This window comes from Pseudescherichia sp. (genome assembly GCF_031998825.1).
GTDB lineage: Bacteria > Pseudomonadota > Gammaproteobacteria > Enterobacterales > Enterobacteriaceae > Pseudescherichia.
In genome coordinates, this window is sequence record NZ_DAMACX010000009.1 from 57,672 (window position 1) to 108,669 (window position 50,998).

The window sequence follows — 50,998 nt, forward strand, 5'->3', positions numbered from 1 at the left end:
TGACTATAGACCACAAACTCATTGATACCCAGTATGAATAAGTTTATTTACCGTTTGATGACAATTAATCAGAATTTTCTATTCCGGGTTTTGAGCAGTACAGTATAAGCCATGGTTTTTGCACAAATGTGTGCGTCCGCCCGCAAACTGGCACCCCATTTGCGAGAAAAGAAGGTTAATTGCACTTATCATTAAAAGCAGAGACCAAGTGGTCGGATCACCTGCACTTAATAAGGGAAACATGATGACGTTACGCAAGACTCTGGCTGTAACCTGCCTGCTGCTGCCGCTGATGGCCTCGGCTCACCGCTTCGAAGAGAACCAGCGCGTGCCCCCCGTGGGCGTGGCCGATCGGGGAGAGCTGGTCCTCAATAATGATAAGTTTAGCTATAAAAACTGGAATAGCGCGCAGCTAACCGGAAAAGTTCGCGTGGTGATGCACATCGCTGGTCGTACTTCAGCGAAAGATAAGAATGCCGCGCTGATCGAGGCGATTAAGACAGCTAATTTGCCGCACGACCGCTATCAGACCACCACAATTATCAATACCGATGATGCTATTCCTGGCTCTGCGATGTTTGTACGCAGCAGCATTGAGAGCAACAAGCAGCTCTACCCCTGGTCACAGTTTATCGTTGATAGCGAAGGGGTAACCCGTAAGGCCTGGCAGCTACAGGAGGAGAGCTCCGCCGTCGCGGTGCTCGATAAAGAGGGGCGAGTACACTACGCCAAAGATGGCGCGCTAACCCCGCAGGAGTCGCAGCAGGTGGTTGCCCTGCTGCGTAAGCTGCTGGAGAGCTAAAAGCTAAAAAATAGAGACGCGGAAACCGGGGTTGAGGAAAGATTCACGCGGCGTGTAGTCCAGCGTTTTTCCCTGCCAGTCATGGACGTGCGCCCCGGCAGCAACCGCCACCGCGTGGCCTGCGGCGGTGTCCCAGACGCTGGTAGGCCCAAAGCGCGGATAGAGCTGCGCCTCGCCCTCTGCCACCAGGCAAAACTTAAGCGATGAACCGATCGCCGTCGTCTGGTGCTCGCCCATCTGCTCCAGATACTCTTTCAGCTCGTTGTCGTTAGCGGCATGGGAGCGGCTGATTACCACCCGTGGCGGACGGGCCTCACGCACCTGGATCGGATTACGGATGTTGTTCTCCTCTTTCCAGGCCTTACCCTCTGCCGCGCTGTACATCACCTTCAGTACCGGGGCATAGACCACGCCCAGCACCGGCTTACCCTCTTCAATCAGCGCGATATTGACGGTAAACTCGCCGTTGCGCTTGATGAACTCTTTGGTACCGTCCAGCGGATCCACCAGCCAGTAGCGCTGCCAGTGCTGACGAACGTCCCACGCCGGAGGGTCTTCCTCCGAGAGCACCGGGATATCCGGAGTGAGTGCTTGCAAACCTTTGACAATCACCTTGTGAGCCGCAATATCAGCCTCGGTTACCGGTGAATCGTCCGTTTTACGGTTCACGTCTATGGGGCTGTTCCCGTCGTAAACCTGCATGATAGCTTCGCCCGCTTCCCGCGCGAGCTGACAAATTGCTTCTAACATTCTCCACCTCTCTGTGTCAGTGGTTTTAACTCGTTGTTTTACTTATACCCTATCACGACCAGAACTGCCATCTGTGACCACGCTTGCGGTTTTATTGCTCACTTTTATGGCAAGATTCACAAATTTGTAAGCAACCAGATGTAAATACATTCTCTTTTGTGGATTAGATCGAAAAGGACTCTCTGATGATTAAGTTTAGTGCAACGCTCCTGGCCATGCTGACGGCAGTCGGTGCCCAGGCCGCCACCGTAGATCTGCGCCTGCTGGAAACCACCGATCTGCACAGCAACATGATGGACTTTGACTACTACAAAGATACGCCGACGGAGAAGTTCGGCCTGGTGCGCACCGCGACGCTAATTAATGCCGCTCGCCAGGAGGCCGTTAATAGCGTGCTGGTGGACAACGGCGACGTGATTCAGGGCAGCCCGCTGGGGGATTACATGGCGGCGAAAGGGTTAACCCAGAATGAGGTACACCCGGTCTATAAGGCGATGAATACCCTCGACTATGCGGTGGGTAACCTCGGCAACCATGAGTTCAACTATGGCCTGGATTATCTGCACCGTGCGCTGGCGGGGGCGAAATTCCCTTACGTGAATGCCAATATCATTGACGCGAAAACGCAAAAGCCGCTGTTCACGCCTTATCTGATCAAAGAGACCACGGTTAAGGATAAAGAGGGCAAAACGCAGACCCTGCGCATTGGCTATATCGGCTTTGTGCCGCCGCAGATCATGACCTGGGACAAGGCCAACCTCAGCGGCAAGGTAACGGTGAACGACATTACCGAGACCGCACGTAAGTACGTTCCGGAGATGCGCAGCAAAGGGGCGGACGTCGTGGTAGTAATTGCTCACTCCGGACTTTCAGCGGAGCCGTACAAGGCCCTGGCAGAGAACTCGGTCTACTACCTCAGCGAGGTGCCCGGCGTGGACGCGATCCTCTTTGGTCACGCCCATGCGGTCTTCCCCGGCAAAGACTTTGCCGATATTAAAGGCGCGGATATCGCTAACGGTACCCTTAACGGCGTACCAGCGGTAATGCCCGGCATGTGGGGCGATCACCTTGGCGTGGTCGATTTAGTGCTGAACAACGACAGCGGCAAATGGCAGGTGACCCACTCCCGCGCAGAGGCGCGTCCCATCTACGACGCAGCAGCGAAGAAGTCGCTGGCGGCAGAGGACAGCAAGCTGGTTTCCGTCCTCAAAGACTCTCACGACGCCACCCGGGAGTTTGTCAGCAAGGTTATCGGGAAGTCCGCCGATAACATGTACAGCTACCTGTCGCTGGTGCAGGATGACCCGACCGTGCAGGTGGTCAACATGGCGCAGAAGGCCTACGTGGAGCGCTATATTCAGGGGGATCCGGATCTGGCCTCGCTGCCGGTACTCTCCGCCGCCGCACCGTTTAAAGCAGGTGGCCGCAAGAACGATCCGGCCAGCTTCGTCGAGGTGGAGAAGGGGCAGCTGACCTTCCGCAACGCCGCCGATCTCTATCTCTATCCGAACACGCTGGTGGTGGTGAAGGCCAGTGGGAAAGAGGTGAAGGAGTGGCTGGAGTGCTCTGCCGGGCAGTTTAACCAGATCGATCCGCACAGCAGCAAGCCGCAGTCGCTGATTAATTGGGATACCTTCCGCACCTATAACTTTGACGTGATTGACGGCGTCAATTATCAGGTCGATGTCACCCAGGCCGCCCGCTATGACGGCGAATGCCAGAGCGTGAATCCACAGGCGGAGCGCATTAAAAACCTGACCTTCAACGGCAAGCCGATCGACCCTAACGCCACCTTCCTGGTGGCTACCAACAACTATCGCGCCTACGGCGGCAAGTTTGCCGGGACGGGTGACAGTCACATCGCCTTTGCCTCGCCGGATGAGAACCGCTCCGTGCTGGCGGCGTGGATCAGCGCCGAGTCAGCCCGCGCAGGGGCAATCCACCCGGCGGCAGACAACAACTGGCGTCTTGCACCGATCCACAGCGATACAGCGCTGGATATTCGCTTTGAGACCTCTCCTTCTGACAAGGCAGCAGCGTTTATCAAAGAGAAGGCCCAGTATCCGATGAGCCAGGTTGGCAGCGATGACATCGGGTTCGCCATTTACAAAGTTAATCTAAACGCGAAATAACACGTAGGCCGGGCAAGGCGAAGGCCGCCGCCCGGCGATTTCCGACCCTACGCCGCCCGTTCGTCGCGCCTCGCCAGCACCTCCGGCAGGTTCAGCTCTATCCAGTCAGCGAGCGCGGCGACTTTCTCGCTTACCTCTTCCCCCAGCGGCGTCAGGCTGTACTCAACGTGCGGCGGCACCACCGGATAAGCCACGCGGTTAATAAAGCCGTCCTGCTCCAGCCACTGTAAGGTTTGTGCCAGCATCTTCTCGCTAACGCCACCCATCTTGCGGCGTAGATCGCTAAAGCGATGCGTGCCGTCGCGCAGGGCCACCATCACCAGCACGCCCCAGCGGCTGGTCAGATGCTTAAGCACGTCCCGGGAGGGGCACTGCTCGGCGAACAGGTTGCCTTCACGCAGCCGCTCGCTTAGCGTTTGGGGTGCGTTGGTTATTTTCATACTTACCTTTTTGTACGTACTTACTAAAAGTTAGTTAGGGTGCTAGTGTGCCATAACTCACTACCCACAAGAAGGAAAATTCTATGATCGCAATTACCGGCGCCACCGGTCATCTGGGCCAACTGACCTTTACCGAACTGCTGAAAACCGTCCCCGCCAGCCAGCTGGTGGCCATCGTTCGCAATCCGGCAAAAGCCGAGTCGCAGGCCCAGCAGGGCGTCACCATACGCCAGGCTGAGTATACCGATCGGGCAGCGCTTACCGCCGCCCTTGAGGGCGTTGAGAAGCTGCTGCTGATCTCCTCCAGCGAAGTGGGCCAGCGCGCTACCCAGCACCGTAACGTCATCGACGCGGCGAAGGCGGCGGGCGTGAAATTCATCGCCTACACCAGCCTGCTGCACGCCGATCGCTCCCCGCTGGGCCTGCACGTTGAGCACGTGGATACCGAGCAGTACCTTGCCGCCTCCGGTATCCCCTATGCCCTGCTGCGCAACGGCTGGTATAGCGAAAACTACCTGGCAAGCGTCCCGCCGGCATTAGCGCACGGCGTGTTTATCGGCTCCGCGGGTGAGGGCAAAATCGCCTCCGCCACCCGAGCTGACTATGCAGCGGCGGCAGCTAAGGTGATTAGCAGCGAAGGCCATGCGGGCAAGGTGTACGAGCTGGCGGGCGACGAGGCCTGGACCCTGAGCGAGCTGGCGGCAGAGTTAAGCAAGCAGAGCGGCAAACCGGTGGTCTACCAGAACCTCAGCGAAGCTGACTTTGCGGAAGCGCTAAAAGGCGCAGGCCTGCCGGAGGCGTTCGCTAACCTGCTGGCGGACTCGGACGTTGGCGCTTCAAAAGGTGGCCTGTTTGACGACAGCCGCACGCTGAGCACGCTGATTGGCCGCCCTACCACGCCGATTCATGACAGCCTTCGCGACATCGTCTGACCTGACAGCGTCGTTTATTTTACTGGCATCCCGGCGGGTCATTCCTGATAATGAAGCGATGACCCGTGTGGAGAGAGCCAGTGCAAGGTGTACCGGAACAGTTCAGCGATGAGAAAGACAGCGCTCGCTTTCGCCATCTGGCGCAGTTTCCCGGCGTGGAGCTTTATCATGCCTATATTTCCCGCTACGCTTTTGAGCCACATACCCACGAAGCCTTTGGCATCGGCACCATAGAGAGCGGTGCAGAGCGTTTTCGCTATCGCGGCGCGCAGCATGTCGCCCCGGCCCGCTCGGTGGTCACCATGAACCCCGATGAGCTGCACACCGGCGAGGCGGCCACCGCTGACGGCTGGCGCTACCGCATGATCTACCTTGAGCCCGATCTACTTGAGCAGGTAACCGGCATCCGCCACTGGTGGTTCGCCGACGCGGCCCGCTACGATCCGCTTCGCTCCCGGCAGATCTACACCCTGATCCACCACCTTTGGCAGAGTGACGATCCTCTCGCTCAGCAGGGCCTGCTGCTGGATCTCATCGATGCCTTTAGGCCATTGGCTCGCCATGCACCGGCGCAGGCAGAGGGTGCCCACCGCTTCGAGCGCGTGCGCGACTACCTGCATGACAACTATATGCATACCCTTACCCTCGATGAGCTGGCACAGGTGGTCTCCCTGAGTCCGTACCACTTCCAGCGCCAGTTCAAGGCCCATTTTCACGTCACGCCGCACCAGATGCTGATGGCGATCCGCCTGTGGCGTGCTAAAGATTTTCTCACCCAAGGGATGCCCGCCGCCGACGTCGCCGCTGTTACCGGACTGACAGACCAGTCGCATCTTACCCGCGCCTTTACCCGCCGCTACGGCATCACCCCGGTGCGCTACCAGAAACAGGTGGTCCGGCGCTAATGCGCAATCTCGTACAATACGGCCGCCCGCTGCCTTCCTACACTGCATGCAGATTTAAATAAATGGATGGAACAAATGATTAGCGGTGTGTTGTATGCCCTGCTTGCAGGTTTAATGTGGGGACTGATTTTTGTCGGGCCATTAATTGTGCCGGAGTACCCGGCGCTGTTGCAGTCGATGGGGCGCTATCTGGCGCTGGGGCTTATCGCCCTGCCGCTGGCATGGCTGGGCCGTAAGCGACTGAAAAAGCTAGCCCGCCGGGATTGGCTCACCGCGCTGGAGCTGACCATGATGGGCAACCTGATCTATTACGCCTGCCTGGCCAGCGCTATTCAACGCACCGGTGCGCCCGTATCAACCATGATAATCGGCACTCTGCCCGTGGTGATCCCGGTCTTCGCCAACCTGCTCTACAGCCGCCACGACGGCAAGCTGGCGTGGTCGAAGATGGTTCCCGCCCTGGTCTGCATTGCCGTGGGCCTGGCGTGCGTCAACGTTGCCGAGCTGCGGCACGGCGTAACCGGTGCGGACGGATGGCGCTACGTCTCCGGGATCCTGCTGGCCGTCATCTCAGTGGTGTGCTGGGCATGGTATGCGCTGCGTAATGCTCGCTGGCTGCGGGATAATCCGGATAAAAACCCAATGATGTGGGCGACCGCACAGGCGCTGGTGACCCTGCCGGTTTCGTTGCTAGGATATGTGGCGGTATGCGGCTGGTTAGGCGTTCATCAACCCGAGTTCACGCTGCCGTTTGGGCCCCGTCCGGGCCTGTTCGTTGGATTGATGGTGGCGATCGCCGTGCTCTGCTCATGGGTGGGCGCACTGTGCTGGAATATCGCCAGCCAGAAGCTGCCGACGGTGATTTTAGGCCCGCTGATTGTCTTTGAAACCCTTGCAGGACTGCTCTATACCTTCCTGCTGCGCCAGAGCCTGCCACCCGTGCTGACCGCATCCGGTATTCTGCTGTTGGTAGTGGGTGTGACTTTAGCCGTGAGGGGAAAACCGGTCCAGTAGGCCGGGCAAACGCAGTGCCGCCCGGCGATTTATCGGTTAAGCGTTAGCCATATCTGCCTGGCGGCGGGTGGTTTTAAACACCGCTACCGCCTCACTCAGGCGGGCGGACTGATCCTCCAGCGCCGCTGCTGCTGCTGCTGACTCCTGCACCAGCGAGGCGTTCTGCTGGGTGACGCGATCCATCTCCGCCACCGCCTGACCAACCTGATCGATACCACGGCTCTGTTCATCAGAAGCAGAGGCGATTTCGCCCATGATATCAGTCACACGAGTAACGGCGCTGACGATCTCCGCCATGGTCTCGCCAGCCTGATTCACCAGGGCAGAGCCTGCATCGACCCGGTCGCCGGAGTCGTCAATCAGACCTTTGATCTCCTTCGCCGCCTGGGCGCTGCGCTGGGCAAGGGTACGTACCTCGCCGGCCACTACGGCAAAGCCTCGTCCCTGCTCGCCGGCACGAGCTGCTTCTACCGCCGCATTCAGCGCCAGAATGTTGGTCTGGAAGGCGATACCGTCAATTACGTTAGTGATCTGGGCAATCTTGTTGGAGCTGGTGGCGATTTCATCCATTGTCCGCACCACGCTCTCTACCACGCTGCCGCCTTTCTTCGCGGTGGAGGAGGCATCCAGCGCCAGACGGGACGCCTGACGGGCGTTGTCGGCATTCTGCTTCACGGTCGCCGTCAGCTGCTCCATGCTGGCCGCGGTCTCTTCCAGGGAAGCCGCCTGCTGCTCGGTACGGGAGGAGAGATCGTTGCTGCCCGTGGAGATCTCACTTGCCCCGGTATAGATCACATCGGCCCCTTCACGCACCACGCCAACCGTGTTCGCCAGCGCCGTCTGCATCTCCTTCACGTTACGCGCCAGCAGCGCCATTTCGTTTTTGCCTTCGGCGGCAATCGGCTGGGTCAGATCGCCTGCGGCGATAGCACGGATATGGCCGAGCACCTCATCCAGCGGCTGGAGCAGCACACGACGCATCGCTATCCAGCTGGTAATAATCACGGCGATCACCATCAGCATGATGGCAGAGAGGATCCACAGAATACGTTTGTAGTCGCTCTCATTATCTTTAACGCCCCGGCTGGACAGATCCGCCTGCGCCGTGCGCCATTCATGGTAGACCGCCTGCATCGCTTTCTGCTTCTGCTCGGCGTTCTGCTTGAACATATCTTCCAGCTTGCCCTGGGCAAGGAACGTGTTCATCTGGGCCAGGGTGGTAGAGTAGTTGCGATACTGCTCCTCCAGACGATCGGCCAGATGCTCGTCCATCCCCGGCGTTTCCGGCAGGGCATAGTATTTGTCGTAATGATCCTTAGCCTCTGCCAGCAGGTTTTTCGCTGTAATGACCAGTTCGCCGAGCTGTCCGCCGTTGATCTGGCTCGCTTCGCTGCTTTGCAGACGCAGCATACCCCGGTTGAGGGTCACGCGGGCCTGGTTCAGGCTAATCCACGCGTCAGTAAACTCAGCGACGTTCTGGCTGGAGAGCTGGGAGACATTGAAATTATCTTTATCGTTATTGAGCGCGGTAATGAACACGCTGGCTGAGATCGCCTGCATGACGCCAAGCGCCAGCAGGACTGAAATCAGCAGGGTAATGACTTTCATACGTTTAAACATGTATTGCCTTTTTGGATGCAGGATATTGTCTGGCCTGTATCTATCGGCAGAGATGGCGGCTTCTTGAACATAATTGTGAAGTACATCTCATTTTGCCCCCTGCCGCTAAAGGGTTATAGCGCTGCTTTAAAGATGCATTTAAAATACATCTTATTATTTCACCCTTGAGGTAACTGCTATGGCCTTTCGCGATCAATCTTTAGGTGAGCTGGCGCTCTCTATCCCCCGGGCCTCGGCCCTGTTCCGTCAGTACGATATGGACTACTGCTGCGGCGGTAAGCAGACGCTGGCGCGTGCGGCTCAGCGCAAGGAGCTGGATGTTGAAGACATTGAGGCGGCGCTGGCGAAGCTGGCCGAGCAGCCGGTAGATAAGGACTGGCGCGTGGCGCCGCTGGCCGAGATTATCGATCACATTATCGTGCGCTATCATGACAGACACCGCGAGCAGCTGCCGGAGCTGATCCTGCAGGCGACCAAGGTTGAGCGCGTTCACGCCGATAAGCCTAACGTGCCGCGTGGGCTGACCAAATACCTGACCCTGCTGCATGAAGAGCTGACCAATCACATGATGAAGGAGGAGCGGATCCTCTTCCCGATGATCAAACAGGGCCAGGGCAGCCATGCGGCGGGACCGGTAAGCGTGATGGAGAGCGAGCACGATGAGGCGGGCGAGCTGCTGGAGGTGATCAAGCACACCACTAATAACGTAACGCCGCCGCCGGAGGCCTGCACGACGTGGAAGGCGATGTATAACGGGATTAACGAGCTGATTGACGATCTGATGGAGCATATCAGCCTGGAGAATAACGTGCTCTTCCCACGTGCGTTAGCCGGGGAGTAAATAAAAAGGCCCGGCAGCGCTACGCTTGCCGGGCCTACAGGCTGTTATTTCTGGAAACCTTACTTACGGAAACTCTCTACGCGCTTCTTGCCAACCAGCAGCCAGAACGCGCCCAGCACCACAAACCACAGCGGCGTGACGATCAGCGCCTGACGGGTATCCTCTTCCAGGGTCAGCAGCACCAGCACAAAGGCGAAGAACGCCATGCACACCCAGCACATCACCTTGCCCAGCGGCATCTTATAGATCGACTTCGCGTGCAGCTCCGGACGGCGCTTACGGTAGACCAGATACGAGCAGAGAATAATGGTCCAGACGAACATAAACAGGATCGCCGACACGGTGGTGATCATGGTGAAGGCCGCAATCACGCTCGGGTTCACGTAGAGGATCACCACGCCACCCAGCAGGCAGATGCAGGAGAAGGTCAGCCCGGTGGCCGGTACGGCACGCTTCGACAGCTTGCCGAAGCTTTTCGGTGCCACGCCGTCCTGGGCCAGGCCAAACAGCATCCGGCTGGTAGAGAAGACGCCGCTGTTTGCCGAGGAGGCCGCAGAGGTCAGCACCACAAAGTTAATGATGCTCGCCGCCGCCGGCAGGCCCACCAGCACGAACAGCTCAACGAACGGGCTTTTGTTCGGTACCACGGAGCTCCACGGCGTCACGGACATGATCACAATCAGCGCGAAGACGTAGAACATAATGATACGGATAGGAATAGAGTTAATTGCACGCGGCAGTGACTTCTCTGGATCTTTGGTCTCCGCCGCCGTAGTGCCCACCAGCTCGATACCGACAAAGGCAAAGACTGCGATCTGGAAACCGGCAAAGAAGCCGCTCACCCCTTTCGGGAACCAGCCGCCGTCATCCCACAGGTGGGTAAAGGAGGCCTCAACGCCGGTTGGCGACTGGAAGTTCATCAGCACCATGACCACGCCGACGATAATCAGCGACACGATGGCGACGATTTTGATCATCGCAAACCAGAACTCCATTTCGCCGAACAGCTTCACCGTCGCCAGGTTAAGGCTCAGCAGCAGCCCGATCACCGCCAGCGAGGCTACCCAGTCCGACAGTCCGGGGAACCAGAACTGGGCGTAGGCGGTGATGGCCACCACGTCCGCCATGCCGGTCACCACCCAACAGAACCAGTAGGTCCAGCCGGTAAAGTAGCCCGCCCATGGGCCGAGCAGATCGGCAGCAAAGTCGCTAAACGACTTGTACTCGAGGTTCGACAGCAGCAGCTCGCCCATGGCGCGCATCACGAAAAAGAGCATGAAGCCGATGATCATATAAACAAATATGATCGACGGGCCGGCAAGGCTGATTGTTTTACCCGATCCCATAAACAGCCCGGTACCGATGGCACCCCCAATGGCAATAAGCTGGATATGACGGTTTGTAAGATGACGCCGTAGCGACTGCTCGGCCGGAGCCTGCTCGTCGGTAGCGACTTTGATCTGATCTACCATGTGTTTATTTCCTGTACCTGTCTGTGTTGTTGAGGCTCTTCTGGCCTTTCATTGCGTGACGCCGCAGGGCGCCTGAATGTGGACTCATCGATATTAGGTAAGAATCGGAGGGATGAATACTGCGATTTAAAAGCAATGTTACACTTATGTTAAAAATGAGTGTGATATCACACCACTACCTGGATTTGGCTCACAAAAATACACGCAAAAAATGCATTTGCAAGATTAAGTATCGACATTTCTGTAAAGAGTGGAGGATATGCGGATGTGTTGCTTCCTCCCCCCATTTGGGGAGAGGAATCGTTTAGCAGCGTTACAGGATTTCCAGCAGCTCAACTTCAAACACCAGGGTGCTGAACGGCGGAATTGATGCGCCCGCGCCACGCTCGCCGTAGGCCAGATTCTGCGGAATGGTCAGCTCCCACTTCGAGCCTACCGGCATCAGGGTCAGCGCTTCGATCCAGCCTGGGATCACGCCGTTAACCGGGAATTCAGCCGGTTCGCCACGGGCTACAGAGCTGTCAAAGATTGAACCGTCCGTCAGCTTACCGGTGTAGTGCACACGCACGCGGTCGGTACGCGCCGGGATAGCGCCCTCACCCTGCTTGATCACGCGGAACTGCAGGCCAGACTCGGTGCTGTTCACGCCTTCACGCTCGCGGTTTTCGTCCAGATACTTCACGCCCTCTTCCGCCATCGCGGCAAAGCGTTCGCGACGCACCGCATCGGCACGCTCGTGAATTTCACGCAGCGCACGATGAACAACATCCACCGGCACAGCAGGCTGTTTACCTGCCAGCGCGTCGGCAATACCGGCAACCAGCGCTTCCGGCAGCAGGCCCTGGAGGCCAGACTCGCTCAGCTGCTGGCCTACCTGCAGGCCGATACCGTAACTTGCCTGTGCTTCGATAGTGTCAAACGTCGGGGTTGTCATGGATTTTCCTTTCATCGTATTAAAAGTAGCGGGCAGCATAGCAGCCGCGCCGCACCGGGTAAAACTTTGTCGCAGGGAGGGTGACAAATCGCAGCGAAAAAGAAACAATAGAGAGGGGTAAGATTATTCCCGATCCCAGGTCACGAAAGAGCGCTTTACTACGCGAGTCAGGCAGTTAGCAATCTATACTCAGTGATACAGGAAAATAACGACGCGGAGCAGGAGGAAAGCCATGCCCGGGCGATTTGCACTGAAACCGACTCTGGCGAAAATCTGGTACGCGCCGGATAACTTTCGCATTATGGATCCGCTGCCCCCTGCGCACCGTCGCGGCATCATTATTGCGGCTCTGCTTGTAGTCATCGGCCTGTTGCTGCCCTCCGGGGACAACGGTGACGATGCGCCGGTCAGGCGCGACGCCCAGCTGGATATCGCCCCTTCCCAGCCAGCCCCTACTGCCCACTCCGCCGCGCCAACGGTGAGCGATCCCCAGCTGGTTGCGCCGGTGGCCCCGGAGCCAATCCAGGAGCAAGAGCAGCCGGAAGAGACGCAAAGCAATACCGCACAGACTAACGTCGTGCAGCCCTTCCAGGAGTCAGGGGGCATTGACCAGCAGTGGCGGACCTACCGCATTGCGTCTGGCCAGACGCTGGCCCAGCTCTTCCGCGATCACAACCTGCCGGCGACGGATGTCTATGCGATGGCGCAGGTCGAGGGTAACGGCAAGCCGCTCAGCACGCTGCAAACCGGCCAGGTGGTGAAGATCCGCCAGAACGCCAGCGGCGTAGTCACCGGCCTGACGATTGAAACCGGCGATGGCGAGGTATTGTTTACCCGCCAGGCCAACGGCAGCTTTATCCGCGCGCGATAATGCATCTCTCGCTCCCCGGTGGCGCTAACGCTTACCGGGGCTACGATTACGCTTTGGGTTTATTAACCCACCAGATACCCGTGCAGACCAGCACCAGCGCAATGGCATATTTCATCTCAAGGATATTCTCTCCGAGGAAGATTGCCGACAGCACCGTACCCGCTACCGGGATCACAAAGTTAAACGGCGCAATCATGCTGACACGGTTGTACTTGAGCAGGACGCTCCACAGGGCAAAGGCAATGGATGAGAGCAGCGTCAGATAGCCGAGGAGCGCCGCCGCCGTCATGCTATGTACCACCAGCGTGCCGCCGGTCAGATAACCTCCCACCACCAGCACCCCGCCGCCAAACGCCAGCTGCCAGCCGGTCATCACCGTTGGATCGACGGTTTGCGAGATGCGTTTGCCATACAGCATGGAAGCCGAGAGGATAAACGCCGCCAGCACCACAAAGCCGTCTCCCATCATGCTAAAGCTGAAATCGAGCAGCGAATGGTTGACGTTCACCAGCATCACCCCGGCAAAGCCCAGCACGCAACCGATGCTCTTGTTGTAGCTTAGCCTGTCATTTTTATAGATCAGGTGAGCCAGCAGCACGCTGAAAAAGGTGCCGGTGGCGTTCATGATCGAGCCTTTCACCCCGGTGGTAAAGGCGAGGCCGATATAGAAGAAGATGTACTGAATCGAGGTCTGCGTCAGGCCCAGAATCGCTATCTGACCATACTGCTGCGGCCTGAGTCGGGCGATAGGCTTGCGCTGCGCCATGGCAAACAGCAGCAGCAAAAGACCGGCAAACAGAAAGCGGTAGCCTGCAAAAACGATCTTCGAAGGGATATCGTCAGTAGCGATAGCAAAGAGCTCATAGCCGCTCTTAATGGCGGGATAGGAGCTGCCCCAGAGCAGACAGCAGAGCGTAGCCCCGGCATAAGCAACGTTTCTACGGGCAAAAACCGGTACTGAAGAGACTGTTTCCATTTCCTCACCAAAAGTAAAATCGTGTTTTAATTTATTATCGGGGAAGGCGTGAGGAATTGATACCCGACACCGTTGGGAGTGTCGACGGGGTCGCAAAAAGCAAAACGCCTGCACGAGGCAGGCGTTTCGGTGTTATCTCAAACGAGAGTCGCAGATTACTCAGCAACCACGTTGATGATAACTTTAGCAAACACTTCGCTGTGAACCTGGAAGTCCACTTCGTGCTCACCAGTGGTACGCAGAACGCCGTTCGGCAGACGAACTTCGCTCTTAGCCACGTCAACGCCAGCTGCAGTTACAGCGTCAGCGATGTCGCGAGTACCGATGGAACCGAACAGTTTACCTTCGTCGCCTGCTTTAGACGCGATGGTAACGGTGCCCAGTGCGTTGATTTTCTCAGCGCGAGCTTCAGCAGCGTTCTGAACGTCAGCCAGTTTAGCTTCCAGTTCAGCACGGCGTGCTTCGAAGAATTCAACGTTTTTCTTGGTAGCAGGAACAGCTTTGCCCTGCGGTACCAGGAAGTTACGAGCGTAGCCCGCTTTAACGTTAACCTGGTCGCCCAGGCTACCGAGGTTTGCTACTTTATCAAGCAGAATAACTTGCATTACCTTATCCTCTCAAAGTCGTATTAATGGACCGTGCCCGATTACTGATGACGATCAGTGTACGGCAGCAGGGACAGGTAGCGAGCGCGTTTGATAGCGCGAGCCAGCTGACGCTGGTATTTTGCACGGGTACCGGTGATACGGCTTGGGACAATCTTACCGCTTTCGGTGATGTAGTTTTTCAGCGTTGCGATATCTTTATAGTCGATCTCTTGAACGCCTTCCGCGGTGAAACGGCAGAACTTGCGACGACGGAAATAACGTGCCATTTGGCTAGTCTCCAGAATCTATCAATTCAATCTGCTCGGCATGCAGAACCAGTTTGCTCAGGCCATTTTTTGCCTTGTGGCAGCTAATGAAGCCCTGCACGGTAACTGCGCTACCGACCGTTATACTGTGAGTAATGGCCTGGTTCTCTTGCCCGCTGATTATTACAGGCATTTGACACCACGCCTGCCGGTGAAAACCGGCTTCCTCCTGCACAGAGCGATGCTCAAGCACGAACTGGCAGTGAGGTATTCCTGATGGGCTGACCTTGCGAAGGGGCATCCTGCACACGGTGCCGGACAACACCAGACGGTTGGTCATCAGAAATTACTCTTCAGAATCCCCAGCATCTTCAGCATCTGCGGTTTCGTTAGCGAAATCATCGCGACGCTCACGGCGCTCGTCTTTCGCTTTAACCATCGGAGATGCTTCAGTAACAGCGTTTTTGGTACGCATAACCATGCTGCGGATAACGGCATCGTTGAAGCGGAAGTTAGTTTCCAGCTCATCGATCGCTTCCTGCGGCGCTTCAACGTTCAGCAGAACGTAGTGTGCTTTGTGCAGTTTGTTGATCGGATAAGCCAGCTGACGGCGGCCCCAGTCTTCCAGACGGTGGATCGTGCCTTCTGCTGCAGTGATAGCACCAGTGTAACGCTCGATCATGCCCGGAACCTGTTCGCTCTGGTCAGGATGGACCATAAAAACGATTTCGTAATGACGCATCGAATTGCTCCTTACGGATTATTCAGCCTCCTGTCAGGGTCAGCCGCGGCCCATGGAAGCAAGGAACGTGTTTGAAAGGCGGCTGAAAAATTGACGCGTAATCATACTTGCGAAGCCAGACGAACTCAAGGTGATTGCACAAATAATTCGCACAAAGCGTGAAGTGCGCTGTTTAGGCAGGTCTAAGCTTGCTCAATCCGCATTGCGGTAAATTTTTGCACAACTGCAGCAGAAACGATCGCGGTGAGTTTTCCCGCCAGTGAGTACACTTTAGGTAAGCCCGAACGCGAGTGAGGAGCGGCTCCTCTACGATCGCGCATCAGAGAGCTGTTGATGAGTGAGTTGGGGTGTAACATGATGAAAAAATTGACTATTCCACTACTGACGGCGTTGCTACTGAGCACCAGCGCAACGGCGGCTATTCAGGTCGATCCCCATCCGGAACGCAATATGGATGACGTGATGAGCCTGGGCGTAGTATATATAAACCACAATCACGCCGCTGATGGTGAAGCTGGCCAGCCCCCAACGCAAGAAAGCGAGGCTCACGCTGCAAAGGACTAACACCGAACACCGCTCCACGACGCTGAGTCGTATTCCGCAGGGCGTCTGGGTTCTCGGCGGCGTTAGCCTGCTTATGGATGTCTCATCAGAGATGATCCACAGCCTGCTGCCGCTGTTTATGGCCACCACCCTCGGCGCCAGCGTGATTATTATTGGCATCATTGAGGGTCTGGCCGAAGCCACCGCCCTGATTATCAAAGTCTTCTCCGGCGTGCTCAGCGACTACCTGGGTAAACGCAAGGGCTTAGCCATGCTCGGCTACGGCCTCGGCGCAATAAGTAAGCCGCTCTTCGCCCTCGCCAGCTCCTCAGGCCTGGTATTAACTGCGCGCATGATCGACCGCGTCGGCAAAGGCATTCGCGGCGCGCCGCGGGATGCGCTAGTGGCCGACGTCACACCGCCGGAGATCCGCGGCGCGGCTTTCGGGCTACGCCAGTCGCTGGACACCGTAGGCGCCTTTCTCGGGCCGCTGCTGGCGGTGGCGCTGATGTTTCTCTGGCACAACGACTTTCAGGCTATCTTCTGGGTGGCCGTTATTCCGGGCGTCATGTCCATCACCCTGCTCTGGTTTGGCCTGCGCGAGCCAAAAAATCCTGTGGCCCATAAACGGACCAACCCGCTGCGCCGGGAGAGCCTAAAGAAGCTCAGCCCCGCCTACTGGTGGGTAGTGGGCTTAGGGGCTATCTTTACCCTGGCCCGCTTTAGCGAAGCGTTTCTTGTCCTGCGCGCCAACCAGATGGAGATCCCGCTTTTCGCTATCCCGCTGGTGATGGTGGCGATGAACCTGGTTTACAGCGTGACGGCCTATCCGTTTGGCAAACTCTCTGACCGCATGAGCCATAGCGGCCTGTTACAAGCCGGGCTGCTGGTGCTGATCGCCGCAGACATCGCCCTGGCGCTCAGCCAGCACTGGAGCACGCTGCTGCTCGGCGTCGGCCTGTGGGGGATCCATATGGGCATGACCCAGGGCCTGCTGGCCGCCATGATCGCCCACACCGCCCCGTCGGCGCTGCGCGGGACCGCCTTTGGCATGTTCAATCTGATTAGCGGTATCGCGATGCTGCTCGCCAGCACGGGCGCGGGCATTCTGTGGGAGACGCTGGGCGCCGCCTCGACCTTCTACGCCGGGGCAGTTATCTGCGTGATGACGCTGCTGGGTATGCGGCTTACGCCTGCGGCATACCAGCAGCGTTAAGCGCTTACTTCTGTCCGTAGTAGGCGTGGGAGCCGTGCTTGCGCATAAAGTGTTTATCCATCAGATAGTCATCAATGGGTTTCAGGCCGGGGTTGATGCCCCGCGCAATCCACGCCATCCGCGCCACCTCCTCCATCACCACCGCATTGTGCACCGCATCGTGCGCATCCTTGCCCCAGGCAAACGGCCCGTGCTGATAAACCACCACGCCCGGGGTATGCAGCGGCTCGCACTCCTTCAGCGTCTCGATGATGACCCTGCCGGTGTTTAGCTCGTACTCGCCCTGCACCTCCTCCTCGGTTAGTGCCCGCGTGCAGGGAATATCGCCCAGGAAGTAGTCTGCATGGGTAGTGCCCAGGGCCGGGATCGCCAGTCCGGCCTGCGCCCAGGCGGTGGCGTGCGTTGAGTGGGTATGCACCACGCCGCCGAGGGAGGGATAGCGGCGATAGAGCACCAGATGGGTGGCGGTATCGGAGGAGGGACGCAGTGCCCCCTCAACCACATTACCTTCTATATCCACCACAACGATGTCGTCCACCGTCATCGTTTCATAACCCACGCCGCTGGGCTTGATGGCTACCAGCCCGCGCGCCCTGTCGATGGCGCTGACGTTGCCCCAGGTAAAGGTCACCAGGCCGTAGCGCGGCAGATCCAGGTTAGCCTCTAGAACCTGCTGTTTAAGCTGCTGCATGGGTATCCTCCAGCAGTCCGGCCCGGGCCATGCGCTCGCATACCCACGCCCGTGCCTTCGCCACTTCCTGCAGCGGATCGGCCGCCGTCTCGCTCCACATCTCGATCAGATAAGGCCCGCAGTAGCCGCTCTCTTTCAGCGTCCGGAAGCAGCGTTCGAAGTCCACTACGCCAGTGCCAAAAGGAACGTTTTTGAATACGCCAGGACGGGTATCCTTCACGTGCACCGCCACGATATGCCCGCTGCCTGCCCGCAGCTCCATCTGCACGTCGTTGTCCCATGCCGAGAGATTGCCGATATCCGGGTAGAGCTGAAACCATGGATTGTTCAGATAGTGGGTATAGCCGAGCGCTTTGCTGATGGAGTTCATCAGCGGGTAGTCCATGATCTCCATCGCCAGCGTGACCTGCGCACGGCTGGCCATCTCCACGCTCACCTTCAGTCCGTCACGGAAACGGCGGCGCGTCTCGTCGTTGGCCTGCTGATAGTAGACGTCATAGCCAGCCAGCTGGATCACGCGAATGCCAACGTCCTGCGCCAGCTGAATAGCGCGACGCATGATCTCCAGCCCCTCAGAGCGCACCGCGTCATCTTCACTGCCCAGCGGAAAGCGACGGTGGGCACTCAGGCACATAGAGGGAACCCGTACCCCGGTGTCGGCAACCGCCTTCACCAGCGCCAGACGCTGCTCCTGGCTCCAGCTAAGCCGGGCCAGCCGGGCGTCGGTTTCGTCGATCGACATCTCAACAAAATCAAATCCCAGCGTTTTCGCAATATTAAGGCGCTCGTACCAGCACTCCCCGGCGGGGAGCGCTTTTTCATAGATGCCAAGCGGCACGGTTTTCGACAGCATAGCCGCTCCTTAACCCCACAGCTGGGCGATTGAGCGTTTAAACTGCCGCGCGGCCTGCACCGGATCGGCGGCATCGCGAATGCTGCGCCCGGCGATAAACACGTGGATCGGAATGCCTTTAAACAGCGGCAGATCCTCCAGCGCCAGCCCACCGGTAACGGTGACCTTAAAGCCCATCTCCGCCAGGCGTTTGATCGCGCTGATGTCCGCCTCGCCCCAGGCAACGCCCGCCGCCTGGGCATCGCGGCTGCGGTGGTAGACCACCTGCTGAATGCCCGCCTCCCGCCACGCCTGCGCCTGCTCCCAGGTCCAGAAGCCGGTCAGCTCGATTTGCACATCGCCATTAAACTCATGGGCGACGTCGAGCGCGCCTTTGGCGGTGTTGATATCCGCGCAGCAGATCACGGTGACCCAGTCGGCATTGGCCTCAAAGCACATGCGCGAGAGGATCTTCCCGGCATCGGCAATTTTGGCGTCGGCCAGCACGATTTTATGCGGATAGAGCGCCTTAAGATCGCGCACCGCGCGCACCCCTTCCCCCACGCAGAGGATGGTGCCTACTTCAATAATGTCCACCTCTTCGGCAATCAGCCGCGTGGTAGCGTAGGCGTCGGCAAGGGTCTGGTTATCCAGCGCAACCTGTAACATTGGTAATGACATCGTCGTCTTCCTTTTAAACAGCCGCCGCAGTGGCGTTATCAATTAAATCAAGAACCTCCTGCTCACTACGGCAGGCGCGGAGGCGATCAAAGTTGGCTTCATCCTCAAACAGGTTAACGATCTGCATAATGCCAACCTCCTGATGGGTGTGGGCATCCACCGCCGCCAGGGTGATGAGAATATCGACCGGATCGTTATCTTCATGGTTGAACGCCAGCGGCGTCTTCAACGTCACCAGCGCAAAACCGGTGCGCTTTACTCCCTCCTCCGGGCGACCGTGGGGCATCGCCAGTCCCGGCGCGATGACAAAGTAGGGACCAAACTTTTCGACGCCGTCGAGAATGGCCTGGTAGTAGCGCGGCTCCACCACATCGGCGTCCACCAGCAGATCGACGCCGATTTTCACCGCCTCCTGCCAGCTCCGGGCCTCCGCCTGCAGGCGAATGGTGTGGTTCTGCGCCAGCGAATCACGTAGTTTCATGGCTTATCCTTGCTTCATATCCTGCGGAAAATGCGCCTCGATCACCTCCAGCAGCTTCGGACCAAAGTCCGCCGCCGAGAGCATATTGCGCACGCCCACCACGTACTTATTGCCTGTCACCGTGATTTCGCTGGCGACATGGGTTGAGGCGATGATGATATCCGCCCCGTTCAGCTCGCTCTTATACTCACCAACGGCACAGCTGTTGACGGTATGGGCGATCCCCTGCTGGGTAAGAAACTGATCGACCTTCATTTTCATGATCATTGAGCTGCCTTGCCCGCAGCCACACACTGCCAGAATACGTACGGTCATAACTTCACTCCTTTTACTGGGCAGAACGCTCTGCCAGCTCGTTTTCCGCGTCCTCTTCCGCACGCAGCGTGCGTCCGGCGAAGACCATATAGACCAGCGCAATCAGGATGATGACGCCCATAAACCACAGCCCCAGCGTCATGCCCTGCATCATCGGCGGAGCCAGAATCGACCAGTCCGCCATCCCCATCCAGGCGCTCATGCCGGTGAGCTTGATAGCCCAGACGCAGCCAAAGATCTCAATCATCCCCATCACCAGGCAGATCTTGAGCGCGGCGCGCCAGCCACCAAAGTGGTTAGCAAACACGCCGATGGTGGCGTTGGAGAAGAACATGGGGATAAAGCCGGGAATGATGAGGATCGAGGAGCCGCAGGCGATGAGGATCGCTACTGCCAGCAGCTGGCCCACCGTGCCCCACATAAAGCCCCACACTACGGCGTTAGGGGCAAAGCTATAGATAGCCGCACAGTCGATAGCCAGCACCGCGCCAGGGATCAGCCGCTGGGAGATGCCGTTAAAGGCCTCCGACAGCTCGGCGACGAACATGCGCACGCCCTGCACGATGATGAAAATCGCCACCGCGAACTGAAAGCCCGTTTGCAGAATGTAGATAGTCCAGTGGGTTTTACCCGCCATCGCCTGCACGGTATCGAGGCCGAAGGAGATGAGGATTGCCCCGAAGAAAACCGTCATCACAATCGCCGTCGAGACGATGTTGTCGTGAAAGATATTCAGCCAGCCGGGAAGGTTCAGCTCCTCCACGCTCTCCTCTTTTTTACCGAGGTACGGCGCAAGCCTGTAGGCAATCCAGGAGGCAAACTGCTGCTGGTGGCCAATTGAGAAGCCGCTATTTTCAGTCACTTGCTGAGTCGGCTTGAACATCATGTTGGAGGTGATCCCCCAGTAGAGCGACACCAGCACGGCGGTACAGATGATGGTGGTCCACATCGGATAGCCGAGGATATAGAAGAACACCGCGATCAGCCCGGCCTGCTGAAACATAATGTGGCCGGTAAGCATGATGGTGCGGATGCCGGTAACCCGTCGGAACAGGACATAAAGAATATTTAGCGCCAGCGCCAGCAGCACCGCATAGCCCACCCAGCTATAGGCATCCCCCATCCGGTCGATGGTCGCCATCATCGAGGCGTAGGTATCAGAGATGGCACCGTTGATGCCGTAGACCTCTGACATTTTGGCCACGACCGGTTTGAAGGTGCTGGTGAGGATCCCGGATCCGGCCTGTAGCAGCATAAAGCCGATAATCGTTTTGATCGTGCCCTTAACGATAACGCTCACGCTTTTGCGCAGCAGGATGTACCCCAGGCACGTCACAATGCCCAGCAGCAGCGGCGCGTTGGTCATGACCTGGTTAAAGAACACGGTAAAGAGGGTGTAGAGGGTCTCCATAACGCTCTCCAGAGAGTGAATGCGCCGGATCGTTGCGGCCCGGCACGGGATGTGGCCACTACTCTACCCATCAAAAGTAATCACAAAAAGATTGAATGTGATTATTTGTGATACGCCGCGCAATTTATTCCCCTGCATTACATACGGATATAGATGTATAATATTTAAATCGATAAATATTAATAATTTACATATAAATATCGTATTTTTACCATGTCGCATCCGGTTGACCATAAGATTCACAGCTCTTCAGGCTGAACATTTTCTCGTTGCATTGCTGATAAAACGGTGACAGCATAAATCAAATGTAATCACAAAATGATTTATAATGACTACCCGTAAGGAGCAGCGCGATGAGTAAAGTAGAGAGCATTACCCGAGAATCCTGGATCCTGAGTACCTTTCCAGAGTGGGGAAGCTGGCTGAATGAAGAGATTGAACAGGAGCGCGTGGCGCCCGGCACCTTTGCCATGTGGTGGCTGGGCTGCACCGGGATCTGGCTCAAATCCGAAGGCAGCACCAACGTCTGCGTCGATCTCTGGTGCGGCACGGGTAAGCAGAGCCACGGCAACCCGCTGATGAAAACCGGCCATCAGATGCAGCGCATGGCGGGCGTCAAAAAGCTACAGCCGAATCTGCGCACCACCCCGTTTGTGCTCGATCCTTTTGCTATCCGTGAGATCGACGCCGTGCTGGCCACCCACGATCATAACGATCATATCGACGTTAACGTCGCCGCCGCCGTGATGCAGAACTGCGCCAGCGATGTGCCCTTTATCGGGCCGCAGACCTGCGTCGATCTGTGGGTCGGCTGGGGCGTGCCACGTGAACGCTGCATCGTGGCGAAGCCCGGTGACGTAGTGAAGGTGAAAGATATCGAGATCCACGCCCTGGACGCCTTTGACCGCACGGCGCTGATCACCCTGCCGGCGGATCAAAAAGCCGCAGGCGTGCTGCCGGACGGCATGGATCTGCGTGCCGTAAACTACCTGTTCAAGACGCCGGGCGGCTCCCTGTACCACAGCGGCGACTCCCACTACTCGAACTACTATGCGAAGCACGGCAATGAGCATCAGATCGACGTGGCGCTGGGATCCTACGGGGAGAACCCGCGCGGCATTACCGATAAAATGACCAGTGCCGATATCCTGCGCATGGCGGAGGCGCTGAACACCCACGTGGTGATCCCCTTCCATCACGATATCTGGTCAAACTTCCAGGCCGATCCGCAGGAGATCCGCGTCCTGTGGGAGATGAAAAAAGATCGCCTGAAGTACGGCTTCAAGCCCTTTATCTGGCAGCCGGGGGGCAAATTCACCTGGCCGCTGGACAAAGACAACCTGGAGTTTCACTTCCCACGCGGGTTTGACGACTGCTTTACCTGCGAGCCGGACCTGCCGTTTAAATCCTTCCTGTAAAATCCAGAGCGTGCCGGTCGGTTCCGGCACTTTTTAGCTGGAGACTTAGTAATTTGCGGCTATTTCAAATAGTATCGTAAAGAATCACCTTTAATCGGAATAGCTCATGACGGAAGCGCAACGACATCAAATATTACTCGAGCAGCTGGCGCAAACCGGGTTTGTGACCGTTGAGCAGGTCATTGACCGGCTTGGCGTCTCTCCGGCCACGGCGCGCCGCGACATTAACAAGCTCGACGAGAGCGGCAGGCTGAAAAAGGTGCGCAACGGCGCAGAAGCCATCAGCCAGCAGCGGCCACGCTGGTCGCCAATGAATATCCACCAGGCGCAGCATCTGGATGAGAAGGTGCGTATTGCCAAAGCGGCCGCGCTGCTGGTTAACGCGGGCGAAAGCGTGGTGATCAACTGCGGCTCAACGGCGTTTTTACTGGGCCGGGAGATGTGTGGCAGGCCGGTGCAGATCATCACTAATTATCTGCCGCTGGCGAACTACCTGATCGATCAGGAGCACGAGAGCGTGGTGATCATGGGCGGGCAGTACAACAAGAGCCAGGCTATTACGCTCAGTCCCCAGGGCAGTGAAAACAGCCTCTATGCCGGGCACTGGATGTTTACCAGCGGCATCGGCCTGACCGCCGACGGCCTCTATAAAACCGACATGCTAACGGCGATGGCCGAGCAGAAAATGCTTAACGTGGTGGGCAAACTGGTGGTGCTGGTGGACAGCAGCAAGATCGGCGAGCGCGCCGGGATGCTCTTTAGCCGCGCTGACCAGATCGATATCGTTATCACCGGCAAGCAGGCCAGCCCGGAGGTGGTTAAGCAGCTTGAGTCCCAGGGCGTAAAGGTGATGCGCGTTTAAAAAATCACTTATTTCAGGATGTTGTAGCGATAAAGCAGCTTGCTAAAATCTTGCTTCATACTGACGAAGAGCAATATCTCGATATGCGTGCCGTCAAAATCGTAGAGCACGCGATACTCGCCTTCAACATCAAGCCGCTCACGCAACATCAGACCACGATCTGAAAGGTAGACGTTAAAGCGATACCTTTCAGGATCCTGGATAATGCATGCAACCGAGTCCAGCAGCAGATTATCAACAAAGCGGGCAGCCAACTGCGCGCCGATAGTCCCACTTTTGTATGACTCGATGTCTGCCAGGCACTGTAGCGCCAACGGCGCGACGACGACGGAATACGGTTTTGCCACTTAACTTCTCCCTGTTAACGTCTTGCGGCACGCAACCTCTCTAACACCTCTTCAGGCGTCATACCTTTGCCTTCCGCGATCTCTTTTTTGGCCTGCATGCCCAGTTTAAAGAGGGCATTTATATTTCTTTCTTGTTCAATTTCCCTAAGCTCAGCCTCACGCTCAGCGACGGTCTGGATGAATAGCTCTGCTACACCATTTTTCGTTACGTAAACACCGCCCTCAAACGTTGCAGCATTTCCGAGGCTATCTCTGGCAAGTTTCTGGGACATGGTTTGTGACATAGGCAGCTTCCACTTAATCAAGATTCACGCTAAGCGCGTAGGGCATTGCTCTAGTATAACTTTGGCGTGGTAAAATTGTGTACTTATTTATCCACCACCCTACAGATGCGCTTTGAAAAAATCTACCGCCGCCTCCAGCGCCGCCGGGGTGATGCGATGGCGAACTCCCGCCTCCCAGCGGCAGGTAAGATGCTGAAGCAGGCCTGCATCCTGTAGCGCCCTGTGCAGGCGGTGCGATTCGGCAGCGGGTACGACATCATCCTCTTCGCCGTGCCACAGCAGCAGCGGGCGGGAAGCAAGCTTTGCCAGATGCCCCTCTACGTCCCACTCTACCAACGGCGCGATAATGCCGTTAAGCTCGGCGGCCGTCTCTGCCTGCGGCGGGAACAGCGTCCGGGCGAGCGAGGTAAAGTAGCCTGAACCCATCAGGCTGGCGACGCAGACCAGTTCCGGGTGATGCGTCATCAGGCCAAGCGCCGTCATGCCGCCCATCGACGCACCGCCTACCGCCAGACGCCCCTCTGCAACCCAGCCCTCACCCACCAGCGCATCCCGTAACGCCGGAAATTCATGAAAGTTGCTCTGTAAGATCTGCCAGAACTGGCCCAGCCGCGCCTGCTCATCACCGTTAAAGCGCGCCCCGTGGTCGCGGGCGTCGGGCATCACTACCCGAAATCCCACCTGCGCCAGCGCAACGGCGAAGTAGCTGTAGACCAGCTTTGATGAACCAAAGCCGTGATAAAAGACCACCGTAGGCAAGGGTACGGCGCGTTTTCCAGCGGGCGTCGTGTGCAGGATCTCAATGCCTGCCAGCTGGCGCGTTTCAAGTTCAATCATGGCTCGCTCCTGATAAAGCCTTTGGTATGCCACGTCCTCATGCTCTACGCAAGCCGCCGTGCGTATAACAAAACAGTGAGAAGTACATTACGCTTTCGCATTATTTACAGCTGAAAATAACGCGAGAGCTAACAAAATGGGAACATTCGCCATAAGGTTATTAAAGGACGCACTACACTATGGCTATCAGGCAACGAGGAAAAGCGATGCATCGATTCACACCCCTTTTTTTAGCGCTGAGCCTCAGCGGCTGTAGCATGCTGCAGGGTACGCCGCATCCCGCGCCGCCGGTAAGTGACCAGCCGCAGGAGATCAGCCGCAATCAGACGGCGGGGCTGCAAAAAATGGAAACCATCAGCGTGATGGTGCGTGGATCGCCAATGGACGTTGAGTCGGAAATTAAAGCCAAAGCGGCGGCCATGAAGGCTGACTATTATGTCATCCTGCTGGATGACGAGACGATCGTTCCCGGCCAGCGATATGGACAGGCAATTTTGTATCGTCAGTAACGGCGCATTGTTTTTTAAAGGATATTTACACTGCTTTGCGTCCGTAGACTTTTTCCCGCTTACAATCATTCAGGGTCGGTCAGGAACATGTAAAAGGAGCGGATTTATGAAACGATCTCTTGCTTTAACTTCACTGCTACTCTCCGTCGGTCTGGTGAGCACCACCGCCCAGTCAGCAGAGTTTGCCAGCGCCGATTGCGTGACTGGCCTGAATGAGATTGGCCTTATTTCCGTGAGCAACGTTTCCGGTAGCGTACAGGATGTAGAGCGTGCCATTGCCCTGAAAGCCGACGAACAGGGGGCCTCGTGGTACCGTATCATCAAAATGGATGAGGTACAGAGCACCAATAACTGGCAGGCACAGGCGATCCTCTACACCTGAATCCATGCGGCCTGGTTATCTTCTGCGCAGCGCCCCCTAAAAACGGTGGCTACCCTTTTTGTTGCGTTTTAATTACCATATTGTGAGTGTGCCAATACATTCATGTAACATTTTGTTACACAGATCTGCTAAATGTTAGCGCATAACTGCCGTTGAACGAGCCACACTTTTCGGGCAACGGACACTCTATGAACGCTCTTATTCGACGTGCTGGTTTAGGCACAAAGCTTTCGTTGCTGACGGGCGTCAGCGTCGCAGCACTCTTTCTGCTGTTTACCTCGCTGATGAGCCACAAAGCAAGCCAGCAGCTTGAAGCGCTGGCTGTTGAAGATCTGCATAGCCAGGCTACCGGCGTGGCCGATATGGTCGAAATGTTTAGCAGCAGCCTCAGCGAAGAGGTTGAGCGCTATACTCGCCAGTTCAGTACCTTTATTCCCCAGCCAGTCGCCCTCGACGCAACACAGACCCGTACCATTAACGGCCTCACCGTTCCTCTGCTGAAAGGCGGCGAGACGGAGCTACACGAAAATAACGCTATCCCGGACGACTTCTTCCAGCGCACCGGCTCGATTGCGACGCTGTTCGTGCGCAACGGCGATAGCTTTGTACGCGTGGCGACCTCCCTGCGTAAAGAGGACGGCGAGCGGGCCATCGGTACGCAGCTGGACAGCTCGAGTCCAGCGCTGGCTCCCGTGCTGCATGGCGATATTTACCGCGGACTCGCGCAGCTGTTTGGCAAGCGCTATATCACTCAGTACCAGCCGGTGAAGGATGCCAGCGGAAAGACCATCGCCATCCTGTTCGTGGGGGTGGATATCACCCACTCCTGGGACATTATGCGTGACAAGATCTTACAGCGTCGGCTGGGCGAGAGCGGTCACTTCTTTGTGCTGAACCGAAGCGCTGGTAAAAACTACGGCACCTGGCTGTTCCACGCCAGTGAAGAGGGACAGCGTCCGCAGTGGGGCGAAGAGTCCGAAAATCAGCTGCTGACCCTGGCCTCCGGCACGCTGGAGCGTAAAAGCAAGGATGGCCGTACGATGCTGGTCTCCTGGACTGCCCTGCCCGGCTGGAACTGGACGATTGTCGGCGAAGTGGATAAAGCCGTGCTGCTGCAGGATGTTACCCGCCTGCGCAATCAGTTCCTGATTGCCGGCGTGCTGGTCTCCCTGCTCTTTGCCGCACTGTTTGTCATCATCACCCGCCGTTGGCTGACGCGCCCGCTGCGCGAGGTGACAGCCCTTGCCCAGACCTATGCTTCCGGGGATCTGCGCGCCTCTCTGACGTCGACGCGCCAGGATGAGGTGGGCCAGCTGATCCACGCTATCAACGGTATCGGCAACGGCCTGCAAAACATGGTGCAGCAGGTTCGCGAGGCGGCGGGGGATATCCACTTCGCCACCAACGCGCTGGCGGCGGACAGCAGCGAAATCAGCGAGCAGATCAACAAGCAGGCGAGCAGCGTGGAGGAGACCTCCGCCAGCATGGAGCAGCTTGCCGCCACCGTGCAGCAAAATGCCGCCAGCATGGAGCAGACACAGCACCTGGTGAATGAAACCTCACAGGCGGTGCAGAGCGGCGGGCAGACGGTGGGACGCGCGGTAGCCACCATGAACGATATCCGCAGCGCTTCCCAGCGCATCGCGGATATCACACAGGTAATTGAATCCATTGCTTTCCAGACCAATATTCTCGCCCTGAACGCCGCGGTTGAAGCCGCCCGTGCCGGGGAGCATGGCAAGGGCTTTGCCGTGGTAGCGCAGGAGGTTCGCGCCCTTGCTGCCCGCAGCGCTAACGCCGTAAAAGAGATTGAGGCGCTGATCGACGATACCCTGCAAAAGGTCACCGAAGGGCACACTCTCTCCGAGCAGACGCGCCAGGCAATGACGTCGATCATCGACCACATGAGCAATATCAACCAGCTGGTAACGGAGATTAATCACGCCTCTCACGAGCAGTCGGCAGGGATCAATCAGGTAAACCTGGCGATGACTCACATTGGTGATGCAACCCATGTTAACGCCGAGCGCGTTTCCCGTAGCGAAGAGACGGCCCAGACTCTGCAGGAAAAGGGCGCGCACCTGAAGCAGCTGGTCAGCCTGTTCCGCCTTTAACCCACCCCGCCCGTGGCGCGCAGCAGCAGGTCATTTTGCACCTGGGCGCTAAGCAGCGCGCCGCCGCGGGTATCCAGCATGGTCTGACACCAGGCCTGGGCGACAGGCGGTGAGGCGTGGCGCAGCAGCTGCGCCCCGGCGGCCAGCAGGTAGAGCTGCTGGGTAATCTCCCGAGCCTGCGCCTCCTGCGGCCGATGCAGCCGCTGCAGCAGCCGTCGCCAGCCACGATCGAAGTGGCGATCCTGACCTTTTACCTCACCAAAGGTGTCGCTCAGCAGCTCCATCACGCCGAACTGCTTACTCAGTACCCGCATGACGTCCAGACACATAATATTGCCCGATCCCTCCCAGATGCTGTTGACCGGCATCTCGCGATAGAGGCGCGGCAGCTCGTTATCCTCACAGTAGCCCGTGCCGCCCAGCACCTCCATCGCCTCGGCAACAAAGGGGATCCCCGCCTTGCATACCGCGAACTTCGCTACCGGCGTAAACAGGCGCGCCCACAGCGTCTCCTGCACGCTCTCCCGGCTCTCCCACGCTCGGGCCAGGCGGAACAGAAACGCCGTCTGCCCCTCCAGCTGCAGTGCCATGCGGGAGAGTACGTCGCGCATCAGGGGGTGATCGACCAGATGCTTGCCAAACGCCTGCCGCTGGTGGGCATGGTAGAGCGCAACGGAGAAGGCCCGGCGCATCAGGCCGTGGCTGCCCAGAGCGCAGTCGAGGCGCGTCAGGCCGCCCATCCTGAGGATCTGCCGGATGCCGTCCCCCTCCTCCCCCAACAGCCAGCCGGTGGCATCTAAAAACTCCACTTCGCTGCTGGCGTTGGAGCGGTTGCCGAGCTTATCTTTCAGGCGCTCAAGGCGCAGGGCGTTGCGCGTGCCGTCGGGCAGAAAGCGCGGCACGAAAAAGCAGGAGAGACCGCTCTTCGCCTGAGCCAGCACCAGGTGGGCGTCGCTCTGCGGCACGGAGAAAAACCATTTATGGCCCACCAGCCGGTAGGCCTCGCCGCTGCCTTTGCGCGCCAGCGGCTCTGCCCGGGTGGTGTTGCTGAGCACGTCCGAGCCGCCCTGCTTTTCCGTCATCCCCATGCCGATCAGTAGGCCACGCTTCTGCCCGCCTGGGGCCAGATGGGCGTCGTAGCGATCGCTCAGCAGCGGTTTGAGCCACTCCTGAAAAATCGTAGGCAGCGCCTGCTGGAGCAGCGGCGTGGCGGCAAAGGTCATAGTGACAGGACAGAGGGTGCCCGCCTCAACCTGGGCGTGGAGCACAAAGCGCGCCGCGCGGGCGACAAACGCCCCGGCGCGGGCCTCCTCCTCCCAGGCGAGGTTGTGGACGCGGTTGGCGCACAGCCCCTGCATCAACAGATGCCACGCTGGATGAAAGCGCACGTCGTCAAGCCGCTCGCCGGTGGGATCGTAGCGCAACAGCTCCGGCGGGTTGGCGTTCGCCAGCCGTCCCAGCTCCAGCGACTCTGCGGTGCCAAGCTGCTGCCCAATACTCGCAAGCAGCTCCGCATCCCAGCTAGCGCCCTCACGGGCCACGGCGTCGCGCAGCGAGGCATCGGAAAGAAAAAGGTTGCTGTTGTTGAGCGGAATGGGTTGATTGAAAACGGTGTGGGTTTGCCAGCGCATACTCTCTCCCCCTGTTCAATGGCAGTGCCACTCAGTATGCACAGAGAGAAATCTTCGACCGCAGCAGGGGTCACAAAAAACCACCCCGCAGGGTGGTCAGGTTAACGGTGAAGCTTAGCCGCGCTGGCGGACCGCTTCAAACAGGCAGATGCCCGTTGCAACGGAGACGTTCAGGGAGGAGACGCTGCCCGCCATCGGGATGCTGATCAGCTCGTCGCAGTGCTCGCGGGTCAGACGACGCATACCTTCGCCCTCTGCGCCCATCACCAGCGCCATCGGGCCGGTCATTTTGCTCTGGAACAGGGTGTGATCCGCTTCGCCCGCCGTGCCGACGATCCAGATGTTCTCTTCCTGTAACAGACGCATGGTACGCGCCAGGTTGGTCACGCGGATCAGCGGCACGTTCTCTGCTGCGCCGCTGGCCACTTTTTTCGCGGTGGCGTTCAGCTGGGCCGAGCGGTCTTTCGGAACGATCACCGCATGGACACCAGCAGCGTCGGCGCTGCGCAGGCAGGCCCCGAGGTTATGCGGATCGGTCACGCCGTCAAGGATCAGGAAGAAGGGGCGATCGAGGCTGGCGATCAGATCCGGCAGATCGTTCTCCTGATACTGACGCCCTGGCTTCACCCGTGCAATGATCCCCTGGTGCACCGCGCCTTCGCTTTTTTCATCCATAAACTGGCGGCTCGCCACCTGGATAGTCACGCCCTGGGCTTCCAGGGCATGGATCAGCGGCATCAGACGTTTATCTTCACGTCCTTTCAGAATATAAACGTCCTGAAAGCGCTCCGGGGCGCGTTCCAGCAGTGCCTGCACCGCGTGGATGCCATAAATCATTTCACTCATGAAGGGTACTCGATCGAGGTTAAAAGGGTCTGTCCGCCCCATTATAACCCACGACGCCCCCCAGCGTCCCTTCCCGTTACGTCCTCGCCGTTACCAGCGCACGCTTTTCCGGCGGATGGGCGGGCAGAATGGCGTCCAGCAGGTAGCGGGTATACTCGTGCCGCGGACGAGCAAAGAGATCCAGGCAGGGTCCCTCCTCCACGATGCGTCCCTGATACATCACCCCCACCCGATCGGCGATGTGGCGCACGACGTTAAGATCGTGGGAGATAAACAGATAGGCCAGGCCATACTCGCGTTGCAGATCCATCAGCAGGTTAAGGATCTGCGATTGAATAGAGACATCCAGAGCCGATACCGGCTCGTCGCAGATAATCAGCTTTGGCCGCAGGATCAGCGCCCGGGCAATGCCGATGCGCTGGCGCTGGCCGCCAGAAAACTCATGGGGATAGCGCCCGGCGTCGTGCGCCCTCAGTCCCACCTGCGCCAGCATAGTGGCGACCGCCTTTTTGCGCAGCGCCGCATCCTTCTCTCCGTGAATGATCAGCGGCTCCTCGATGGAGTAGCCCACCGTGCGCTTGGGATCGAGCGTCGAGAGCGGATCCTGAAAAATCATCTGGATCGACCTGCGCATCTCCCGCCACTGGCGGGGATTAAGATCGAGCAGCGAATGCCCGGCAAACTCCACGCGTCCGCCCGAGGCAGGCGTAAGTCCCAGAATCGAGCGTCCGGTGGTGCTCTTACCGCTGCCGGACTCCCCCACCAGGGCATAGGTCTCCCCGGCGTTGAGGGTAAAGCTTACGTCCTGCACCGCCTGGACCCTATGCCCGCGGCGGGAAAAGGTTTTCGACAGATGCTCTACGGTTAACAGGGGTTGGCTCATACATTGACTCCGGTCTCTTCTGCCCGCCAGCAGCGCACCTGATGCGTTCGGCTGTCGATAGCACGCAGCGCGGGCGGCTGGCTGCGGCAGGTCTCCGTCGCCAGCGGGCAGCGATCGGCAAAGGTGCAGCCTGGCGGCAGAGCGTTAAGGGGCGGCACGCTGCCGTGGATCTCCGCCAGCCGGGTTTTCGGGACGCGATCCTGCGACGGCCGCGCGGCCAGCAGCGCCTGGGTATAGGGGTGACGCGGGCGGTGGAATAGCGTGCTGACGTCGCACTCCTCTACCACCTGCCCGGCATAGAGCACCACCACCCGCTGGCACAGCTGCGCCACGACGCTAAGATCGTGGGTGATAATCACGATGCCCATCGCAGACTGCTGCTTGATCGCCTCCAGCAGGCGCAGAATTTGCGCCTGGATCGTGGCGTCGAGGGCAGTAGTCGGCTCATCGGCAATCAGCAGCAAGGGGGCGCTGGCGATGGCGATGGCGATCATCACCCGCTGGCGCATGCCGCCGGATAGCTCATGGGGATAGGCGTTCGCGCAGCGCGCCGGATCGGCGATCCCCGCCTGGGCCAGCAGGCTAAGGATCTTCTCCCGCCGTGCGGAACGATCCAGCGAGGTATGCAGCTTCAGGCTTTCGTCGATCTGAAAACCAATGGTAAAAACCGGGTTCAGGCTGGAGAGCGGATCCTGAAAGATCATCGCCATGTCGCGGCCGCAGCGCTGGCGTTTCGCCCTCGCTGAGAGGGTGTCCAGCCGCGTGCCGTTGAGGGTTACCTCGCCGTCGGTGCGGCTGGTGCGCGGGGAGAGCAGGCCCATCAGCGCCTGGGCAGTCACGCTTTTACCGCAGCCGGATTCACCGATGATGCCGAGCGTCTCCTGTTGATGAAGGCTAAAGGAGACGCCGCGCACCGGAGAGACCACCCCCTGCGGCGTGGCAAAGTTGACCCGCAGATTATTAACGTCAAGCAGCGGCGGGGGATTAACCATGCTGTTCTCCCTTTTTCAGCAGGCGCAGCACGCGCCCAGGCAGCGGTCTGAGGCCCGGCTCGGCGCTGTCGCGCAGATCGTCACCCACAATATTGAGGGCCAGAATCAGCAGCACGATGGCGATGCCGGGGAAGAAGGTCATCCACCACGCGGTAAAGATCACCGCTTTGCCCTCCAGCAGCAGGTTGCCGAGGCTTGGCGTCGGCGCAGGCACGCCGGATCCGAGAAAGCTCAGCGCCGCCTCGGTCAGGATGGCTACCGAAAAGACCCACGTCACCTGCACAATCAGCGGGGAGATGACGTTGGGCAGCAGATGCAGCCAGACGATGCGCCCGGAAGTTGCCCCCTGGGCGCGCAGCGCTTCAATAAAGTTTTTCTCTTTTACCACCATCGCTGCGCCGCGGATCACCCGGGCAATGGACGGAACGTAGACCAGCGACAGGGCCAGCACCACGTTCGCCACGTTGGGGCCGAGCACGCCGACGATGGCAATTGCCAGCAGCAGCGACGGAAAAGCAAACAGGCCGTCGCAGACGCGCATCAGGATGCGGTCCAGCGGCCGATACCAGGCGCACAGCAGACCAATGACCATGCCGACAGCCCCGGCAATCAGCGCCACCGCCGCGCCGACGCTCAACGAGACGCGCACCGCCAGCGCCACGCGCACAAAAAGATCGCGGCCAAAGTTATCCGTGCCGAACCAGTGCGCAGCGCTGGGCGCTTTCAGACGGCTCAGCGGATCGATGCTGTAGGCATCCCACGGGCTAAACAGGCTGCCGCAGAACGAGAGCAGCACAATGGCGGCCAGCACGCCGCACCACAGCAGCAGCTTACGATTTTTCATGCCCCTTCCCCTCCCTCAACGGACAGGCGCGGATCGACCACATAGCTCAGCACGTCCACCGCCAGGTTAATCAGCACGTAGCAGACGGTGATCAGCAGTACGACGCCCTGGATCACGGTGAAGTCACGCCGCTCAATAGAATCGACGATCAGCGAGCCGACGCCAGGAATACCAAACACGCTCTCAATCACGATGGTGCCGGTCACCAGCGAGGCGAAGGACTCCCCGCAGATGGTCAGCACCGGGATCAGGGCATTCTTCAGGGTATGGCGCAACAGCACCGTTCGCTCCGGCACCCCTTTCGCCCGGGCGGTGTTGATGAAGTTCTCCTGCAACACATCGAGCATCACGGCGCGGGTCATGCGGGAGATCAGCGCCGCAATGCGAAACCCCAGCGCGATGGCGGGCAACGTCAGATACCAGACGTTTTGCAGCCAGTCGTCATTAGTAGAGCGGTAGCCCACTACCGGGAACCAGCGCAGCTGGACGGCGAAAAAGAAGATCAGAAACAGACCGAGCAGAAAGCCCGGCACCGACATGCCAAAGGTCGCGAGGGCGCGGATCGCCCGATCGGCAACGCGTCCGTGCTGCCAGGCGCTAATCACCCCGCTCGCTAGGCCGAGCACCAGCGCAATCACCTGGGCATAGAGAGCCAGCGCCAGCGTCGGGGCCAGATGCTGCAAAAACAGTTCGCTAACGCTGGCGTTGAGGAACAGCGAGTGGCCCAGATCGCCGGAGAGCACTGCGCTGAACCAGCTGACAAACTGCACCAGCAGCGGCCTGTCGAGACCCATCTGCTGACGCAGGGCAGCGATATCCTGCGGGCTGGCGTCGTTGCCAAGGATCACCATCACCGGATCGCCCGGCGCAAGGTGCACCAGGCAGAACACCACCAGCGAGACGACGAACAGCACCGGCAGCAGCGCCATGATCCGGTGAAACAGAAACCACTTCATCGGCTGTTACTCCACTCAGGGCTGGCTGACGGTGACGTTCCACAGCACCGGACCAATCAGGTCGTGGTACCCCTTAACGTTTTTCTTAATAGCAACCGGCTCCGGCGTGGTATGGCCGAGCACAATCACCGGCAGATACTGCCAGGTCAGCACGTGGAGCTTGTCCACCAGCGGCTTCGCCTCTTTTAGCGACGGAGCCTGCTTGATCGCATCCAGCACGCCGTCAATCTCCGGGCTGTTGCTCAGCCCTGGGAATTTGGCCCGCGAGTCGAGGAATGGATACTGGTGCAGTACCTGTCGCATCGAGAACTCCAGCGCGCAGAGATCGAAGTTTTTCGGATCCTGGCGGCGCTGCAATACGGTCGGCCAGTCGTAGACGTCGAGGCGCGACTTGACGCCGATCTGCTTGAGTACCTGCTGGGCGACAATCGCCAGGTTATAGAGCTCGGCATACTCTTTGGTGGCGATGATCACCACCTCTTCGCCGTTATAGCCGGACGCCTTTACCAGCTGGCGGGCCTCGTCGAGCTTATGCTGATTCCAGAACGGCTTGCCCGCGTCGCTGTACCAGTCGACCTGGTTAGGGAAGCCCAGAGAGGGATCCTCTTTAAAGAAGCGCGGATCGCTGTAGCCTGCCAGCAGCGTCTGATGGACGTCGAGAGCAAGGTTAAACGCCTGGCGCAGCTTAACGTTGGCAAAGGGTCCCTGCTGCTTGTTGAAGAGATAGGTAATCAGCGATCCGCCGCTCTCGGGCTGAGCCAGGGAGAGGTCCGGGGCGCTGCTCAGGGCGTCGATATTGTCCTTCGGCAGGTTAAAGACGAGGTCGTACTCGCCGGTCATCGCCCCCGCCAGCCGGGTTGACTCATCGGTAATGTAGCGGAACCAGATATCCTTCACGTTGGCCTGCTTCTGGCCGGAGAGACCGCTGGCCGGCTCACTGCGGGCGCTATAGCCATCGTAGCGGGTCAGGTGCAGATACTCGCCCTGCTTAAACTCCGCCAGCTTATAGGGACCGGTACCGATCAGTTCGCTGACCGGCTTTTTACTGCTGTTCGCCTCATCAATAAGACGTTTAGGCATGATCGCCGCAATGTTCTTCACATCGGCCAGCACGTTAAGCGTAATTAGCGACGGCTCAGGAAGGACGAGGTGCACGGTCTTATCGTCGACCTTGCTGAAGACCGCGCCGGGGAGGTTAGCTTTTCCCTGGGTGGAGACCGCCAGCCAGCGGCTCATTGAGGCAACCACGTCGTCTGCCGTCAGCGGCTGCCCGTCATGGAAGCGGACGCCGTCGCGCAGCACAAAGGTATAGGTTTTACGATCGTCGCTCAGGGTGTACGACGCCACCAAATCCGGCACCGGCTCAAACTTATCGTTGATGGTGAACAGCTCTTCAAAGATGTGGCGATCCACGTCCGAAGTGGCGTTGTTGGTGGTTAAGTAAGGATCCAGCGTACCGGGCCGGTTGCCATAGGCGATGTTCAGCGTGGCGTTGCGGTTTACGGCTTCAGCCAGCGCGCTTTCCCAGGGTAAAGAGGCCGCCAGCAACAGTGCGGCGGCAGAGAACACGTTTTTCATTCAGCAGCGGCTCCGGTCAACGTTCTGTCAGCGTATGGGGTGGATTTACGCCCGGCAAATTCGTCTTTCGCCGCCTGCAATAGCGTCGGCTCAGTCAGCAGGCGCAGGCCCGCGTTAGCCAGCACCACTGCCCCGGTGACCAGCGCATCGTAGCCCTGCTCGGAGTTAGCGGCTTCGCGGAAGGCGACGGTGTGACCGATCAGATCGTCGGGACCAATCTTGATCGACGGATGCGCGGTAGGCACGGCATGGCTGATATCGCCTACGTCGGTAGAGCCTTTGCCCTCTTTCTGGCGCAGATCGACCTGCTCACCTACAGCGGTAAACTCTTCGAGGAAGAGGTTGTTCAGCGTGTGGTTAATATTAAAGTCGCGGGGGCCAACCTGGTGCTCGATTCTGACCGTGGTACCGGTGGCGATGGCAACGCCCTCGGCAATGGCGCGGAGACGCGGCTCCAGGGCTTCCACCGCCTCGCGGGTTTCAGCCCGGATGTAGTAGTGCGCGGAGGCGTACTCCGGGATCACGTTCGGGGCCTGACCGCCGTTGGTGATGATGCCGTGCACGCGCACGCCGTCAGGCAGCTGCTGGCGCAGCACGCTAATGCCGTTATAGAGCAGCACCAGCGCATCCAGGGCGTTAACCCCTTTGTGCGGCGAGCTGCCCGCATGGGAGGGCTTGCCGTAGAAGTGGAAATAGAGGTGGTTGTTAGCTAAAAATGGCCCAGTTAGCTGCGTTTTGCCGCCGGGGTGGACCATCATCGCTGCATCAACATCCTTCAGAAAACCGTGCTCAACGAAGCGGGCTTTGACGTTGCCGTTTGGCCCGCCCTTGCCGCGCAGGCCGCCCTCTTCCGCAGGGGTGCCCAGCACCACCACCTTGCCGCCGGTCTGGTCGAGGGTCTCGCTCAGGGCGATCGCCGCGGCGATACTGGTCACGCCAATAATGTTATGCCCGCAGGCGTGACCGATATCGATCAGGGCATCGTACTCCGCCAGGTAGGCGATGGTCGGGCCCGGTTTGCCACTCTCTTTCACCGCATAGAATGCCGTTTCATGTCCGGCCACGTTCGAGGTGACCTCGAAGCCATTTTTCGCCAGCAGCGCCGTCAGCAGACCGTTGGCATAGTACTCGTTGTTCCCGGTCTCCGGGTGCGCATGAATATCTTTCGAGATCGCAATATATTCGTCGCGGTGTTGGTGAATACTCTGTTCCAGCCGGGTTTTTAATTCGCTAATGCTCATTGCTTCCACCTTGTGTTGATGACAGTCGATTCATTCCCGACACCGGGAACCACGGATTAACTAAAAATGGCGCTTTGCCTCCTGGCGGACGCGGTGCAGAACGTGCTGTTTAATCTCGCCGTACAGCGGATGCGCCGCCAGATTTTCGATATCGCGTTCACGGCCAAACGGCAGGGTCACCTCTTCGACGATTTTTCCCGGTTTTGCCGACATGATCAGGATGCGATCGGCGAGGAACAGCGCCTCCTCCACGTCATGGGTGACGAAGAGCAGCGTGGTCTCCGTTGCCAGCCAGGCGTTGCGCAGCAGCTCCTGCATCATCAGGCGCGTCTGGGCATCAAGCGCACCAAACGGCTCGTCAAGCAGCAGCACCTCGGGACCAGGCAGCCAGGCGCGAGCCAGCGCCACGCGCTGCTTCATACCGCCGGAGAGCTGCCAGGGGGCATGGTTCTCGAACCCCCTCAGCCCAACGCGAGCCAGCCACTCCCGCGCCTGCGCGTTGACCTCGTCGCGGTTATGCTTGCCAAGACGCGGACCAAAGGTGACGTTATCCAGCACCGACAGCCACGGAAACAGGTTCGGCTGCTGGAAGATCATTCCCCGCGACGGGCCGGGCTGGCGCACCGGTTCTCCGCCGCACAGCACACGCCCGCTGTCGGGCTGGTTAAAGCCTGCCACCAGGTTGAGGATGGTGGATTTGCCGCAGCCCGACGGCCCCAGCAGCACCACAAACTCCCCCTTTTGCAAGGAGAGGGAGATATCCTCAAGAACGGTAAAAGGGTGCGGTTTTGCCGCAAACTGGAGAGAGACATTCTCCAGCGCAATCTGTACAGCCATTATTCTTTCCCCGCCCAGGGCACAAACAGGCGTTGCAGGCCCAAAAGAAGAAGATCCAGCAGATAGCCAATCCCGCCGAGCAACAGAATGCCCAGCATCACAATATCGGTGCGCAGGTAGGAGCTGGCGTTGATCACCATCCAGCCGAGGCCCGAGCTGGCGGCTACCATCTCCGCCGCGATAAGCGAGGTCCAGCCGATGCCAATCGATAGCCTGACGGTGGTAAACAGCTCCGGTAGTGCGTCCGGCAGCACCACGCGCAGAAAAATCTGCCCTTTCGTCGCGCCCAGCGTCTGGGCGACGCGGATGCGTGACCGGCCGATGCGCTCAACCGCCGCGCTGGCCCCCACCACCACGCTCAGGAAGGTGGCGATGAAGATCAGGAAGAACTTTGAGGCTTCGCCGATGCCAAGCCACACCACCGCCAGCGGGATCAGGGCAATCTTCGGCAGCGGGCGCAGAAACTGGACGAAGGGGTTTAGCACTGCCGACAGACCGTTGGAGAGGCCCATCAGCAGCCCGAGCGGGATGCCAATCACAATCGCCACGGCGAAGGCGCTCAGCGCCCTGGCCAGGCTCACCATCACATGCTCCCAGAGCGGCACCTGACGGTAACCGTCCGCCAGCAGCTCTTCCGTGGTTAAACCGATATCGGTTAACGACGGCAGCAGAAGCGGATCCACCCACTGCCGGGTGGCCGCCACCTGCCAAATTGCAAAAAAGATCGCCACCGATGCAACGCTGATGGCGATGTGCTGACTCAATCTCATTGCGCTGCTACCGCCGCTTTACGAATGTATTCGGAGTTGATCGCGGCATCCCAACTGGCTGGGATGTCACGCTTGCGGATCTCGCCAATGCCGGCGAGGAAGCTGGAGGTTTTGCTCAGCGCCTTGCCGATCCCGCTGTCGGTGGTCTGGGTGCCGTTGCCCAGCCAGGCTGCCGTGCCCTGCTCGGCCAGGGTGGGGTACTCCAGGCCGCCGAGGGTGTTAGCTGCGGTAGTCACCGGGGCACCCACCTCTTTTGCCACGATGGCTGCCGCACGCTCAGGATCCTTCTTGAACTCGTTGACCTTCTCCTGATGCACGCGCAGGAAGGCGCTGACGGTTTCCGGATACTGCTCAGCGAAGGCTTTACGCACCACGTAGTTGTTGTAGATCAGGTAGCCATCTTTCTGCAGATCTTTGGTGGCAAAGACCTGATGACCGCCGGAGGACTCCAGCTCCTGGGCAAACGGGGCCCAGACGTAGCCTGCGTCTATATCGCCCCGCTTCCATGCGGCGACCATCTCAGCCGGGCGCAGCGGCAGCAGGGTAATTTTGCTGCGGTCGAGCTTATTGACGCTAATTGCCGCCTCCAGCGCGTATTGCGCGGTAGAGTTTGGCGGATAGGCCACGCGTTTCCCTTCGATGTCCTTAATGTTAGTAATGCCATCTTTGCCAATTAAGCGCTCGTAGCTGGCAATCACCCCGGAGACGCCAATAATCTCTACGGGTAATTTACGCACCACGCCCGCGGTAGCCGGGCTGGATCCGAAATTAGCAATATCGATGGCGTTGCTGGCGAAATAGCTCAGCGCATCCGCGCCGGAAGCAAATTGCACCCATTTCACTTTGCTGTTTAACGCTTTATCCAGCGAGCCGTCGGCTTTCGCCAGCATTAATACCTGCGAACCGCCGCTATAGGCGACACGCACCTCTTCCGGTGAGGCGGCCCAGGTCATATTTGTCCACAAGCTACCCGCTGCCAGTAATATGCAGAGACTTTTTTTCATTTTATTTATCCTGTTAGAGAGTGAAGAGATTAACGATATTCCTGCCAGAGGGCCGAACATCGCTCCGCCAGCGCCTGGGCAGGATCGATGGCGTGATCAAGAAAGGGGGAGTCGATGGCGTCCAGCGCCACCGGCACTTCAGTGCAGGCAAGAATGAGCGTTTCTGCGCCCCGCTCAACCAGCGCCTGGGCCTGAAGAGAGAGCAGCTCGCCACCCTCGCGCAGCGCACCGCGCTTGACCGCGTAGCAGCCGGGAACAAACCAGCTCTCCAGCTCCTGCTCGCCAGGCAGCACCGGGGTAACGTTAAGGCGCTCCAGCCCCTGTTGGAACCAGCCCGCCGCCAGCGTGCCGTGGGTCGCGATGACCCCGACGCGCGTCGGCGCACGCTCAGCGATACGTCCGAGGGTTGCCTCAACGATATGCAGGATCGGCGCATCGCTGGCTTTGCTCAGGGCGTCATACCAGTGATGAGCAGTATTGCAGGGGATCGCAATATGGCTCGCCCCGGCGGCGTTAAGTTTTTCGATCCCGTTCAGCAGCTGCGGCAGCGGCGACGGGCCAAGCCCGGCCAGCGCCTTCTGCCGATCGGCAATCTGCGGAACGTTCCAGGCAACGACCGGGATCTGCTGCTGATCGCTGGTCGCAGGCGTCGCTGCCAGCAGCTTCGCCATAAAGTCGACCGTCGCCAGCGGCCCCATGCCGCCGAGAACGCCTAACAAAAACGGTTTCATTTTTCCAGCACCTGGCGATAGCCAAACAGCCCGGCAGAGCCGCCGGTGTGGATGAACACCACGTTCTCATCCTTGCGGAAGTGACCTTTGCGGATCAGATCCACCAGCCCGGCAAAGCCTTTGCCGGAGTAGACCGGATCCAGCAGGATACCCTCGTGACGCGCCAGCAGGCGCAGCGCCTCCAGCATCCCTTCGGTCGGCAGGCCGTAGCCTTCGCCGACGTAGTCGCTGTTAGCCACCACGGCGTCACGCGGCAGCTCGCCCGGCACATCCAGCAGCTCAAGGGTGCGGGAGGCCAGATTCCAGACGTTCTCCTCCTGCTTCGCCTTCGGCGCACGCACGCTGATGCCGAGGACCGGAACGTGGCTGTGGGTGGCGTGGAAGCCCGCGACCAGCCCGGCCTGAGTGCCGGTGCTGCCGGTAGCGTGGACAACGTGATCGATACGCAGGCGCAGCTGGGAAGACTGGTAGAGAAGCTCCTCGGCGCAGGCAACGTAGCCCAGCGCGCCGATGGGGTTAGAGCCGCCGCCAGGGATAACGTAGGGGCGGTGGCCCTTCTCGCGCAGCTCGCTGGCGTAGATATCCATGGCCTGCTGCATGTCGGTACCGCCCGGCAGATGAGCGACGATTTCGCCGCCGAGCAGCTCATCCAACAACACGTTGCCGGAGCGCTGATAATCTTCGCCAAAGTCGGTGACCCGCTTCTCCAGCAGCACTTTGGCTGGCAGGCCGAGCTTCGCCGCGCCGGCGATGGTCTGCCGCACGTGGTTGGACTGGGTAGCGCCCTGGGTAATAATCACGTCAGCGCCCTGCTGCTGCGCGTCGGCCAGCAGGAATTCAAGCTTACGGGTCTTATTTCCGCCGGTAGCAAGGCCGGTTGCATCGTCGCGCTTAATCCATATTTTCGGCCCGCCCAGCAAGGCTGAGAGATTTTCTAAAGGTTCAAGCGGGGTCGGAAAATGGCCCAGTGAAAGTCGTGGGAAACGTGCCAGATGCATAATAGCTCCTTGCGAATTAACGCATCAGATATTTAACAATTATGCAGCTACTATACACAGGCGGGCTTGGGGGCTAAGAACAAATAAAAAATATCGATTGCCGGAAATTAGCTAACGGTAGAAATAAAAAAACCCCCTTTACGAATAAAGGGGATTAATAATCTTACTCAGCGGTTTTCTTTTTTGCCGCGCGTTTTGCTTTTGTCGCGGCGGCTATTTTTTGCGTTTTCGCCGACGGGGCTTTTGCCGACGGGGCTTTCTCTTTCTTCACCTTCGGCTGTGCGCCGTCGGTGCCTTTTCTTTTGCCTTTGCCTTTTTCACGGCGGAACTCGCTGTCCGGCTCAAAGTTACCTTTTTTACCGACCTGGCGACGGCGGCCGCTGGGTTTACCCGCAGCACCTTTTTTAGCACGTTCGCGTTCGGTCTTGCCGACGTTACGCGGGGCGCGCTCGCTGGAGATCAGGGCAAAGTCGATTTTGCGATCGTCCATGTTTACCGCTTCGACGCGTACTTCGACGCGATCGCCCAGCCGGTAGGTCTGGCCGCTGGATTCGCCAATCAGGCGCTGACCGATCTGATCGAAACGATAGTAGTCATTATCCAGCGAGGAGACATGTACCAGGCCGTCAATAAACAGCTCGTTAAGGCGCACAAAGAAGCCAAAGCCGGTGACGCTGGCGATCACGCCCTGGAAGTTGCTGCCCACGTGATCCTGCATAAAGTCGCACTTCAGCCAGTCGGCAACGTCGCGGGTCGCTTCGTCGGCGCGGCGTTCAGCCATCGAACAGTGCTGGCCCAGCTGCAGGACCGCTTCCATCGGATAGTGGTAGCCGCCTGACGGCGTGCTGTTACCCTTAAGCCCCTGCTCTTTCGCAACCAGGTACTTGATGGCGCGGTGCAGGGAGAGATCCGGGTAGCGACGGATCGGCGAGGTAAAGTGGGCGTACGACTGTAGCGCAAGACCAAAGTGGCCCCGGTTCTCTGGATCGTAGATCGCCTGCTTCATGGAGCGCAGCAGCATGGTCTGCAACATCTCATGGTCGGGACGATCGGCGATGGACTCCAGCAGCGCGGCGTAGTCCCGCGGCTCCGGCTTGTTGCCGCCTGGCAGCTCCAGACCCAGCTCGGCCAGCACCGAGCGGAACGAGGTAATGGCTTCGGTGGTCGGGCGGTCGTGAATACGGAACAGCGCAGGTTCTTCTGCCTTCTCGACAAAGCGGGCGGCAGAGATGTTGGCGAGGATCATGCACTCTTCAATCAGCTTGTGGGCGTCGTTACGCTCGGTCAGCTCGATGCGCTCGATACGGCGCTCGGCGTTGAAGATAAACTTCGCCTCTTCGCTCTCAAAGGAGATACCGCCGCGCTCTTCCCGCGCCTGGTTCAGCGTTTTATAGAGGGTATGCAGCTCTTCAATGTGCTTCACCAGCGGTGCGTACTGCTCACGCAGCTCCTGGTCACCCTCCAGCATGTGCCACACCTTGGTATAGGTCAGGCGTGCATGGGAGCTCATCACCGCTTCGTAGAATTTGTAGCCGGTTAAGCGCCCTTTCGCCGAGATAGTCATCTCACAGACCATACAGAGGCGGTCAACCTGCGGGTTGAGGGAGCAGAGGCCGTTAGAGAGTACTTCCGGCAGCATCGGTACGACCTGCGACGGGAAGTAGACCGAGGTACCCCGGCTGCGCGCTTCGTCATCCAGGGCGGTGCCTGGGCGAACATAGTAGCTTACGTCAGCAATGGCTACCCACAGACGCCAGCCGCCGCCGCGTTTTTTCTCGCAGTAGACCGCGTCATCAAAGTCACGGGCGTCTTCGCCATCAATGGTGACCAGCGGCAGGTTACGCAGATCAACGCGTCCGGCTTTCGCCTCCTCCGGGACCTCCTCCTTCAGGCCGCTAACTTCCTGCTCAACGGCAGGCGGCCAGACGTAGGGGATCTCATGGGTGCGCAGGGCCATGTCGACCGCCATGCCGGTACCCATGTTATCGCCGAGTACCTCAACGATCTTACCGATGGCTTTGGTGCGTCGCGTCGGGCGCTGGGTAAGTTCGACGACTACCACGAAGCCCATCCGCGCGCCCATTATCTCTTCCGGCGGAATAAGGATATCGAAGCTCATGCGGCTGTCGTCCGGCACCACAAAGCCCACGCCTGCGTCGGTAAAGTAGCGGCCAACGATCTGGCCGGTTTTTGGCACCAGCACGCGCACGATGCGCGCTTCACGACGTCCTTTACGATCGGAGCCGAGCGGCTGGGCCAGCACCTGGTCGCCGTGGATGCAGGTTTTCATCTGCTCGCTGGAGAGGTAGAGGTCGTCTTTGCGGCCTTCGACGCGCAGGAAGCCGTAGCCGTCGCGGTGGCCAATGACTATCCCCTTAAGCAGGTCGAGACGTTCCGGTAGGGCGTAGCACTGGCGGCGGGTGAAGACCAGCTGCCCGTCACGCTCCATGGCGCGCAGGCGGCGGCGCAGCCCTTCCAGCTGCTCTTCGCCTTCAATATTGAGTTCCTGCGCCAGTTCTTCGCGGTTAGCCGGTTTTTCGCGTTTTGATAAGTGATCGAGAATGAACTCGCGGCTGGGAATAGGGTTCGCGTACTTCTCAGCTTCGCGCTCCTGGAAAGGATCATGTGACATAGCGGTTCCTCCGTTGTCAGCTCTGGCAGAGCGTTCTCTTACTCCACCAGTAATAATTTATACAGCGGTTGATTCTCTTCAACCAAATCGGCCAGCGTGTAGCGATCAAGTTCCATCAGAAAACTGTCCACGGCCTTAGAGAGTGCCTGCTTCAGACGGCAGGCAGGGGTAATGTGGCAAAATGCGCTGCTGCAGTTCACCAGCGCAAGCGGTTCCAGCTCGCGCACAACGTCACCAATGCGGATGGTATTGGCCGGTCTGCCCAGACGAATGCCGCCGTTTTTCCCTCTGACCGCCGCGACGTAGCCTGCCCGGCTGAGCTGGTTGATTATTTTGACCATGTGGTTGCGGGAGACCCCGTACACTGCTGTCACTTCAGAGATATTGGTCATTCGCCCTTCCGGTAGCGACGCCATATAGATCAGGGCACGCAATCCGTAATCGGTGAAACTCGTTAACTGCACATCAACCTCAGGATAAAGGGAAAAACGCGGGATAGCCGCAATGACACTAACTATACCTTAAATAACTCGCGATGAAGGTAGGCAGCTAATTTATTTGAACAGAGGAGGCAAAAGAGGGCACGTAGGCCCGGCTAGCAGAGCGCCGCCGGGCAAAGTCACATCACATTACGCGTCAAACGGATCGCGCAGGATCATCGTCTCAGAACGGTCAGGACCGGTAGAGATAATATCGATCGGCACTTCGGTCAGCTCTTCAATGCGCTTGATGTAGTCCAGCGCCGCCTGCGGCAGGCCGCTGCGCGCTTTCACGCCGAAGGTGGTTTCAGACCAGCCCGGCATGGTTTCGTAGATCGGCTCGATACCTTCCCAGTCGTCAGCGGCCAGCGGCGTGGTAGTCACTTCGCGGCCGTCCGGCAGACGGTAAGCTACGCAGATTTTCACCTCTTTCAGGCCGTCCAGCACGTCTAGCTTGGTCAGGCAGAAGCCGGACAGGGAGTTGATCTGCACTGCACGACGAATCGCAACGATATCCAGCCAGCCGGTACGACGGCGGCGACCGGTGGTTGCACCAAACTCGTTACCCTGCTTGCAGAGGAACTCGCCGATGTCGTCGAACAGTTCGGTCGGGAACGGACCAGCACCTACGCGGGTAGAGTAGGCTTTGATGATCCCCAGCACGTAGTCCACGTAGCGCGGACCCAGGCCGGAGCCGGTCGCCACGCCACCGGCGGTGGTGTTGGAGGAGGTCACGTACGGATAGGTACCGTGGTCGATATCCAGCAGCGTACCCTGCGCACCTTCAAACATGACGAAATCGCCACGCTTGCGCGCCTGGTCCAGCAGATCGGAGACGTCCACCACCATGCCGGTCAGGATGTCGGCAATTGCCATCACATCGTCCAGCACTTTCTGGTAGTCAACGGCGTCGGCTTTGTAGAAGTTCACCAGCTGGAAGTTGTGATATTCCATCACCTCTTTCAGCTTGGTAGCAAAGGTCTCTTTATCGAACAGATCGCCAACGCGCAGGCCGCGACGGGCCACTTTATCTTCGTAAGCCGGGCCGATACCACGACCGGTGGTGCCGATCGCTTTCGCGCCGCGCGCCTTTTCACGCGCCACGTCCAGCGCAACGTGATAGTCGAGGATCAGCGGGCAAGCTTCGGAGAGCAGCAGACGTTCGCGTACCGGAATACCACGCTCTTCCAGGCCTTTCATCTCTTTCATCAGCGCAGCAGGAGAGAGCACCACACCGTTACCGATGATGCTGGTCACATTGTCACGCAGAATGCCTGATGGAATAAGATGGAGGACGGTTTTTTCACCGTTGATTACGAGAGTGTGGCCTGCATTGTGACCGCCCTGATAGCGAACCACATACTTAGCACGTTCAGTAAGGAGATCGACGATCTTACCTTTGCCTTCGTCACCCCATTGGGTGCCCAGTACGACGACGTTGTTACCCATTTTTCAAAATCACCGTTTGCTTAAAAAAGGATTCTACCATCGCTTTTTCTGATAATCAGCACTTTTTGTCGGCAAATTTCGGCCAATCTGCGTGCTATTTCTCTAGCCAATCGTTTTCCTCAACATATAGTAGATCACGACTCCGGCAACCACTAATCCCCCGCCAAAACGGCGTAAAATAGTATCCGGCAGCAGCGCGAGGGAGGCGATCATGCGTCGCCACAGACGCGGATAGAGCATCGGACCCAGCCCTTCCAGCACCAAAACTAAGGCTAGCGCCAACCAAATGGTGGAGTTCATTATGCTTCCTTCAAAAGAAAACCACCGTCTCCTGAGGATGACGGTGGTTTGATTAGCGTAGTGACGACTGCGGACTTAGCGAGTAACCGTTCCCGGCGTCTTCATGTAGCGGAAGAAGTCGCTGTCCGGGCTGAGCACCATCACGTCCTGATTGCTCTGGAAGCTGCTCTCATAGGCGCGCAGGCTACGGATAAAGGCATAGAAGTCCGGATCCTGGCTGAACGCGTCGGCAAACAGCTTAGCCGCTTCGGCATCGCCTTCACCGCGCAGGATACGTCCTTCACGCTCGGCTTCCGCCAGCGTCTTGGTTACTTCGTAATCCGACGTTGCGCGCAGTTTTTCTGCTGCTTCCTGGCCCTGTGAACGGTGGCGACGAGCAACCGCTTCACGCTCGGCGCGCATACGGTTGTAGATCGCCTCAGAGACTTCGCTCGGCAGGTTGATCTGCTTGATACGCACATCCACCACTTCGATACCCAGCGCGGCCATACTGTTCGGGTTCACGACCGGCACCTTGCCGTTCGTTTCCGCCGTAATACGTTTGGCTGCTTTAGCAATTTCGTCATCCGCCGCAGGCGTTGCCACTTCATCTTCCGTGCCGGCAGAGCCAGAGTTCAGCGCGTCGCGCACTTCCAGGGTCAGACGACCACGGGAGTCGGTCACGATGTCCTTAACGTCGAGACGGCCGATCTCTGAACGCAGACGGTCAGAGAACTTACGTTTCAGCAGCACTTCGGCCTGGGAGACGTCACCGCCGCCGGTTGCCAGGTAGTAGCGGCTGAAGTCGCTGATGCGCCACTTGATATAGGAGTCAACGATCAGGTCCTTCTTCTCTTTGGTTACAAAGCGATCGGCCTGGTTGTCCATGGTCTGGATACGCGCATCCAGCGTTTTCACGGTCTCAATAAACGGCAGCTTAAAGTGCAGGCCCGGCGTAAAGACCAGTGGTTTGTTTTCATCGTCACGCAGCACTTTACCGAAGCGCAGCGTGATACCGCGCTCGCCCTCTTTCACCACAAAGATTGAGGTGTAGAGCACTACCAGCACGATGATAATTATCGCAATTACAGACTTACGCATCGTTATTCCCCCTGACGCTGGTAGTCGTTACGCTGTGCGTTAGCACGGCGTTGGTCCATGATGTCACCCTGGCCAGCAGACGGTGCGTTACTGGTGCTGTTGCTGGTGTTTGACGCAGGTGGCAGGCGCAGCAGGTTATTCGCCCCGCTGGTATCGCTCTTGGCCACAGGCGCGCCGCCTTTCAGCATCTGATCCAGCGGCAGAACCATCAGGTTGCCGCCTTTATCGTTAACCAGCACCTTGCGGGTGTGGCTCAGCACTTTCTCCATGGTTTCGATATAGAGACGCTCGCGGGTAATTTCCGGGGCAGCCTTATACTCCGGCAGGATCTTGGCAAAGCGCGCCACTTCACCCTGCGCTTCCAGAATAGTCTGGGTGCGGTAGGCACGCGCTTCCTCAAGGATACGCTGCGCCTGGCCGTTCGCACGCGGCTGAACTTCGTTGGCGTAAGCTTCGGCTTCACGAATCGACTGCTGCTCGTTCTCACGGGCGGCAATGGCATCGTCAAACGCGGCCTGCACCGCTTCCGGCGGACGTGCGGCCTGGAAGTTGACGTCCAGCAGGGTAATACCCATGTTGTACGGACGAATAGTCTCCTCCAGCTCACGCTGGGTATCGCTACGAATAACGGTACGACCTTCGGTCAGGATGCGGTCCATGGTGTATTTGCCGATCACGCCGCGCAGGGCGCTGTCGGTGGCCTGGCGCAGGCTGTCGTCGGCGCTGGTCACGCTAAACAGGTAGCGTTCAGGATCGGTTACACGGTACTGAACGTTCATCTCAACGCGCACCACGTTCTCGTCAGAGGTCAGCATCACGCCAGAGGCCGCCAGCTCACGTACCGACTCAACGTTTACCGCCGTGACGTCATCAATAAAGGTCGGTTTCCAGTTCAGGCCCGGCTCTACCAGATGACTGAACTTACCGAAACGGGTTACAACGCCGCGCTCCGCCTCTTTAATGGTGTAGAAACCGCTGGCCGCCCAGATAATGACGACTGCCGCCGCCACGATGGTGACAATGCGGCCACCCATGCGGCTGCGTGGGCCGGGTGCGGAGGTGCCGCCGCCCGATCCGGTTCCTTTCCCACCGCCAAAGCCGCCCAGTTTCTTGCTCAGCTTGCGGAAGATATCATCTAAATCAGGAGGCCCCTGATCGCGACCGCCTTTATTTCCATTTCCCCCAGAGTTGCCGCCTTGATTATTGCTGCTTCCCCACGGGTCGCGGTCTTGTCCGTTATTACCGGGCTGGTTCCACGCCATGTATGTGCTCCATATTTGTTATTCGTTATCCCCTGGAGGGGAAAAGTCTTCAGGCAAGCCGCCAGGTCAGACTACGTAGTCAACCAATGCAGGTTCTTGTTTACAGAGGCGACGCCATTCAACAATCGGCAGACGAACTTGCAGACCCAGGCTGCCGTCCTCCTCCGTCCACTCTTTTTCTATCGCCTGAAGCTGATAAAATCGGCTTCTTAGCCGCCCCTCCTGCGGAGGCAGGTGCAGCGTATGCTGGGCCACCTCCCCGGAGAGACGCTCGGTTAGCGCCTGAAATAACAGTGGTACACCCACCCCGGTTTGCGCTGACAGCCAAACCCGAATCGGTCTGTTTTCATCGTCCCTGTCAATACGCGGCTCAAAATCGTCCAGCATATCGATCTTGTTCATCACCAACAGCGTCGGGATCTCATGAGCGTCAATCTCTTCGAGAACGGTATTCACCGCCTCAATGTTTTCCTGGACGCGAAGATCGGCAGCATCGATCACGTGCAGCAGCAGCGTGGCCTGGCGCGTCTCCTGCAGGGTCGCCTTAAAAGCGGCCACCAGGTCGTGCGGCAGATGGCGGATAAAGCCTACCGTATCTGCCAGCACGGTCTCGCCGACGTCGGCGACGTCAATGCGGCGCAGGGTGGGATCCAGCGTGGCAAACAGCTGGTCCGCAGCATAGACCTGCGCTTCAGTGATCTGGTTAAACAGCGTCGATTTACCGGCGTTGGTATAGCCGACCAGCGATACCGTGGGGATATCCGCTTTCGCGCGCGACCGACGCCCCTGCTCGCGCTGTTTGCTAACGCGCTCAAGGCGCGAGAGGATCAGGGTGATACGGTTACGCAGTAAACGACGGTCGGTTTCGAGCTGGGTTTCACCCGGACCGCGTAAACCAATCCCGCCCTTCTGACGCTCAAGGTGGGTCCAGCCGCGCACCAGTCGCGTGGCCAGATGGCGCAGCTGCGCCAGCTCAACCTGCAATTTCCCCTCATGGGTACGTGCACGTTGGGCAAAAATGTCTAAAATCAGACCGGTGCGATCGATAACACGACACTCGCACAGTCTCTCCAGGTTTCGTTCCTGGGCTGGGGTTAGGGCATGATCAAAAAGCACAACCGATGCACCCGATGCTTTTACGGCGTCCGCTATTTCAACTGCCTTACCTTCACCAACAAAATATTTGGGGTGCGGTGCTTTACGGCTACCGGTAATCACCTGCATTGCGTCGACGCCAGCTGAAGAGACCAGGGATTCAAACTCCTGGAGATCTTCCATATCTTTGTCTTGCGAAAAATAGATGTGTACCAGCACCGCCTGCTCACCGGCATCATAACGGTCAAACAAGCGTAAACCCTCTTAGAATACCAGCGGGGAACACCAGGCTCCCCGACATGGAAAACAGCAAAAAACCTTATTCGGTCTCTTCGCTGTCCTGTTGTGATGCAGAAGAACCCTGCGCGTTGCTGCTATGGTGATAGTTACTGGTGCCGCCACCGGTGTTGTTACTGTGATGAGAAACCGGACGCGACGGGACAACAGTAGAAATTGCGTGCTTATAGACCATCTGGCTGACCGTGTTTTTCAACAGGATCACGAACTGATCGAAAGACTCAATTTGACCTTGCAGCTTAATACCATTCACCAAATAAATAGAAACCGGAACGCGTTCCCGACGCAGCGCGTTCAGAAACGGGTCTTGTAAAGATTGCCCCTTAGCCATTCTATCTTTTCCTTATATGCTTGTTTTGTACTTTGAACCCGAAGGTCCTGAAAACTGCGTAAAATTTTGCGCACGATCCGATGTAATTGTACACATTCAGTCTGCGTTAGCACCAACAACCTGTAATACTTCATTTCGCGCCTGTTCCGGCTTTTCACTGTCTAGCCAGTGAACGCCCTCCCAACCGCGAAGCCAGGTTATCTGGCGTTTCGCTAACTGTCTCGTCGCGCAAACACCTCGATAAACCATTTCCTCATATGAGATCTCGCCTTCAAGATATGACCACATCTGGCGGTATCCCACACAACGAACGGAAGGCATGTCCGTATGCAAATCTCCACGGGCAAAAAGCGCCCGCACTTCTGCTTCAAAACCTGAAGCCAACATCTGATGAAAACGCTGCTCAATTCGTTGATGGAGCAGTTCACGGCTCGCCGGGGCGATGGCGAACTGATGCACCTGATACGGCAGAGCTTCTCCTGACGTTTGCGTCAGTTCCGTTAAAGTTTTACCCGAAATGAAAAAAACTTCCAGTGCCCGGGAAAGCCTTTGCGG

The 50,998-nt window shown here is 58.4% G+C and carries 55 protein-coding genes; 14 read left to right on the forward strand and 41 right to left on the reverse strand.

Annotated features, from left to right (window positions below; translation table 11 throughout):
• Nucleotides 1-244 precede the first annotated feature (244 nt).
• Nucleotides 245-802 carry a YtfJ family protein gene (locus RTP97_RS06440; protein WP_312411991.1) on the forward strand — a complete coding sequence of 186 codons (558 nt, stop codon included), beginning with the start codon at nt 245-247 and terminating at the stop codon, nt 800-802.
• Between the two features lie 3 nt (nt 803-805).
• On the opposite strand, the gene cysQ is transcribed toward RTP97_RS06440, so the two are convergent.
• Nucleotides 806-1,552 carry a 3'(2'),5'-bisphosphate nucleotidase CysQ gene (cysQ, locus tag RTP97_RS06445; RefSeq protein ID WP_312411994.1) on the reverse strand — a complete coding sequence of 249 codons (747 nt, stop codon included), beginning with the start codon at nt 1,550-1,552 and terminating at the stop codon, nt 806-808.
• 185 nt (nt 1,553-1,737) lie between these two features.
• Between cysQ and RTP97_RS06450 the strand changes: the two genes are divergently transcribed.
• Nucleotides 1,738-3,684: a bifunctional 2',3'-cyclic-nucleotide 2'-phosphodiesterase/3'-nucleotidase gene (locus RTP97_RS06450; protein WP_312411996.1), complete on the forward strand. Its 1,947-nt coding sequence runs from the start codon at nt 1,738-1,740 to the stop codon at nt 3,682-3,684.
• A gap of 47 nt (nt 3,685-3,731) precedes the next feature.
• Here the strand turns inward: RTP97_RS06450 and RTP97_RS06455 are convergent, their stop codons facing one another.
• Nucleotides 3,732-4,124, reverse strand: coding sequence for a winged helix-turn-helix transcriptional regulator (locus RTP97_RS06455; RefSeq protein WP_103818604.1), 393 nt, complete (start codon nt 4,122-4,124; stop codon nt 3,732-3,734).
• A gap of 83 nt (nt 4,125-4,207) precedes the next feature.
• Here RTP97_RS06455 and RTP97_RS06460 point away from each other — a divergent pair, with 83 nt between their 5' ends.
• From RTP97_RS06460 to RTP97_RS06470, 3 genes are all read left to right on the forward strand, one after another.
• Nucleotides 4,208-5,056, forward strand: a complete 849-nt coding sequence (locus RTP97_RS06460; protein ID WP_312411999.1) for an SDR family oxidoreductase — start codon at nt 4,208-4,210, stop codon at nt 5,054-5,056.
• Between the two features lie 80 nt (nt 5,057-5,136).
• Complete coding sequence (locus RTP97_RS06465; protein ID WP_312412001.1) at nt 5,137-5,961, forward strand: AraC family transcriptional regulator; 825 nt, start codon at nt 5,137-5,139, stop codon at nt 5,959-5,961.
• 75 nt (nt 5,962-6,036) lie between these two features.
• Complete coding sequence (locus RTP97_RS06470) at nt 6,037-6,975, forward strand: DMT family transporter (protein WP_312412003.1); 939 nt, start codon at nt 6,037-6,039, stop codon at nt 6,973-6,975.
• A gap of 36 nt (nt 6,976-7,011) precedes the next feature.
• Here the strand turns inward: RTP97_RS06470 and RTP97_RS06475 are convergent, their stop codons facing one another.
• Nucleotides 7,012-8,595 (reverse strand): methyl-accepting chemotaxis protein, encoded by a 1,584-nt coding sequence (locus RTP97_RS06475; protein ID WP_312412006.1) that lies wholly within the window; start codon nt 8,593-8,595, stop codon nt 7,012-7,014.
• Nucleotides 8,596-8,773: 178 nt separating this feature from the next.
• Between RTP97_RS06475 and ytfE the strand changes: the two genes are divergently transcribed.
• The gene (gene ytfE / locus RTP97_RS06480) at nt 8,774-9,436 is read left to right on the forward strand and encodes an iron-sulfur cluster repair protein YtfE (protein WP_312412008.1); all 663 of its coding nucleotides are present in this window, start codon (nt 8,774-8,776) and stop codon (nt 9,434-9,436) included.
• Between the two features lie 59 nt (nt 9,437-9,495).
• Here the strand turns inward: ytfE and cycA are convergent, their stop codons facing one another.
• Together cycA and fklB are read right to left on the reverse strand one after the other, a co-directional pair.
• Entirely contained in the window at nt 9,496-10,908 is a 1,413-nt protein-coding gene (gene cycA / locus RTP97_RS06485) for a D-serine/D-alanine/glycine transporter (protein WP_312412010.1), read from the reverse strand.
• A gap of 313 nt (nt 10,909-11,221) precedes the next feature.
• On the reverse strand, nt 11,222-11,842 hold the full coding sequence (gene fklB, locus RTP97_RS06490) for an FKBP-type peptidyl-prolyl cis-trans isomerase (protein ID WP_312412012.1): 621 nt from the start codon (nt 11,840-11,842) through the stop codon (nt 11,222-11,224).
• A gap of 232 nt (nt 11,843-12,074) precedes the next feature.
• On the opposite strand from fklB, the gene RTP97_RS06495 reads away from it, so the two are divergent.
• Entirely contained in the window at nt 12,075-12,713 is a 639-nt protein-coding gene (locus tag RTP97_RS06495) for a LysM-like peptidoglycan-binding domain-containing protein (protein WP_312412014.1), read from the forward strand.
• A gap of 46 nt (nt 12,714-12,759) precedes the next feature.
• On the opposite strand, the gene RTP97_RS06500 is transcribed toward RTP97_RS06495, so the two are convergent.
• The 5 genes from RTP97_RS06500 to rpsF form a co-directional block, all read right to left on the reverse strand.
• Nucleotides 12,760-13,689: a DMT family transporter gene (locus RTP97_RS06500; RefSeq protein WP_312412016.1), complete on the reverse strand. Its 930-nt coding sequence runs from the start codon at nt 13,687-13,689 to the stop codon at nt 12,760-12,762.
• A 155-nt stretch (nt 13,690-13,844) separates the two neighbouring features.
• Complete coding sequence (gene rplI / locus RTP97_RS06505) at nt 13,845-14,294, reverse strand: 50S ribosomal protein L9 (RefSeq protein WP_238081777.1); 450 nt, start codon at nt 14,292-14,294, stop codon at nt 13,845-13,847.
• A gap of 41 nt (nt 14,295-14,335) precedes the next feature.
• Nucleotides 14,336-14,563: a 30S ribosomal protein S18 gene (rpsR, locus tag RTP97_RS06510; protein ID WP_000135199.1), complete on the reverse strand. Its 228-nt coding sequence runs from the start codon at nt 14,561-14,563 to the stop codon at nt 14,336-14,338.
• Between the two features lie 4 nt (nt 14,564-14,567).
• Nucleotides 14,568-14,882 (reverse strand): primosomal replication protein N, encoded by a 315-nt coding sequence (gene priB, locus RTP97_RS06515; RefSeq protein WP_042388482.1) that lies wholly within the window; start codon nt 14,880-14,882, stop codon nt 14,568-14,570.
• A 6-nt stretch (nt 14,883-14,888) separates the two neighbouring features.
• Nucleotides 14,889-15,284: a 30S ribosomal protein S6 gene (gene rpsF, locus RTP97_RS06520; RefSeq protein ID WP_042388484.1), complete on the reverse strand. Its 396-nt coding sequence runs from the start codon at nt 15,282-15,284 to the stop codon at nt 14,889-14,891.
• A gap of 354 nt (nt 15,285-15,638) precedes the next feature.
• Between rpsF and RTP97_RS06525 the strand changes: the two genes are divergently transcribed.
• Both RTP97_RS06525 and RTP97_RS06530 read left to right on the forward strand, forming a co-directional pair.
• Complete coding sequence (locus RTP97_RS06525; RefSeq protein WP_312412018.1) at nt 15,639-15,848, forward strand: hypothetical protein; 210 nt, start codon at nt 15,639-15,641, stop codon at nt 15,846-15,848.
• On the forward strand, nt 15,793-17,043 hold the full coding sequence (locus tag RTP97_RS06530; protein ID WP_409455926.1) for an MFS transporter: 1,251 nt from the start codon (nt 15,793-15,795) through the stop codon (nt 17,041-17,043). The genes RTP97_RS06525 and RTP97_RS06530 overlap by 56 nt, the downstream gene beginning before the upstream one ends.
• 4 nt (nt 17,044-17,047) lie before the next feature.
• Here the strand turns inward: RTP97_RS06530 and RTP97_RS06535 are convergent, their stop codons facing one another.
• From RTP97_RS06535 to ulaA, 6 genes are read right to left on the reverse strand one after another with little or no spacing between them, the layout of a single operon-like run.
• Nucleotides 17,048-17,734: an L-ribulose-5-phosphate 4-epimerase gene (locus RTP97_RS06535; RefSeq protein WP_312412021.1), complete on the reverse strand. Its 687-nt coding sequence runs from the start codon at nt 17,732-17,734 to the stop codon at nt 17,048-17,050.
• The gene (locus RTP97_RS06540; RefSeq protein WP_312412022.1) at nt 17,721-18,587 is read right to left on the reverse strand and encodes an L-ribulose-5-phosphate 3-epimerase; all 867 of its coding nucleotides are present in this window, start codon (nt 18,585-18,587) and stop codon (nt 17,721-17,723) included. Before RTP97_RS06540 ends, RTP97_RS06535 begins: the two co-directional genes overlap by 14 nt.
• Before the next feature lie 9 nt (nt 18,588-18,596).
• Complete coding sequence (locus tag RTP97_RS06545; RefSeq protein ID WP_312412024.1) at nt 18,597-19,247, reverse strand: 3-keto-L-gulonate-6-phosphate decarboxylase UlaD; 651 nt, start codon at nt 19,245-19,247, stop codon at nt 18,597-18,599.
• Between the two features lie 13 nt (nt 19,248-19,260).
• Nucleotides 19,261-19,728 carry a PTS ascorbate transporter subunit IIA gene (gene ulaC, locus RTP97_RS06550; protein ID WP_312412027.1) on the reverse strand — a complete coding sequence of 156 codons (468 nt, stop codon included), beginning with the start codon at nt 19,726-19,728 and terminating at the stop codon, nt 19,261-19,263.
• A gap of 3 nt (nt 19,729-19,731) precedes the next feature.
• A complete protein-coding gene (ulaB, locus tag RTP97_RS06555; protein ID WP_312412030.1) occupies nt 19,732-20,043 on the reverse strand; it encodes a PTS ascorbate transporter subunit IIB in 312 nt (103 codons plus the stop codon).
• Between the two features lie 13 nt (nt 20,044-20,056).
• Nucleotides 20,057-21,454 (reverse strand): PTS ascorbate transporter subunit IIC, encoded by a 1,398-nt coding sequence (gene ulaA / locus RTP97_RS06560; RefSeq protein WP_312412033.1) that lies wholly within the window; start codon nt 21,452-21,454, stop codon nt 20,057-20,059.
• 353 nt (nt 21,455-21,807) lie between these two features.
• Here ulaA and ulaG point away from each other — a divergent pair, with 353 nt between their 5' ends.
• Together ulaG and ulaR are read left to right on the forward strand one after the other, a co-directional pair.
• Nucleotides 21,808-22,872 (forward strand): L-ascorbate 6-phosphate lactonase, encoded by a 1,065-nt coding sequence (gene ulaG, locus RTP97_RS06565; protein ID WP_312412036.1) that lies wholly within the window; start codon nt 21,808-21,810, stop codon nt 22,870-22,872.
• Between the two features lie 106 nt (nt 22,873-22,978).
• A complete protein-coding gene (gene ulaR, locus RTP97_RS06570) occupies nt 22,979-23,734 on the forward strand; it encodes an HTH-type transcriptional regulator UlaR (RefSeq protein ID WP_312412038.1) in 756 nt (251 codons plus the stop codon).
• Between the two features lie 8 nt (nt 23,735-23,742).
• On the opposite strand, the gene RTP97_RS06575 is transcribed toward ulaR, so the two are convergent.
• The 3 genes from RTP97_RS06575 to yjfP form a co-directional block, all read right to left on the reverse strand.
• Nucleotides 23,743-24,081, reverse strand: coding sequence for a type II toxin-antitoxin system RelE/ParE family toxin (locus tag RTP97_RS06575; RefSeq protein ID WP_312412041.1), 339 nt, complete (start codon nt 24,079-24,081; stop codon nt 23,743-23,745).
• A 14-nt stretch (nt 24,082-24,095) separates the two neighbouring features.
• On the reverse strand, nt 24,096-24,365 hold the full coding sequence (locus RTP97_RS06580) for a hypothetical protein (RefSeq protein WP_312412044.1): 270 nt from the start codon (nt 24,363-24,365) through the stop codon (nt 24,096-24,098).
• Nucleotides 24,366-24,464: 99 nt separating this feature from the next.
• Nucleotides 24,465-25,202, reverse strand: a complete 738-nt coding sequence (gene yjfP / locus RTP97_RS06585) for an esterase (RefSeq protein ID WP_312412047.1) — start codon at nt 25,200-25,202, stop codon at nt 24,465-24,467.
• 179 nt (nt 25,203-25,381) lie between these two features.
• Between yjfP and bsmA the strand changes: the two genes are divergently transcribed.
• The 3 genes from bsmA to RTP97_RS06600 all read left to right on the forward strand — a co-directional run bounded on the left by bsmA (nt 25,382) and on the right by RTP97_RS06600 (nt 28,207).
• Nucleotides 25,382-25,711, forward strand: coding sequence for a biofilm peroxide resistance protein BsmA (gene bsmA / locus RTP97_RS06590; RefSeq protein WP_312412050.1), 330 nt, complete (start codon nt 25,382-25,384; stop codon nt 25,709-25,711).
• Nucleotides 25,712-25,817: 106 nt separating this feature from the next.
• Nucleotides 25,818-26,093 (forward strand): DUF1471 family protease activator YjfN, encoded by a 276-nt coding sequence (gene yjfN / locus RTP97_RS06595; RefSeq protein ID WP_312412052.1) that lies wholly within the window; start codon nt 25,818-25,820, stop codon nt 26,091-26,093.
• A gap of 188 nt (nt 26,094-26,281) precedes the next feature.
• Nucleotides 26,282-28,207 (forward strand): Cache 3/Cache 2 fusion domain-containing protein, encoded by a 1,926-nt coding sequence (locus RTP97_RS06600; RefSeq protein WP_312412054.1) that lies wholly within the window; start codon nt 26,282-26,284, stop codon nt 28,205-28,207.
• Here RTP97_RS06600 and RTP97_RS06605 read toward each other — a convergent pair.
• From RTP97_RS06605 to miaA, 22 genes are all read right to left on the reverse strand, one after another.
• Complete coding sequence (locus tag RTP97_RS06605) at nt 28,204-29,838, reverse strand: isovaleryl-CoA dehydrogenase (protein WP_312412056.1); 1,635 nt, start codon at nt 29,836-29,838, stop codon at nt 28,204-28,206. The genes RTP97_RS06600 and RTP97_RS06605 overlap by 4 nt on opposite strands.
• Before the next feature lie 114 nt (nt 29,839-29,952).
• A complete protein-coding gene (gene rlmB / locus RTP97_RS06610) occupies nt 29,953-30,675 on the reverse strand; it encodes a 23S rRNA (guanosine(2251)-2'-O)-methyltransferase RlmB (RefSeq protein ID WP_268109384.1) in 723 nt (240 codons plus the stop codon).
• Nucleotides 30,676-30,760: 85 nt separating this feature from the next.
• Nucleotides 30,761-31,567, reverse strand: a complete 807-nt coding sequence (locus tag RTP97_RS06615; protein ID WP_312412058.1) for an ATP-binding cassette domain-containing protein — start codon at nt 31,565-31,567, stop codon at nt 30,761-30,763.
• Nucleotides 31,564-32,559: an ABC transporter ATP-binding protein gene (locus tag RTP97_RS06620; protein WP_312412061.1), complete on the reverse strand. Its 996-nt coding sequence runs from the start codon at nt 32,557-32,559 to the stop codon at nt 31,564-31,566. Before RTP97_RS06620 ends, RTP97_RS06615 begins: the two co-directional genes overlap by 4 nt.
• Nucleotides 32,552-33,403 (reverse strand): ABC transporter permease, encoded by an 852-nt coding sequence (locus RTP97_RS06625; RefSeq protein WP_312229520.1) that lies wholly within the window; start codon nt 33,401-33,403, stop codon nt 32,552-32,554. Before RTP97_RS06625 ends, RTP97_RS06620 begins: the two co-directional genes overlap by 8 nt.
• Complete coding sequence (locus tag RTP97_RS06630) at nt 33,400-34,359, reverse strand: ABC transporter permease (protein ID WP_312412064.1); 960 nt, start codon at nt 34,357-34,359, stop codon at nt 33,400-33,402. The genes RTP97_RS06625 and RTP97_RS06630 overlap by 4 nt, the downstream gene beginning before the upstream one ends.
• A 15-nt stretch (nt 34,360-34,374) precedes the next feature.
• Nucleotides 34,375-35,937, reverse strand: coding sequence for an ABC transporter substrate-binding protein (locus tag RTP97_RS06635; RefSeq protein WP_312412067.1), 1,563 nt, complete (start codon nt 35,935-35,937; stop codon nt 34,375-34,377).
• Nucleotides 35,934-37,178 carry a M20 family metallopeptidase gene (locus tag RTP97_RS06640; protein WP_312412070.1) on the reverse strand — a complete coding sequence of 415 codons (1,245 nt, stop codon included), beginning with the start codon at nt 37,176-37,178 and terminating at the stop codon, nt 35,934-35,936. Before RTP97_RS06640 ends, RTP97_RS06635 begins: the two co-directional genes overlap by 4 nt.
• 60 nt (nt 37,179-37,238) lie before the next feature.
• On the reverse strand, nt 37,239-38,015 hold the full coding sequence (locus tag RTP97_RS06645; RefSeq protein WP_312412074.1) for an ABC transporter ATP-binding protein: 777 nt from the start codon (nt 38,013-38,015) through the stop codon (nt 37,239-37,241).
• Nucleotides 38,015-38,785 (reverse strand): ABC transporter permease, encoded by a 771-nt coding sequence (locus tag RTP97_RS06650; RefSeq protein WP_312412077.1) that lies wholly within the window; start codon nt 38,783-38,785, stop codon nt 38,015-38,017. The genes RTP97_RS06645 and RTP97_RS06650 overlap by 1 nt, the downstream gene beginning before the upstream one ends.
• Entirely contained in the window at nt 38,782-39,789 is a 1,008-nt protein-coding gene (locus RTP97_RS06655) for a glycine betaine ABC transporter substrate-binding protein (protein WP_312412080.1), read from the reverse strand. Before RTP97_RS06655 ends, RTP97_RS06650 begins: the two co-directional genes overlap by 4 nt.
• A 29-nt stretch (nt 39,790-39,818) precedes the next feature.
• Entirely contained in the window at nt 39,819-40,520 is a 702-nt protein-coding gene (locus RTP97_RS06660) for an amino acid racemase (RefSeq protein WP_312412083.1), read from the reverse strand.
• Entirely contained in the window at nt 40,517-41,518 is a 1,002-nt protein-coding gene (locus tag RTP97_RS06665; RefSeq protein WP_312412085.1) for a D-cysteine desulfhydrase, read from the reverse strand. The genes RTP97_RS06660 and RTP97_RS06665 overlap by 4 nt, the downstream gene beginning before the upstream one ends.
• A gap of 163 nt (nt 41,519-41,681) precedes the next feature.
• Nucleotides 41,682-44,150: a ribonuclease R gene (rnr, locus tag RTP97_RS06670; protein WP_312412087.1), complete on the reverse strand. Its 2,469-nt coding sequence runs from the start codon at nt 44,148-44,150 to the stop codon at nt 41,682-41,684.
• 38 nt (nt 44,151-44,188) lie between these two features.
• Nucleotides 44,189-44,614, reverse strand: coding sequence for a nitric oxide-sensing transcriptional repressor NsrR (gene nsrR, locus RTP97_RS06675; RefSeq protein WP_312412089.1), 426 nt, complete (start codon nt 44,612-44,614; stop codon nt 44,189-44,191).
• A gap of 165 nt (nt 44,615-44,779) precedes the next feature.
• The gene (locus RTP97_RS06680; RefSeq protein WP_312412092.1) at nt 44,780-46,078 is read right to left on the reverse strand and encodes an adenylosuccinate synthase; all 1,299 of its coding nucleotides are present in this window, start codon (nt 46,076-46,078) and stop codon (nt 44,780-44,782) included.
• Nucleotides 46,079-46,180: 102 nt separating this feature from the next.
• The gene (locus RTP97_RS06685) at nt 46,181-46,378 is read right to left on the reverse strand and encodes a DUF2065 domain-containing protein (RefSeq protein WP_103818641.1); all 198 of its coding nucleotides are present in this window, start codon (nt 46,376-46,378) and stop codon (nt 46,181-46,183) included.
• A 75-nt stretch (nt 46,379-46,453) separates the two neighbouring features.
• Complete coding sequence (gene hflC, locus RTP97_RS06690; protein ID WP_312412095.1) at nt 46,454-47,458, reverse strand: protease modulator HflC; 1,005 nt, start codon at nt 47,456-47,458, stop codon at nt 46,454-46,456.
• Between the two features lie 2 nt (nt 47,459-47,460).
• Nucleotides 47,461-48,720 carry an FtsH protease activity modulator HflK gene (gene hflK / locus RTP97_RS06695; RefSeq protein WP_312412097.1) on the reverse strand — a complete coding sequence of 420 codons (1,260 nt, stop codon included), beginning with the start codon at nt 48,718-48,720 and terminating at the stop codon, nt 47,461-47,463.
• Nucleotides 48,721-48,786: 66 nt separating this feature from the next.
• Nucleotides 48,787-50,067 carry a ribosome rescue GTPase HflX gene (gene hflX, locus RTP97_RS06700; RefSeq protein WP_312412100.1) on the reverse strand — a complete coding sequence of 427 codons (1,281 nt, stop codon included), beginning with the start codon at nt 50,065-50,067 and terminating at the stop codon, nt 48,787-48,789.
• A 67-nt stretch (nt 50,068-50,134) separates the two neighbouring features.
• On the reverse strand, nt 50,135-50,443 hold the full coding sequence (gene hfq, locus RTP97_RS06705) for an RNA chaperone Hfq (protein ID WP_042388550.1): 309 nt from the start codon (nt 50,441-50,443) through the stop codon (nt 50,135-50,137).
• Nucleotides 50,444-50,539: 96 nt separating this feature from the next.
• Nucleotides 50,540-50,998, reverse strand: a 459-nt coding sequence (gene miaA, locus RTP97_RS06710; protein ID WP_312412102.1) for a tRNA (adenosine(37)-N6)-dimethylallyltransferase MiaA, incomplete at its 5' end; no start/stop codon positions are given.

Bases quoted from the DNA above. Each gene is read 5' to 3' on its own strand.
- RTP97_RS06440 (WP_312411991.1), top strand. From the start codon at position 245: ATGACGTTACGCAAGACTCTGGCTGTAACCTGCCTGCTGCTGCCGCTG.
- cysQ (WP_312411994.1), bottom strand. From the start codon at position 1,552: ATGTTAGAAGCAATTTGTCAGCTCGCGCGGGAAGCGGGCGAAGCTATC.
- RTP97_RS06450 (WP_312411996.1), top strand. From the start codon at position 1,738: ATGATTAAGTTTAGTGCAACGCTCCTGGCCATGCTGACGGCAGTCGGT.
- RTP97_RS06455 (WP_103818604.1), bottom strand. From the start codon at position 4,124: ATGAAAATAACCAACGCACCCCAAACGCTAAGCGAGCGGCTGCGTGAA.
- RTP97_RS06460 (WP_312411999.1), top strand. From the start codon at position 4,208: ATGATCGCAATTACCGGCGCCACCGGTCATCTGGGCCAACTGACCTTT.
- RTP97_RS06470 (WP_312412003.1), top strand. From the start codon at position 6,037: ATGATTAGCGGTGTGTTGTATGCCCTGCTTGCAGGTTTAATGTGGGGA.
- RTP97_RS06475 (WP_312412006.1), bottom strand. From the start codon at position 8,595: ATGTTTAAACGTATGAAAGTCATTACCCTGCTGATTTCAGTCCTGCTG.
- ytfE (WP_312412008.1), top strand. From the start codon at position 8,774: ATGGCCTTTCGCGATCAATCTTTAGGTGAGCTGGCGCTCTCTATCCCC.
- cycA (WP_312412010.1), bottom strand. From the start codon at position 10,908: ATGGTAGATCAGATCAAAGTCGCTACCGACGAGCAGGCTCCGGCCGAG.
- fklB (WP_312412012.1), bottom strand. From the start codon at position 11,842: ATGACAACCCCGACGTTTGACACTATCGAAGCACAGGCAAGTTACGGT.
- RTP97_RS06495 (WP_312412014.1), top strand. From the start codon at position 12,075: ATGCCCGGGCGATTTGCACTGAAACCGACTCTGGCGAAAATCTGGTAC.
- RTP97_RS06500 (WP_312412016.1), bottom strand. From the start codon at position 13,689: ATGGAAACAGTCTCTTCAGTACCGGTTTTTGCCCGTAGAAACGTTGCT.
- rplI (WP_238081777.1), bottom strand. From the start codon at position 14,294: ATGCAAGTTATTCTGCTTGATAAAGTAGCAAACCTCGGTAGCCTGGGC.
- rpsR (WP_000135199.1), bottom strand. From the start codon at position 14,563: ATGGCACGTTATTTCCGTCGTCGCAAGTTCTGCCGTTTCACCGCGGAA.
- priB (WP_042388482.1), bottom strand. From the start codon at position 14,882: ATGACCAACCGTCTGGTGTTGTCCGGCACCGTGTGCAGGATGCCCCTT.
- rpsF (WP_042388484.1), bottom strand. From the start codon at position 15,284: ATGCGTCATTACGAAATCGTTTTTATGGTCCATCCTGACCAGAGCGAA.
- RTP97_RS06525 (WP_312412018.1), top strand. From the start codon at position 15,639: ATGATGAAAAAATTGACTATTCCACTACTGACGGCGTTGCTACTGAGC.
- RTP97_RS06535 (WP_312412021.1), bottom strand. From the start codon at position 17,734: ATGCAGCAGCTTAAACAGCAGGTTCTAGAGGCTAACCTGGATCTGCCG.
- RTP97_RS06540 (WP_312412022.1), bottom strand. From the start codon at position 18,587: ATGCTGTCGAAAACCGTGCCGCTTGGCATCTATGAAAAAGCGCTCCCC.
- RTP97_RS06545 (WP_312412024.1), bottom strand. From the start codon at position 19,247: ATGTCATTACCAATGTTACAGGTTGCGCTGGATAACCAGACCCTTGCC.
- ulaC (WP_312412027.1), bottom strand. From the start codon at position 19,728: ATGAAACTACGTGATTCGCTGGCGCAGAACCACACCATTCGCCTGCAG.
- ulaB (WP_312412030.1), bottom strand. From the start codon at position 20,043: ATGACCGTACGTATTCTGGCAGTGTGTGGCTGCGGGCAAGGCAGCTCA.
- ulaA (WP_312412033.1), bottom strand. From the start codon at position 21,454: ATGGAGACCCTCTACACCCTCTTTACCGTGTTCTTTAACCAGGTCATG.
- ulaG (WP_312412036.1), top strand. From the start codon at position 21,808: ATGAGTAAAGTAGAGAGCATTACCCGAGAATCCTGGATCCTGAGTACC.
- ulaR (WP_312412038.1), top strand. From the start codon at position 22,979: ATGACGGAAGCGCAACGACATCAAATATTACTCGAGCAGCTGGCGCAA.
- RTP97_RS06580 (WP_312412044.1), bottom strand. From the start codon at position 24,365: ATGTCACAAACCATGTCCCAGAAACTTGCCAGAGATAGCCTCGGAAAT.
- yjfP (WP_312412047.1), bottom strand. From the start codon at position 25,202: ATGATTGAACTTGAAACGCGCCAGCTGGCAGGCATTGAGATCCTGCAC.
- bsmA (WP_312412050.1), top strand. From the start codon at position 25,382: ATGGCTATCAGGCAACGAGGAAAAGCGATGCATCGATTCACACCCCTT.
- yjfN (WP_312412052.1), top strand. From the start codon at position 25,818: ATGAAACGATCTCTTGCTTTAACTTCACTGCTACTCTCCGTCGGTCTG.
- RTP97_RS06600 (WP_312412054.1), top strand. From the start codon at position 26,282: ATGAACGCTCTTATTCGACGTGCTGGTTTAGGCACAAAGCTTTCGTTG.
- RTP97_RS06605 (WP_312412056.1), bottom strand. From the start codon at position 29,838: ATGCGCTGGCAAACCCACACCGTTTTCAATCAACCCATTCCGCTCAAC.
- rlmB (WP_268109384.1), bottom strand. From the start codon at position 30,675: ATGATTTATGGCATCCACGCGGTGCAGGCACTGCTGGAACGCGCCCCG.
- RTP97_RS06615 (WP_312412058.1), bottom strand. From the start codon at position 31,567: ATGAGCCAACCCCTGTTAACCGTAGAGCATCTGTCGAAAACCTTTTCC.
- RTP97_RS06620 (WP_312412061.1), bottom strand. From the start codon at position 32,559: ATGGTTAATCCCCCGCCGCTGCTTGACGTTAATAATCTGCGGGTCAAC.
- RTP97_RS06625 (WP_312229520.1), bottom strand. From the start codon at position 33,403: ATGAAAAATCGTAAGCTGCTGCTGTGGTGCGGCGTGCTGGCCGCCATT.
- RTP97_RS06630 (WP_312412064.1), bottom strand. From the start codon at position 34,359: ATGAAGTGGTTTCTGTTTCACCGGATCATGGCGCTGCTGCCGGTGCTG.
- RTP97_RS06635 (WP_312412067.1), bottom strand. From the start codon at position 35,937: ATGAAAAACGTGTTCTCTGCCGCCGCACTGTTGCTGGCGGCCTCTTTA.
- RTP97_RS06640 (WP_312412070.1), bottom strand. From the start codon at position 37,178: ATGAGCATTAGCGAATTAAAAACCCGGCTGGAACAGAGTATTCACCAA.
- RTP97_RS06645 (WP_312412074.1), bottom strand. From the start codon at position 38,015: ATGGCTGTACAGATTGCGCTGGAGAATGTCTCTCTCCAGTTTGCGGCA.
- RTP97_RS06650 (WP_312412077.1), bottom strand. From the start codon at position 38,785: ATGAGATTGAGTCAGCACATCGCCATCAGCGTTGCATCGGTGGCGATC.
- RTP97_RS06655 (WP_312412080.1), bottom strand. From the start codon at position 39,789: ATGAAAAAAAGTCTCTGCATATTACTGGCAGCGGGTAGCTTGTGGACA.
- RTP97_RS06660 (WP_312412083.1), bottom strand. From the start codon at position 40,520: ATGAAACCGTTTTTGTTAGGCGTTCTCGGCGGCATGGGGCCGCTGGCG.
- RTP97_RS06665 (WP_312412085.1), bottom strand. From the start codon at position 41,518: ATGCATCTGGCACGTTTCCCACGACTTTCACTGGGCCATTTTCCGACC.
- rnr (WP_312412087.1), bottom strand. From the start codon at position 44,150: ATGTCACATGATCCTTTCCAGGAGCGCGAAGCTGAGAAGTACGCGAAC.
- RTP97_RS06680 (WP_312412092.1), bottom strand. From the start codon at position 46,078: ATGGGTAACAACGTCGTCGTACTGGGCACCCAATGGGGTGACGAAGGC.
- RTP97_RS06685 (WP_103818641.1), bottom strand. From the start codon at position 46,378: ATGAACTCCACCATTTGGTTGGCGCTAGCCTTAGTTTTGGTGCTGGAA.
- hflC (WP_312412095.1), bottom strand. From the start codon at position 47,458: ATGCGTAAGTCTGTAATTGCGATAATTATCATCGTGCTGGTAGTGCTC.
- hflK (WP_312412097.1), bottom strand. From the start codon at position 48,720: ATGGCGTGGAACCAGCCCGGTAATAACGGACAAGACCGCGACCCGTGG.
- hfq (WP_042388550.1), bottom strand. From the start codon at position 50,443: ATGGCTAAGGGGCAATCTTTACAAGACCCGTTTCTGAACGCGCTGCGT.